The organism is Cellulomonas sp. URHB0016, from assembly GCF_054057935.1.
Genome location: NZ_JBSRZU010000001.1, coordinates 1,424,861 through 1,482,531, shown reverse-complemented (window position 1 = coordinate 1,482,531; position 57,671 = coordinate 1,424,861). Strand labels below are relative to the sequence as shown.

General features: G+C 72.5%; 49 protein-coding genes (2 of these 49 running past the window's edge). 31 read left to right on the top strand and 18 right to left on the bottom strand.

All coding sequences use genetic code 11. From position 1 onward, the window contains the following. Positions 1–915: the 3' portion of a threonine ammonia-lyase gene (ilvA, locus tag ACVW07_RS06985; protein WP_456818527.1), read on the top strand. Its footprint begins 285 nt before the window's first position; 915 of the gene's 1,200 nt are visible here — the last part of the coding sequence; the start codon falls outside the window, past its left edge; its stop codon occupies positions 913–915. A gap of 42 nt (positions 916–957) precedes the next feature. Here the strand turns inward: ilvA and greA are convergent, their stop codons facing one another. After that, positions 958–1,464, bottom strand: coding sequence for a transcription elongation factor GreA (gene greA / locus ACVW07_RS06980; protein ID WP_456818526.1), 507 nt, complete (start codon positions 1,462–1,464; stop codon positions 958–960). 279 nt (positions 1,465–1,743) lie between these two features. Continuing rightward, positions 1,744–2,181, bottom strand: a complete 438-nt coding sequence (locus tag ACVW07_RS06975; protein ID WP_456818525.1) for a DUF4307 domain-containing protein — start codon at positions 2,179–2,181, stop codon at positions 1,744–1,746. Between the two features lie 193 nt (positions 2,182–2,374). Here ACVW07_RS06975 and mca point away from each other — a divergent pair, with 193 nt between their 5' ends. From mca to ACVW07_RS06960, 3 genes are read left to right on the top strand one after another with little or no spacing between them, the layout of a single operon-like run. Beyond that, on the top strand, positions 2,375–3,247 hold the full coding sequence (mca, locus tag ACVW07_RS06970; protein ID WP_456821044.1) for a mycothiol conjugate amidase Mca: 873 nt from the start codon (positions 2,375–2,377) through the stop codon (positions 3,245–3,247). Then, the gene (locus ACVW07_RS06965) at positions 3,247–3,639 is read left to right on the top strand and encodes a hypothetical protein (protein ID WP_456818524.1); all 393 of its coding nucleotides are present in this window, start codon (positions 3,247–3,249) and stop codon (positions 3,637–3,639) included. The genes mca and ACVW07_RS06965 overlap by 1 nt, the downstream gene beginning before the upstream one ends. Continuing rightward, positions 3,636–4,460 (top strand): nitrilase-related carbon-nitrogen hydrolase, encoded by an 825-nt coding sequence (locus ACVW07_RS06960; RefSeq protein WP_456818523.1) that lies wholly within the window; start codon positions 3,636–3,638, stop codon positions 4,458–4,460. The genes ACVW07_RS06965 and ACVW07_RS06960 overlap by 4 nt, the downstream gene beginning before the upstream one ends. Before the next feature lie 53 nt (positions 4,461–4,513). Here ACVW07_RS06960 and trhA read toward each other — a convergent pair whose 3' ends face one another. Continuing rightward, a complete protein-coding gene (gene trhA, locus ACVW07_RS06955; RefSeq protein ID WP_456821043.1) occupies positions 4,514–5,203 on the bottom strand; it encodes a PAQR family membrane homeostasis protein TrhA in 690 nt (229 codons plus the stop codon). A gap of 318 nt (positions 5,204–5,521) precedes the next feature. Here trhA and ACVW07_RS06950 point away from each other — a divergent pair, with 318 nt between their 5' ends. The 3 genes from ACVW07_RS06950 (at position 5,522) to ACVW07_RS06940 (ending at position 8,530) form a co-directional block, all read left to right on the top strand. Further along, entirely contained in the window at positions 5,522–6,283 is a 762-nt protein-coding gene (locus ACVW07_RS06950) for an isoprenyl transferase (RefSeq protein WP_456818522.1), read from the top strand. 450 nt (positions 6,284–6,733) lie between these two features. Continuing rightward, the gene (locus ACVW07_RS06945; RefSeq protein ID WP_456818521.1) at positions 6,734–8,119 is read left to right on the top strand and encodes a PhoH family protein; all 1,386 of its coding nucleotides are present in this window, start codon (positions 6,734–6,736) and stop codon (positions 8,117–8,119) included. 177 nt (positions 8,120–8,296) lie between these two features. Then, on the top strand, positions 8,297–8,530 hold the full coding sequence (locus tag ACVW07_RS06940; protein WP_456818520.1) for a hypothetical protein: 234 nt from the start codon (positions 8,297–8,299) through the stop codon (positions 8,528–8,530). Positions 8,531–8,573: 43 nt separating this feature from the next. Here ACVW07_RS06940 and ACVW07_RS06935 read toward each other — a convergent pair whose 3' ends face one another. The 4 genes from ACVW07_RS06935 to ACVW07_RS06920 are packed head-to-tail and all read right to left on the bottom strand — an operon-like array spanning position 8,574 to position 16,558. Next, positions 8,574–9,308 carry an ABC transporter ATP-binding protein gene (locus ACVW07_RS06935; protein ID WP_456818519.1) on the bottom strand — a complete coding sequence of 245 codons (735 nt, stop codon included), beginning with the start codon at positions 9,306–9,308 and terminating at the stop codon, positions 8,574–8,576. Further along, the gene (locus ACVW07_RS06930; protein ID WP_456818518.1) at positions 9,305–10,393 is read right to left on the bottom strand and encodes an ABC transporter ATP-binding protein; all 1,089 of its coding nucleotides are present in this window, start codon (positions 10,391–10,393) and stop codon (positions 9,305–9,307) included. The genes ACVW07_RS06935 and ACVW07_RS06930 overlap by 4 nt, the downstream gene beginning before the upstream one ends. Before the next feature lie 13 nt (positions 10,394–10,406). Further along, on the bottom strand, positions 10,407–13,145 hold the full coding sequence (locus tag ACVW07_RS06925; RefSeq protein WP_456818517.1) for an FtsX-like permease family protein: 2,739 nt from the start codon (positions 13,143–13,145) through the stop codon (positions 10,407–10,409). Continuing rightward, positions 13,142–16,558, bottom strand: a complete 3,417-nt coding sequence (locus ACVW07_RS06920) for an FtsX-like permease family protein (protein WP_456818516.1) — start codon at positions 16,556–16,558, stop codon at positions 13,142–13,144. The genes ACVW07_RS06925 and ACVW07_RS06920 overlap by 4 nt, the downstream gene beginning before the upstream one ends. Positions 16,559–16,721: 163 nt before the next feature. Here ACVW07_RS06920 and ACVW07_RS06915 point away from each other — a divergent pair, with 163 nt between their 5' ends. After that, a complete protein-coding gene (locus ACVW07_RS06915) occupies positions 16,722–17,414 on the top strand; it encodes a helix-turn-helix transcriptional regulator (RefSeq protein ID WP_456818515.1) in 693 nt (230 codons plus the stop codon). Then, positions 17,411–19,057 (top strand): DHA2 family efflux MFS transporter permease subunit, encoded by a 1,647-nt coding sequence (locus ACVW07_RS06910; RefSeq protein WP_456818514.1) that lies wholly within the window; start codon positions 17,411–17,413, stop codon positions 19,055–19,057. Before ACVW07_RS06915 ends, ACVW07_RS06910 begins: the two co-directional genes overlap by 4 nt. A 76-nt stretch (positions 19,058–19,133) precedes the next feature. Here the strand turns inward: ACVW07_RS06910 and ACVW07_RS06905 are convergent, their stop codons facing one another. Together ACVW07_RS06905 and ACVW07_RS06900 are read right to left on the bottom strand one after the other, a co-directional pair. Beyond that, the gene (locus ACVW07_RS06905) at positions 19,134–20,555 is read right to left on the bottom strand and encodes a class II fumarate hydratase (protein WP_456818513.1); all 1,422 of its coding nucleotides are present in this window, start codon (positions 20,553–20,555) and stop codon (positions 19,134–19,136) included. A 230-nt stretch (positions 20,556–20,785) separates the two neighbouring features. Continuing rightward, the gene (locus tag ACVW07_RS06900) at positions 20,786–21,427 is read right to left on the bottom strand and encodes a carbonic anhydrase (RefSeq protein WP_456818512.1); all 642 of its coding nucleotides are present in this window, start codon (positions 21,425–21,427) and stop codon (positions 20,786–20,788) included. A gap of 130 nt (positions 21,428–21,557) precedes the next feature. Here ACVW07_RS06900 and ACVW07_RS06895 point away from each other — a divergent pair, with 130 nt between their 5' ends. From ACVW07_RS06895 to ACVW07_RS06880, 4 genes are read left to right on the top strand one after another with little or no spacing between them, the layout of a single operon-like run. Then, positions 21,558–22,850, top strand: a complete 1,293-nt coding sequence (locus ACVW07_RS06895) for a sugar ABC transporter substrate-binding protein (protein ID WP_456818511.1) — start codon at positions 21,558–21,560, stop codon at positions 22,848–22,850. Further along, the gene (locus ACVW07_RS06890; RefSeq protein ID WP_456818510.1) at positions 22,847–23,812 is read left to right on the top strand and encodes a carbohydrate ABC transporter permease; all 966 of its coding nucleotides are present in this window, start codon (positions 22,847–22,849) and stop codon (positions 23,810–23,812) included. The genes ACVW07_RS06895 and ACVW07_RS06890 overlap by 4 nt, the downstream gene beginning before the upstream one ends. An 8-nt stretch (positions 23,813–23,820) precedes the next feature. Then, on the top strand, positions 23,821–24,660 hold the full coding sequence (locus tag ACVW07_RS06885; RefSeq protein ID WP_456821042.1) for a carbohydrate ABC transporter permease: 840 nt from the start codon (positions 23,821–23,823) through the stop codon (positions 24,658–24,660). A 45-nt stretch (positions 24,661–24,705) separates the two neighbouring features. After that, positions 24,706–25,962 carry an ABC transporter ATP-binding protein gene (locus ACVW07_RS06880; protein WP_456818509.1) on the top strand — a complete coding sequence of 419 codons (1,257 nt, stop codon included), beginning with the start codon at positions 24,706–24,708 and terminating at the stop codon, positions 25,960–25,962. Positions 25,963–26,085: 123 nt separating this feature from the next. Here the strand turns inward: ACVW07_RS06880 and ACVW07_RS06875 are convergent, their stop codons facing one another. The 3 genes from ACVW07_RS06875 to xseA all read right to left on the bottom strand — a co-directional run bounded on the left by ACVW07_RS06875 (position 26,086) and on the right by xseA (position 28,683). Then, positions 26,086–27,012: a carbohydrate kinase family protein gene (locus ACVW07_RS06875; RefSeq protein WP_456818508.1), complete on the bottom strand. Its 927-nt coding sequence runs from the start codon at positions 27,010–27,012 to the stop codon at positions 26,086–26,088. Beyond that, positions 27,009–27,317 carry an exodeoxyribonuclease VII small subunit gene (locus ACVW07_RS06870; protein ID WP_456818507.1) on the bottom strand — a complete coding sequence of 103 codons (309 nt, stop codon included), beginning with the start codon at positions 27,315–27,317 and terminating at the stop codon, positions 27,009–27,011. Before ACVW07_RS06870 ends, ACVW07_RS06875 begins: the two co-directional genes overlap by 4 nt. A 67-nt stretch (positions 27,318–27,384) precedes the next feature. Beyond that, entirely contained in the window at positions 27,385–28,683 is a 1,299-nt protein-coding gene (gene xseA / locus ACVW07_RS06865; RefSeq protein WP_456818506.1) for an exodeoxyribonuclease VII large subunit, read from the bottom strand. 259 nt (positions 28,684–28,942) lie between these two features. Between xseA and ACVW07_RS06860 the strand changes: the two genes are divergently transcribed. Further along, positions 28,943–30,040: a 4-hydroxy-3-methylbut-2-enyl diphosphate reductase gene (locus tag ACVW07_RS06860; protein ID WP_456818505.1), complete on the top strand. Its 1,098-nt coding sequence runs from the start codon at positions 28,943–28,945 to the stop codon at positions 30,038–30,040. A 71-nt stretch (positions 30,041–30,111) separates the two neighbouring features. Here ACVW07_RS06860 and ACVW07_RS06855 read toward each other — a convergent pair whose 3' ends face one another. Continuing rightward, positions 30,112–31,530: a DNA recombination protein RmuC gene (locus ACVW07_RS06855; RefSeq protein ID WP_456818504.1), complete on the bottom strand. Its 1,419-nt coding sequence runs from the start codon at positions 31,528–31,530 to the stop codon at positions 30,112–30,114. Positions 31,531–31,622: 92 nt separating this feature from the next. On the opposite strand from ACVW07_RS06855, the gene ACVW07_RS06850 reads away from it, so the two are divergent. From ACVW07_RS06850 to ACVW07_RS06825, 6 genes are all read left to right on the top strand, one after another. Further along, complete coding sequence (locus tag ACVW07_RS06850; protein ID WP_456818503.1) at positions 31,623–32,459, top strand: ABC transporter ATP-binding protein; 837 nt, start codon at positions 31,623–31,625, stop codon at positions 32,457–32,459. Continuing rightward, positions 32,435–33,991 carry a hypothetical protein gene (locus ACVW07_RS06845; protein WP_456818502.1) on the top strand — a complete coding sequence of 519 codons (1,557 nt, stop codon included), beginning with the start codon at positions 32,435–32,437 and terminating at the stop codon, positions 33,989–33,991. Before ACVW07_RS06850 ends, ACVW07_RS06845 begins: the two co-directional genes overlap by 25 nt. Positions 33,992–34,033: 42 nt before the next feature. Then, a complete protein-coding gene (gene ychF / locus ACVW07_RS06840; RefSeq protein ID WP_456818501.1) occupies positions 34,034–35,119 on the top strand; it encodes a redox-regulated ATPase YchF in 1,086 nt (361 codons plus the stop codon). Between the two features lie 68 nt (positions 35,120–35,187). After that, on the top strand, positions 35,188–35,730 hold the full coding sequence (locus ACVW07_RS06835) for a hypothetical protein (protein WP_456818500.1): 543 nt from the start codon (positions 35,188–35,190) through the stop codon (positions 35,728–35,730). Between the two features lie 253 nt (positions 35,731–35,983). Then, entirely contained in the window at positions 35,984–36,850 is an 867-nt protein-coding gene (locus ACVW07_RS06830; RefSeq protein WP_456818499.1) for a GyrI-like domain-containing protein, read from the top strand. A gap of 240 nt (positions 36,851–37,090) precedes the next feature. Further along, a complete protein-coding gene (locus ACVW07_RS06825) occupies positions 37,091–37,519 on the top strand; it encodes a hypothetical protein (RefSeq protein ID WP_456818498.1) in 429 nt (142 codons plus the stop codon). Positions 37,520–37,606: 87 nt separating this feature from the next. Here ACVW07_RS06825 and ACVW07_RS06820 read toward each other — a convergent pair whose 3' ends face one another. Further along, the gene (locus tag ACVW07_RS06820; protein ID WP_456818497.1) at positions 37,607–37,885 is read right to left on the bottom strand and encodes a GlsB/YeaQ/YmgE family stress response membrane protein; all 279 of its coding nucleotides are present in this window, start codon (positions 37,883–37,885) and stop codon (positions 37,607–37,609) included. Positions 37,886–37,976: 91 nt separating this feature from the next. Here ACVW07_RS06820 and ACVW07_RS06815 point away from each other — a divergent pair, with 91 nt between their 5' ends. After that, positions 37,977–38,642: a response regulator transcription factor gene (locus ACVW07_RS06815; RefSeq protein ID WP_456818496.1), complete on the top strand. Its 666-nt coding sequence runs from the start codon at positions 37,977–37,979 to the stop codon at positions 38,640–38,642. Between the two features lie 168 nt (positions 38,643–38,810). On the opposite strand, the gene ACVW07_RS06810 is transcribed toward ACVW07_RS06815, so the two are convergent. From ACVW07_RS06810 to ACVW07_RS06800, 3 genes are all read right to left on the bottom strand, one after another. After that, positions 38,811–40,676: a hypothetical protein gene (locus tag ACVW07_RS06810; protein ID WP_456818495.1), complete on the bottom strand. Its 1,866-nt coding sequence runs from the start codon at positions 40,674–40,676 to the stop codon at positions 38,811–38,813. A 229-nt stretch (positions 40,677–40,905) separates the two neighbouring features. Next, complete coding sequence (locus tag ACVW07_RS06805) at positions 40,906–42,303, bottom strand: sugar porter family MFS transporter (protein ID WP_456818494.1); 1,398 nt, start codon at positions 42,301–42,303, stop codon at positions 40,906–40,908. A gap of 167 nt (positions 42,304–42,470) precedes the next feature. After that, complete coding sequence (locus tag ACVW07_RS06800) at positions 42,471–42,938, bottom strand: nitroreductase/quinone reductase family protein (protein WP_456818493.1); 468 nt, start codon at positions 42,936–42,938, stop codon at positions 42,471–42,473. A gap of 361 nt (positions 42,939–43,299) precedes the next feature. On the opposite strand from ACVW07_RS06800, the gene ACVW07_RS06795 reads away from it, so the two are divergent. The 3 genes from ACVW07_RS06795 to ACVW07_RS06785 all read left to right on the top strand — a co-directional run bounded on the left by ACVW07_RS06795 (position 43,300) and on the right by ACVW07_RS06785 (position 48,078). After that, a complete protein-coding gene (locus tag ACVW07_RS06795; RefSeq protein WP_456818492.1) occupies positions 43,300–45,165 on the top strand; it encodes an ABC transporter family substrate-binding protein in 1,866 nt (621 codons plus the stop codon). Between the two features lie 199 nt (positions 45,166–45,364). Continuing rightward, positions 45,365–47,005, top strand: coding sequence for an ABC transporter permease (locus ACVW07_RS06790; protein ID WP_456818491.1), 1,641 nt, complete (start codon positions 45,365–45,367; stop codon positions 47,003–47,005). Continuing rightward, positions 47,002–48,078 (top strand): ABC transporter permease, encoded by a 1,077-nt coding sequence (locus ACVW07_RS06785; RefSeq protein ID WP_456818490.1) that lies wholly within the window; start codon positions 47,002–47,004, stop codon positions 48,076–48,078. Before ACVW07_RS06790 ends, ACVW07_RS06785 begins: the two co-directional genes overlap by 4 nt. Positions 48,079–48,126: 48 nt before the next feature. On the opposite strand, the gene ACVW07_RS06780 is transcribed toward ACVW07_RS06785, so the two are convergent. Continuing rightward, positions 48,127–48,738, bottom strand: a complete 612-nt coding sequence (locus ACVW07_RS06780) for a PH domain-containing protein (RefSeq protein WP_456818489.1) — start codon at positions 48,736–48,738, stop codon at positions 48,127–48,129. A gap of 80 nt (positions 48,739–48,818) precedes the next feature. Between ACVW07_RS06780 and ACVW07_RS06775 the strand changes: the two genes are divergently transcribed. The 7 genes from ACVW07_RS06775 to ACVW07_RS06745 all read left to right on the top strand — a co-directional run. Beyond that, positions 48,819–50,702, top strand: a complete 1,884-nt coding sequence (locus ACVW07_RS06775; RefSeq protein ID WP_456818488.1) for an ABC transporter ATP-binding protein — start codon at positions 48,819–48,821, stop codon at positions 50,700–50,702. Between the two features lie 73 nt (positions 50,703–50,775). Next, positions 50,776–52,695 (top strand): ABC transporter substrate-binding protein, encoded by a 1,920-nt coding sequence (locus ACVW07_RS06770; RefSeq protein WP_456818487.1) that lies wholly within the window; start codon positions 50,776–50,778, stop codon positions 52,693–52,695. A gap of 67 nt (positions 52,696–52,762) precedes the next feature. After that, positions 52,763–54,703 (top strand): translational GTPase TypA, encoded by a 1,941-nt coding sequence (gene typA / locus ACVW07_RS06765; RefSeq protein WP_456818486.1) that lies wholly within the window; start codon positions 52,763–52,765, stop codon positions 54,701–54,703. Positions 54,704–54,716: 13 nt separating this feature from the next. Beyond that, positions 54,717–55,670, top strand: a complete 954-nt coding sequence (locus ACVW07_RS06760) for a PIG-L family deacetylase (protein WP_456818485.1) — start codon at positions 54,717–54,719, stop codon at positions 55,668–55,670. A gap of 5 nt (positions 55,671–55,675) precedes the next feature. Then, positions 55,676–56,152: a hypothetical protein gene (locus ACVW07_RS06755; protein WP_456818484.1), complete on the top strand. Its 477-nt coding sequence runs from the start codon at positions 55,676–55,678 to the stop codon at positions 56,150–56,152. After that, positions 56,149–56,649, top strand: coding sequence for a flavin reductase family protein (locus tag ACVW07_RS06750; RefSeq protein ID WP_456818483.1), 501 nt, complete (start codon positions 56,149–56,151; stop codon positions 56,647–56,649). The genes ACVW07_RS06755 and ACVW07_RS06750 overlap by 4 nt, the downstream gene beginning before the upstream one ends. A gap of 173 nt (positions 56,650–56,822) precedes the next feature. Then, positions 56,823–57,671, top strand: the beginning of a protein-coding gene (locus tag ACVW07_RS06745) for a VanW family protein (protein ID WP_456818482.1). It continues 2,778 nt past the right edge of the window; the window shows 849 of its 3,627 coding nt (coding positions 1–849); its start codon is at positions 56,823–56,825; its stop codon lies off the right edge, out of view.

Here is a 57,671-nt window from a genome sequence, read left to right as displayed (position 1 = left end):
GTGTTCATGCCGGTCGACGCCGCGCTGCCCAAGGTGGCGACCCGGGACTACGGCGCCCACGTGGAGCTGGCCGGGCGGAGCGTCGACGAGGCCCTCGTGCACGCGCAGGAGCACGCGGACCGGACGGGCGCCGTGCTCATCCACCCGTTCGACCACGCGGACGTGGTCGCCGGCCAGGGCACCCTCGCGCTCGAGATCCTCGACCAGGTGCCCGACGTCGCGACCGTCGTGGTGCCCGTGGGCGGCGGCGGCCTCGCTGCGGGGATCGTCGCGGCGCTCTCCGAGGCGCGTCCGCACGTGCGCGTGGTCGGCGTGCAGGCCGCCCGCGCGGCCGCCTATCCCGCCTCGCTCGCCGTGCACCGCCCGGTGCGGGCCCCGGAGCTGCGGACCATGGCCGACGGCATCGCGGTCGGCTTTCCGGGCACCGTGCCGTTCGAGGTCCTCGACACCCGGCGCGTCGACGTCCGGACCGTCTCCGAGGAGGACATCTCACGGGCCCTGCTGCTGGTCGCCGAGCGGGCCAAGCTGCTCGTCGAGCCGTCCGGGGCCGTCGCGGTCGCGGCGTTGATGGCGGCGCCGCGCGACTTCGAGGCGCCCGTCGTGGCGGTGCTGTCGGGCGGCAACATCGACCCCCAGGTGCTCCTGCGGGTGGTCAGGCACGGGCTGGCGTCGGCGGGACGGTTCCTGCAGATCCGGGTCCGGATCCACGACACGCCCGGCGCCCTGGCGGCGCTGCTGCAGCACCTGGCCTCGTCGGGGGGCAACGTGATGGACGTGTCCCATGTGCGCACCGGCGGCGACCTCGCGCTCGACGAGGTCGGGGTGGAGGTGCAGGTCGAGACCAAGGGACCCGACCACTGCGCGCAGGTCCTGCAGGACCTGCGCGGGCAGGGGTACCGGCTGCAGGACCCGTGACCCGCACGCCGCGGGCGGCGTCGGGACGAGCCCGCGCGGCCGTCAGCCGGACGCCGGACCCTCCTCGGCGCGGAACGGCTTGGCCGCCACGATCTCCACCGGGATCTCGCGCCCGTTCGGCGCGGTGTACGCCGTGGAGTCGCCCACGGACCGCCCGAGGATCGCGGCGCCCAGCGGCGACGTGGGGGAGAAGACCTCGATCTCGGCGTCCCCGGCGATCTCGCGGGACCCGAGCAGGAACACCATCTGGTCGCCGGCGACGGACGCGGTCACGACCATGCCGGGGACGACGATCCCGTTGTCCTCGGGCGTGCTGATCTGCACGTTGTGCAGCTTCGCCTCGAGCTCGCGGATGCGGGCCTCCTGCTTGCCCTGCTCCTCGCGGGCCGCGTGGTAGCCGCCGTTCTCCTTCAGGTCGCCCTCGTCCCGGGCGGCCGCGATGCGTGCGGTGATCTCCGCGCGGCCCGCGCCCTTGAGGCGGTCGAGCTCGGTGCTGAGCCGGTCGTAGGCCTCCTGCGTCAGCCAGGTGGCCGCAGTCGTGTCGGTCACGATCGCTCCTTCCATGCGTGAGTGCCGGACGTGCCGGCAGGTCGTCCCCAGACGGCGCCGCTGCTCGACGCACACGGGTGGGAGAGCCTCTGGCGGGGGTGCTCGCCGTGCCTTCTCGGTCGCGTCGACCTGGTGGTCACGCCGGACCGGGGCGGCGTGTGAAACGGCAAGGATAGCAACCGGGGCGCTCGCGGGTGCCCCGAAGGGTGCCGTGGGTCACACATGACCTGGGCGCCGGGCCTGCGGTGTCACGGATGATCGGGGTTGCGGCCCGCGGTGTCAGTACCCGTCCACGGCAGGCGCGCCGCCGGGCTCGAGGCGGTCGCACGACGCGACCGTGCCGCTCACGGCGAGCTCCGCGGTCGGCACGGTCACGGTGACCCGTCGTGTCCCCGTCTCGGCGGGACCGACCTCCACGGTGCGCACGCCGACCTCGGCGAACGACTGGGAGAGCGCCTGGACCCGGCACGACACGGTGTCGTCGCGCGGCTTGGTGACCTCGAAGGTGACCTGCACCGACGTGGCGTCGTCCACGTGGTAGCCGACGTCCTTCCAGGACACGGGCTGGTCGACGACGCCGATCGCCACCCACACCAGCAGGCCGACGGCGACGACGCCGAGCACGGCCCAGCCGAGCCACCGGCGCACGCCCGTGCGCGGGGCCACCGCCGGGCCGTAGCGGCCTTCGGGCGGCTGGACGCCGGGGGTGGGTGTCACGGGGCTCCTCGTCGTGCGCCTCGACATGGGCGTCGACGTGCCGCTCGGCCAGGTCCTGGGGCCGGCGGTGCGCGAGCACCTCGGGGCGTGCGCGATCATTGTCTCTCGTCCCACCGCTGGTCCGGACCGTGGGGTCCGACGCGTGGGCGCGCGACGGGAGGGCTCGAAGGTGACCGAAGAGCGGCTGCGACTGATGGCGGTGCACGCCCACCCCGACGACGAGTCGAGCAAGGGTGCCGCGACCACCGCGATGTACGCCGCCCACGGCGTCGACGTGCTGGTGGTGACGTGCACCGGAGGCGAGCGCGGCGATGTGCTGAACCCGAGCTACGGCGAGGTGGAGGGCGGGATCGAAGGCATGCGGGCGGTGCGCCTGCTCGAGATGGCCGCCGCCGCAGAAGCCCTCGGGATCCGTCAGCACTGGCTCGGCTTCGTCGACTCGGGGCTGCCGGAGGGTGACCCGCTGCCGCCGCTGCCCGAGGGCTGCTTCGCGCTCGTCCCGCTGGAGGAGGCGACCGCACCCCTCGTGGAGGTGGTCCGCGACTTCCGGCCGCACGTCATCACGACGTACGACCCCTCGGGCGGCTACCCCCACCCCGACCACGTGATGTGCCACCGGGTCTCCGTCGAGGCGTTCGCGGCCGCGGGCGACCCTGACCGCTACCCCGACCGGGGCGAGCCGTGGACGCCGCTCAAGCTCTACTACAACCACGGCTTCTCGCTCGCGCGCATGCGTGCGGTCCACGACGCGCTCGTCGCCGCCGGTCGCGAGTCGCCGTTCGGCGACTGGATCGACTCGCGAGAGGCCCGCGAGGTTCCGGAGCGGCAGGTCACCACGCACGTCCCCTGCAGCGCGTTCTTCCCCGCCCGGGACGCCGCGCTCCGGGCGCACGCCACGCAGATCGACCCGGACGGCTTCTTCTTCGCCGTGCCGCGGGAGGTCGAGCTGGCCCAGTGGCCCACCGAGGAGTACGAGCTGGCCGAGGCGCGGGTGCCGGTGACGCTCCCGGAGGACGACCTGTTCGCGGGCATCCGGGGCGTGGCCTCCTCCCAGGACGGAGCCTGATGGGCCGGGTGCTGCTCGCCGGGCTCGCGCTCGTCGAGCCCGGCCCGTCGTCGTCGGGCGGCGTCACGGTCACCGACGCGACAGAGGGGTCACCCGGGTTCATCGGGTTCGTGGTGACCTTCGTGCTGGCGCTCGCAGCCGTGGGCCTCTTCCTGTCGCTGACGAAGCAGCTGAGGATCGTCGACCGGCGTGCCAAGCAGCTCGGGCTCGACGACGAGGCGCCTCGTCAGGACCGCAGTGTGGTCGACGCGGGGGCGGCCGGGCCGGACCTCGAGGTGGACGCCGACCTGGACACGACGCTCCGCCACCCGCCGCAGGACCCGGACGACCGGCCGAGGGACGAGGGCGGCGGCCCTCAGGCGGGTGGCCCGGGGCAGGGCCGCGGGCGATGAGCCGACCCGAGCCGCCGGTCCGTCCGGCCGTCCGCATCACCGTCGGGCAGGTCGAGGTCAGCGACGACCGGGCGGCCAACCGTCAGCTCGTCGCCGAGGCGTTCGCGGTGGCGGCGCACCGCAGGTCCGACCTGCTCGTGCTCCCCGAGTACGCCTCGGCGTTCGAGCAGCACGGTGTCGGGGCGGCCTACGCCGAGCCGCTGTCCGGGCCGTTCGTCACGCTGCTGCGCGAGCGGGCAGCCGCGACGGGCGTCGCCGTGATCGCCGGGACGCTGCTTCCCGGCACCGACGGCCGGGCCGTGAACGCGGTCGTCGGGGTCGACGGGACCGGGCGGCTCGTCGGCGTCTACCGCAAGGTGCACCTCTACGACGCGTTCGGTCAGCGCGAGTCCGACCGGCTCGAGGCCGGCCCGGCCGACGCTTCACCCCTCGTGATGGAGGTCGCCGGCGTGCGGTTCGGCGTGCTCACCTGCTACGACCTGCGGTTCCCCGAGTCGGCGCGCCGTGCGGTCGACGCCGGGGCGGACGCGCTCGTCGTGCCGGCCGCGTGGGCCGACGGTGAGCTGAAGGCGATGCACTGGCGGACGCTCGCCATCGCGCGCGCGATCGAGAACACCGCCGCGGTGGTCGCGGTCGGCCAGGCGGGGGCCGGGGTGGTGGGCCGCTCTGTCGTCGTCGGGCCCGACGGGGTGGTGGGCCTCGAGCTCGACGAGGCCGCCGGCATCAGGACCGTGGACCTGGACGCCGCGGCGCTCGCCGCGGTGCGGGAGCGCAACCCCTCGCTGGCGAACCGGCGCTACCGGGTGGTCCCGAAGGACTGACCGCCGCGGACCCAGGCGCCGGGCCGACGCGCCGGTCGGGCGCGGCAGGCGCGTCAGGCCGAGCCGTACGAGGCCATCGACACCGCGATGTAGTGGCACGCGAACGCCACCACGGTGAGGGCGTGGAACACCTCGTGGAACCCGAACCACCGGGGGCTCGGGTTGGGGCGCTTGAGCCCGTAGACCACGGCGCCGAGCGTGTAGGCCAGGCCCCCCGCGGCGACGAGCAGGACGATCTCGAGGCCGCCGCCGCGGTAGAACGCCGGGAAGAACCACACGGCGACCCAGCCGAGCGCCAGGTAGACGGGCACGTAGACCCACCGTGGTGCGCCGAGCCAGAAGATGCGCGACAGCATGCCCAGCAGCGCGCCGGACCACACGACGACCAGCAGCACCTTCGCGGTCTGCGCCGGGAGCAGCAGCACCGCGAGCGGTGTGTAGGTGCCGGCGATGATGAGGAAGATGTTGGTGTGGTCGAGCCGGCGGAGCACGCCGCTGACCCGTGGTGACCAGCGGCCGCGGTGGTAGACGGCGCTCGTGCCGAAGAGCATCACCGCGGTCAGCCCGAACACGGCAGTCGACCACCTCGCGGCGGGCGTGGGGGACAGCGCGACGAGCACGACGGACGCCACCAGCACCAGGGGTGCGACGCCCGCGTGGATCCAGCCTCGGAGGCGGGGCTTGACGGAGTCGGCCACCTGTTCGGCCGCGCGGGAGACGCTCACGGTGACATCCTCCCGCAGTGTCGGGGATGTGGACGACGACCCGGGGCGGGGCGCGGAGGTGGCACTCACGGAGGCACTCGTCTCGTCGAGGAAGCTAAGTTACGAGACCGTAGGTTACGGCACCGTAACCTGAGGTGTCGAACTCGTGGTCGGTCGGGCGGAACGGGCGTGCGGGACGGGCGTGCGGGCGGGCGTGCGGGCGGGCGTGCGGGCACCGCGCAGGAGGCTGACGCGGTCCTCGGACCGTCCACGACGGCGCGGCACGGCCGGTACGGTGAACGTGGTCCACCACGCCGCACGGACCGCACCCCCCGACGACGACCCCAGGAGACCTGCGTGCGTCTGCCCCATCCGCTGTACGGGCTGTACGAGCGCCGCCTGGCGGCCTCGCTCCCGGCGGACCGGGTACCCCGCCACGTGGGCGTCATCCTCGACGGCAACCGTCGCTGGGCGCGCAGCGCGGGCACGTCCACCGCCCGGGGCCACCAGGCGGGCGCCGACAAGATCGCCGACCTCCTCGGGTGGAGCGAGGACATCGGCGTCGAGGTCGTCACGCTCTGGATGCTGTCCACCGACAACCTCGAGCGCTCACCCGAGGAGCTCGACCCGCTGCTCGCCATCATCGAGTCGGCCGTCCGCGGCCTCGCGGCGACCCGCCGGTGGCGGCTCCAGCCGATGGGCGCCCTCGAGCTGCTGCCGGACCACACCGCCGCCGCGCTGCGTGCCGCCCAGGACGCCACCGCCGACGTCGTCGGGCTGCACGTCAACGTCGCCGTCGGCTATGGCGGACGTCGCGAGATCGCCGACGCCGTGCGCTCCTTCCTGCGCGAGCACGCCGAGGCAGGGACCGACCTCGACGAGCTCGCCGAGCAGTTCGACATGGAGCACATCGCCGAGCGCCTCTACACCAAGGGCCAGCCCGACCCCGACCTCGTGATCCGCACCTCCGGCGAGCAGCGGCTCGGCGGGTTCCTGCTCTGGCAGAGCGCGCACTCCGAGTTCTACTTCTGCGAGGCGTACTGGCCCGACTTCCGGCGGGTCGACTTCCTGCGGGCGTGCCGGGCGTACGCGGCCCGCGAGCGTCGCCTCGGCCGCTGACCCCGGATCGAGAGCGTCGCCTCGGCCGCTGACCCCGGATCGAGAGCGTCGCCTCGGCCGCTGACCCCGGATCGAGAGCGTCGCCTCGGCCGCTGAACCCGGCTCGCGAGCGTCGCCTCGGCCGCTGACCCCGGGCTCGCCGACGACACGCCGACAGGTCGGTGCGACGGGATGTATCGACCGAGTGAACGGTATGTGACGACTGCGCGTGTCTGCCCGGGCATGTCCGAGGCCCGGGCTACGTTCCGCGATAGAGGACGGCGACCGCCGTCCCGGGAGGCCAGCCCATGGAGCATCCGCTCCGGGAGGAGGGTCGGACCCGGCCCTCTTTCACCGGAGGGGCCGACCACCCCCGTCCCGTCGCCGAACGTCGGCTCCCCGGTCCGCGTGCGCGGACTGCCGGCGTGAGGCGCCCTGAACGGCGCCACTGAGCGCCGGAGGGAGCCTGCCGTGGTCAGCAAGGCACAGCACGTCACGGACGCCTTCACCCCCAGCGACACCGTCGACGGACCGATCACGTACGTCCTCGACACCTCCGTGCTCCTGTCCGACCCCAAGGCGATCCTGCGGTTCGCGGAGCACGACGTGGTCCTGCCCGTCGTCGTGATCACCGAGCTCGAGGGCAAGCGGCACCACGCGGAGCTCGGGTACTTCGCCCGGTCCGCCCTGCGGATGCTCGACGACCTGCGCATCGAGCACGGCCGCCTCGACGCCCCGCTCCCGATCGGCGACCAGGGCGGCACCCTGCGCGTCGAGCTCAACCACACCGACCCGTCCGTGCTGCCCGCCGGCTTCCGGCTCGGCGACAACGACACGCGCATCCTGGCGGTCGCGGCCAACCTCGCCGCCGAGGGGCGCGACGTGACGGTCGTGTCCAAGGACCTCCCGATGCGCGTCAAGGCGTCCGCGGTGGGCCTCCGGGCCGAGGAGTACCGGGCCGAGCTCGCCGTCGACTCCGGCTGGACCGGGATGGACACGCTCGACCTCACCGAGCAGCAGATGGCCGACCTGTGGGAGCACGAGTCGGTCGCGCTCGCGGACGTCGACCCCGGGTTCCAGGCGCCCGGCGGCTCGGGTGCCCCGGCCGACCTGCCGTGCCACACCGGCCTCGTGCTGCACAGCCCGCGCGGGTCCGCGCTCGGGCGGGTCACCGCCGACAAGCACGTGCAGCTCGTCCGGGGCGACCAGGACGTGTTCGGCGTGCACGGCCGCAGCGCCGAGCAGCGGATCGCGATCGACCTGCTGCTCGACGAGGAGGTCGGGATCGTCTCGCTCGGTGGCCGGGCCGGGACCGGTAAGTCCGCCCTGGCCCTGTGCGCCGGGCTGGAGGCGGTGCTGGAGCGGCGGCAGCACCGCAAGGTCATGGTGTTCCGGCCGCTGTACGCCGTCGGGGGCCAGGACCTCGGCTACCTGCCGGGCAGCGAGGCGGAGAAGATGAACCCCTGGGCGCAGGCCGTGTTCGACACGCTCGGCGCGCTCGTCAGCAAGGAGGTCGTCGAGGAGGTGCTCGACCGGGACATCCTCGAGGTGCTCCCGCTCACGCACATCCGCGGCCGGTCGCTGCACGACGCGTTCGTGATCGTCGACGAGGCCCAGTCGCTCGAGCGGAACGTGCTGCTCACCGTGCTGTCCCGCATCGGCCAGTCGTCCCGGGTGGTCCTCACGCACGACGTCGCCCAGCGGGACAACCTGCGGGTCGGCCGGCACGACGGCGTCGCCGCGGTCATCGAGGCGCTCAAGGGCCACCCGCTGTTCGCGCACGTGACGCTGACCCGGTCGGAGCGGTCGCCCGTCGCCGCGCTGGTCACCGAGCTGCTGGAGGGTATCGAGGTCTGACGCCGGACTCCTCGCGTGGCGGGCCGGCGTCCTCCTTTCAGGGAGGATGCCGGCCGTGCCAGAAATCTCTGACCGGCGACCTGCATCAGCCGCCCGCACCGGTGCTCCTTCCCGGTACCTGGTGCCGTTCCGACAGCCGGGACGTGCGCGCCGCGAGCGAGAAGAGGAGCAGGAACGATGACCACCGCCACCACCGACGAGCCCTACGCACCGAACATCCCCACCGCGGTGCGCAAGGCCGTCTACTACGCCACCCTCTTGGTCGGCACCCTCGCGGTGCTCGCGAGCGGCCTGGCGCAGATCTACTGGCCCGAGCAGGCCGCCGTCGTGCTCGCCACGGGTGGGGTCGTGACGACCACGATGGCCTTCCTCGCCGGCGGTCTCGGGGTCGCCTACGTCGCCAAGCAGTAGGCGCGTTCCGCCGCGGCCGACGGTTCTCCCGTCGACGGTGGGATCAGCCCTCGACCAGCTGCCCGTCCGCCAGGCGGATGACCCGGTCCGCGAGCGAGAGCATCAGGGGATCGTGCGTCGAGACGATCGCGGTCATGCCCTCGGCCTCGACGACGGCGCGCAGGAGGGCCATGACGGCCGTGCCGGTCTCCGTGTCGAGCTGACCGGTCGGCTCGTCCGCGACGAGCAGACGGGGGGAGTTGGCCAGCGCCCGGGCGATCGCCACGCGCTGCTGCTGGCCGCCTGACATCTCGCCGGGCCGCTGCCGGGCGTGGTCGCCGAGCCCGACGAGGTCGAGCAGCAGGGCCACCCGGGCCTCGCGGTCCGCCGTCCGCAGCCGGCGCAGCCGCAGGGGGACGCCGACGTTCTCGGCGGCCGACAGCACAGGCACCAGGCCGAACGTCTGGAAGACGAACGACACGACGTCCCGGCGCAGCTCCACGAGACCGCGCTCGTCGAGCGACGAGACCTCACGACCGTCGACCACCGCCCGGCCCTCGTCGGGCTTGTCGAGGCCGCCGATCACGTTGAGCAGCGTCGTCTTGCCCGACCCGGACCGGCCGACCAGTGCCACGAGCTCGCCGGGGGCGATCGTGAACGACACGTCGCGCAGCGCGTGCACCGCCGTCGCGCCCGTGCCGTAGGTGCGCGTCACGTGCTCGACACGGACGAGGGCGTCCTCCCGTGCGACCGGTGAGGTGAGCGTGCCTGCAGACGTGGCCGTCGTGGGGTTCGTCACCGGGCCGCCTCCTCGTCGTCGGTGGTGGCCGGGGTCGTGCTGGGGTGCACCGGCGCCGCGGGGACGGCCGCGTGCCGCCCGGTCCGGGCCGGCTGTTCGCCGTGCGCACGCGCCGGTTGCTCGTGCAGGGCCCGCGGCGCGGACACGGGCCGGTCGGGCCAGACCGAGATGTGGGACGACTCCAGCGCCAGCCGTACCTTGCCCACCAGGTCCAACGTCTGCCGGTACTCGCGCGGGAGCTGGACCCGACCGGCGCGGTCGAGCACCGCGTACTCCTCCGCGACCACGCTCTCGGTGCCGTCCTCGGCGGTGTGGGTGCGGCGCAGCACCTCCGAGCTCGTGCGGCCGTCCCGGATGGCCACGGTCCGCTGCACGTGCTCGCTGACGCCGGAGTCGTGCGTGACGACGACCACGGTCGTGCCGAGCTCCCTGTTCACGGTCCGCAGGCCCTCGAGCACGTCGTGCGACGTCGCGGAGTCGAGCTCGCCGGTGGGCTCGTCGGCGAACAGCACCTCGGGGGAGTTGGCCAGCGCGACGGCGATCGCCACCCGCTGCTGCTCGCCGCCCGACATCTGCGCCGGCCGGCGGTCGGCGCAGTACCCCACGCCGAGCACGTCGAGCAGCTCGGCCGCCCGCTTCTCCCGCGCCCGTCGCCGCACCCCGGCCAGCGCGAGGGGGAAGGCGACGTTCTCGGTCGACGACAGGTACGGCACGATGTTGCGCGCGGTCTGCTGCCACACGAACCCGACCATCGAGCGGCGGTAGTCCACGCGCTGTTTCGCCGACATCGACATCAGGTCCCAGGGCCCGACCCGGACCCGTCCGGCCGTCGGCACGTCGAGTCCGGACAGGACGGAGAGCAGGGTCGACTTGCCGGACCCGGACGCGCCCACGATCGCGACGAGCTCGCCCGCCTCGACGAGCAGGTCGAGGCCCTGCAGCGCCTGCACCTCGACGCCCTCGGACTGGTAGATCCGCACGAGCGAGTCGCACACGATGAGTGCGCCCTCGCCGAACTCGCCCGTCTGCCGGCGTGCGCGCTCCTCGAGCGCCCCGAGGCTCTCGACGGTCTCGGTCGCGGTCATGGCGTCCTCCCTCTCATCGTTCGCCCACCCGGAGCACCTGGCCCAGCTGGTCCCTGCGCCGCACGACCGACTCGACCAGCACCGCGACCAGCAGCGCGAGCAGCACCACGACGGCGGCACCGGCCACGGGCCGCCAGTCGACGTGGAGCACGGCGGCGCCGGGCGCGCCCGCGAGCAGGTCGAGGCCGAGCGCGCCGGCGAGCACCCACGGCACCCCCATGCCGATGGCGCTGCCCAGGAGGACCGCGGTCACGGCGAGCGGCGCCAGCTCCCCGAACGTGAGCGCGCCGGCCGTGCGGGCAGCCAGGCCCTGCGTACGCAACGCCGACACCGTGCGGGCGCGTTCGCGTGCCGTGCCGACGACCGTGAGGGCCAGGGCGACGACCGCGTAGCCGGCCAGCGCGAGACCCGTCGAGACCAGCAGCGCCAGGAGGCCGGCGTTGAACGGCGACGCCTGCCACTCGCGGAGCCACGGATCGCGCTCGGTGACCGTGATGCCGTCCGCGTCGGCGAAGCCGGCCGCGCGCACGGCCTCGACGGCGCCCGGGCCGTCGACCCAGATGGACTGCACCTTGAGCTCCTCGCCGGCGACGGCCGAGAGGCGCGACCAGTCCCCGACGACGGTCGGGGCCACCGCTGCTTCCGCCGCGTCCGTGCCGCCGCCGGGCACCGGCGCGACCTCGTCCACCGTGCCCACGACGTCCACCCGCACCGTCGTGTCGACCACGCGGACCTGCGGCTCGATGAGGGTGGCCGCGGTGGCCACGTCCGGGGTGGCCAGGACGCGGACCGTCTCGCCGGTGTCCTCGCCCAGGGTGGCGAGCTCGTCGGGGACCGGCAGGCCGTGCGCCGTCCGGGCCCGGGCCAGGTCGGCGGCGTCGACGGCGACGAGCCGGACGTCGTAGGCGGCGTCCTCACCGAACGTCCGGCGGCCGAGCTCGACGGCGCCGGCGACCGCCGTGACGCCCGGCGCGGACCGCAGGGACTCCACGTCGCTCGGACGCAGGGTGGGGCCGTCGATGCGCACCTGCGCGCCGACGGTGAGGTCGGCGGCCCGGGCCTGGCCGCCGCGCACCGTGACGGCGGTCGTCGCGCAGAACACGACGAGCGCGACGGAGACCGTGAGGGTGAGCAGAGGCACGGCGGTCCCGGCGGTGCGTGCCGCGCGAGCCGTGGCGACCACCGGGACCAGGCCTCGACGCCGAGCGGCCGCTCGCGATATGCCGCGGAGCAACGGCGGGAGGAGCCGCACGGCGACGACGGTCGCGGCGGCCGCGAGCAGCACGGGCGTCGCGGCGAGCAGCGGGTCGACGCCACCGGTCCGGGTCTGGGTCAGGCCACGGCTCCGCACCGACACGAGCGCAGCCGCGGCGACGGCGACCAGCACGAGCTCGACGACCACGCGACGTGCTCGGCGGCGCCCGAGGAGCCGCTCGCGGTCGGCGCGGTTCGCCGGGAGCCGTTGCCCCGTCCAGGCGCGTGAGACGAGGAGCGCGGACCACGCGGCGGGCGCGAGCACCGCAGCGGCCAGCACGAGCCCGGCCACCAGCCAGGAGCCCCGACCGCCCGGGACGAGGAGCTCGGCGCCGCCCGCCCCGAGCGCGGCGGCGACCAGGGCGAGCGGCACGCTCTCGACGAGCGCCCGCAGGGCGACCGACGCGACGGACGCCCCCCGCGCGCGCTCGGCGAGCAGCACCGGCTCGCGACGCAGGACGAGCAGCCGGGCCGCGAGCACGAGGGCGAGCGCACCGGCGGTGCCGAGGCCGACCAGCAGGAGGGTGGCCTGCGCCCGCGACGCCGCCAGCCGCTCGTCGACCGCGTGCAGCACCGTGTCGAGCGTCGTGGTGAGCCTCGGGGTGCGGCCGTCGTTGCCGGTCAGGGGGAGCGCGTTGGCCTGCAGCCGCGCCACGGCCTTCTCGACGGCCGTGGTCGCCGGTGCCGTGAGCCGCTCGGGGTCGACCGGGAAGCGGTAGGTCGTGACCACGTTGCGGCCGGGCACGCCGAGCAGGTCGGGCAGCGACGCGTCGCTCACGAGGAACCCGATCTTCGCCGCCTGCCCGGAGGCAGGGGAGGCGGCCTGGGGCGACAGGACGTCGTCCTGCCCGGACCAGACGTCGGCACGGGGGTCCGCAGGGGTGAAGACCCCGGTGACCAGGACCTGGACCTTCTCGCTGAGTGAGAACCGGGCTCCTGTCGTGAGACCGGTGCGGTCGGCGACCTTGTCGGACACCCCCACCTGCAGCACGTGCACGTCACTTTCGGGCTGCCGGACCGGCGCGGCGCCGTCGAGCCACGTGACGAGGCCCCGATCGCCGGACGTCGCGGTGCCCACGTGCACGAACCGCAGGCCGTAGGTCACGTCCGGGAACGTCACCGTGGCGGGACGGGTGGCGGCGGAGGTCACCGCCTCGCGGGTCAGGTCCCGCAGGACGGGCGGCAGCGCCTCGCGCATGTCGGCGGCGGCGTTCGCGTCGAGCTGGGCGACGTCCTCGCCCTCGCCGATCCGGCCCCGTGGCCCTGGGTCGGCCGTCAGGTCCACCTGCGGCGCCTCGAGAGCCACCGCCGCCTGCACCCCGTCGTCGGCGACGATCGACACGAGGCGCGGCACGGCGAGCGAGAGCAGCACGGTCGCGGTGAGCAGCCCGCCCGTGAGCACGAGCAGCCCTGCGTCCTGTCGGGCGCGCCGTCGCGCGACGAGGACCGCGTCGCCACCGGTGGCCCGTGCGGCGGTCCGGACGGCCGTGAGCGTCATCGTTCGTCCCCCAGTCGCAGCAGTGCGCCGGACGCGCGCCGCAGGAGTGTCGCGGTGGTGATCGTGACGGCCGCGCCCGCGAGGACCAGCAGCGCCGCGACGAGCGCGAGCTGGGTCGGCCACGGCCAGTGCACGATCACGTACGGCACCGGGCTCGTCCCTGCCGCCGACACGGTGACGAGAGGCCCGACGACGCCGGCGAGCACGGCGCCGAGCGCCAGGCCGGCGACGATGCCGAGCGCGCCCAGGATGGTGTGCTCGACGAGCACCGCCCGGACGAGGCCGGACCGGGCGGCACCGAGCGCCTGCAGCCGGGCCAGCTCGAGGCGGCGGGTGCGCACGGACACGGTCGCGCTCATCGCGAAGCCGGCGACGGCCAGCGCCAGGGCGGCGACGGTGACGATCCCGAGCGCGGCCTGCACACCGACGCGCAGCGGGCCCTCGGTCGCTTCCAGCCGCGCCTGGACGCGGCTCGAGGCCTCGCCGAGGTCCTGCTCGGTGGCGGTCGCGACGACCGCGGCGGCGTGGTCGTCCGGGACCTGGAGCCACCAGCCGTCGAGCACCGGTGCGGGCTGCGCGGCGAGGATCATCGCCCGGGTGAGCGTGTCGCGGTCGGCGAGGATGCCCTCGCCCCGGGGCTGGCCCGGAAGGTACGGCACCTCGCGTGCGATGACGACGGGCACCTGGGTGCCCTCCACCTCGAGCGCGAGCTCGTCGCCGACCCGGAGGTCGAAGTTGCGCAGCAGCGTGTCGGTGGCCAGCACCGGGACCGGCGCCTCGTCGAACGTGGCGGCGGCGAACGCGATCCGGCCGAAGATCAGCTGTTCGACGTCGGCCATCATGGCGATGTCGAGGTGGTCGGTGCGGACCTTGACCGTCGCGGTGGCAGGGCTGGCGTGGGAGTCGGTCACCGCCCGGGCCGCCCAGTCCGCCCCCGTGAGCGGCACGGCGACGGGGGCAGGCTCCTGGTCGGAGCCCGCGGCCGCGGGGGGCACGACGCGCAGGTCGGACAGCGTGACCCGGATCCGCCCGGTGGGCGCCTGCGGGAACGGGGAGCCCTCGGGGGTGCCGGTCGACGCTCCCGCCGACACGACCGCGACGAGGTGCAGGCCGGTCGTGGGCTCGGGCAGCCCGACGCGCACCACCTCGTCGGCACCCAGCAGCTCCATCCGGGGCAGGTCGAGCGGGACCCGGGTGCCGTGCTCGTCCTGGAGGACCAGCGTGACCTGGAGCGGCCCGTCGATCGGCACGGAGGCGGAGGCCGTCAGGTGCACCTCGAGCGCGGCGACGGTCCCCGGCAGCGGGATGCCCGACACGGGCGCGGCGGGCGCGAGGGTCGAGGTCCACGTGTCCCACCCCGCCGCCGAGCGGCCCCGCAGGATCTCCTGCGCGTGCGTCGTGTCGACCGCGAGGAGGTTCACCGACGAGGTGCCGGCGAGGTCTCCGTCGGGCCCCACCGACCCGATCTCGACGCTCCGGTTCGTCACGGCCGACACCGCCTGCACGCCGGGGAGGGCGGCGACGGCGCGCGCCTGCACGTCCGGCGTACCGTCCAGGTGCTCCAGCCGTACGTCGGTGCCGACCTGCAGGTCGGCCTGGTCCTCCTGGGACGCCCGCCAGGTGCTGAGGAAGGCCTGGGAGAACGATCCCACCGCGACCGCGAGCGTGAGGAGCAGCACCGCTCCCGAGGCGCGGCCCGGACGACGGCCGACCTCCCACGCCGCGAGGGGCGCGACCAGGGAGCGGCTCCGCGCTGCGGCACGCTCGCCCAGGCCCGAGATCACCGGGAGCAGCCGCAGCGCCAGGACGGCGCCCGCGAGGAGGAGCAGGGCCGGGGCGGACACGAGCACCACGTCGAGCCGGCCGAGCTGCTCCGGGTCGGTGCTCGTGAGGACGGGCGACCGGTAGCTGCGCAGCTGCCACACGCCGACCGCCGCGAGCACCGCCACCGCGACGTCTGCTCCCGATCGGGCCAGCATGCCGCGACGGTCCTGCCGGATCATGCGCTGCTCGGCGTCGACGACGCTGCCGCGCCGCCGCACCAGCGGCGCGACGAGCACACCGGCGAGCAGCACGGACGCGACGGCGCACGTCACCCACAGCTGGGCGGGGTGACCCGACTCGTCGTGGAGCCCGGAGCGCCGCAGGGCGTCGGACCGCGTGACTGCCTGGTACAGCACGCCCGCGAGCCACGGCGAGACGAGCGCCGTCACGAGGGCCACGCCGGCAGCCTCGAGCGCCGCCAGGACGAGGATCTGCCGCGACGAGGCGCCGCGCGAGGCCATCAGGGTCTGCTCGGCTGCGCGCCGTTCTGCGAGGAGCCGGGCGGCGAGCAGCAGGACGGTGACGGCGAGGACGACGAGCATGAGGCCGACGATCACGAGGCTGATGCGCGTGACGGCCAGGCCCCCCGTGGCCGCGTCGATCGTCGCGGCGAGCGAGGTGCTGAGCCGTCCGCCCGTCGCCGCGTCGTGGAGGTCGGAGGTGAGCTCCGGCTGCGCGTTCTCGAGCCGGGCGCGGAGGCCGCCCAGGGCGTCGTCGGGCGCGTCGCTCAGCCGCGGGCTCGCGACGACGTGCGCGCTGCCGAGACCCCCGGGCCGCAGGAGCACGTCGGGCGTCACGACCATCGGGCCCCAGGCGTCCGTGCGGATGGAGCCGAAGCTGCCGGGCACGGGGTAGTCCCGGTCGTGCTCCTGACCTTGCAGCACGTCGCGGTACCACGTGCGTGTCGGCCCGGTGAGGGTGTGGGTGCCCACGACGACGACGGTCGTCGGGGTGGTGCTCAGCGTCCCGGTGAGCACCACGACGCTCCCGACCGACCACCCGTACTCCGTGGCCGCGATCTGCGGCACGGTGACCTCGACCCGTCCCTGGTCGTCCGTGGCCCGGTCCGGCCATCGCCCGGTGACGAGGTCGGCATGGGCCGGGATCTCGGGGTTCGACGCCAGGTAGGCGAGCGGCGCGACGGCCCCCGGCACCAGGGGCATTCGGTACACGGGCGACGCGAGCCACTGCGTGCGGTCCGACGGGACGTCTCCCAGCAGGTCGTCGAGGAACGAGTCCGCGGCGCCGACCGCGGCGGCGGGGTTCTGCCCGTCCAGGACGAGGAACGCGTCGACGTCGGTGCGGGACGCGGGGGCCTGGTCGAGCGCGGCGTCGAGGGCGCGGTGGTCGCTGGCGTGCAGGAGCAGGGCGAAGGTGCCCAGCAGGCTCGCGCCGACGAGCGCGACCGCGAGCACGGCGACCACCAGGGTGCTCTGCGCGGCAGCGCGGCGGCGGAGCAGGCGCAGCGTCCAGCCCACAGCGGCCTCCTTGGCGTTGTCGTCAGTGGCTGCCGTGGCGAGCCCGGCGGGGGTGCCGGCCGGCGTCCGCCCGCAGGTCAGGCCCGGAGGCGACGGGTGACCGACGGTCACGACGTGGCGATGCTAGGCCACTGGTCACCGCGGGTGGGAGCGGTTCCTCCACGCCACGCGCAGAACGAGACGGAACCGTTATGACCGTTGCGCCCCGTCTCGACACGCGGACGCGTCGCGGCCTATATTCCAAGCGGAATAATCAGAGCGGAGGTGTGGGGTCGTGGCGGTCGGTGAGCTGTCAGCCGTGGCGGTGCTCCTCCTGGCGACGCTGCACGAGCAGCCGATGCATCCGTACCAGCTGCACCAGACGCTCGTGGAGCGGGGCGAGGAGCGGCTCGTCCGCATCACGCTCGGTGCCGTCTACCACGGTGTCGAGCGGCTCGAGCGGGAGGGGCTGGTGGAGGTCGTCGGCACCGACCGCACCGGCAACCGCCCCGAGCGCACCACCTACCGGCTCACCGACGCGGGCCGGACCGCCTTCGCGCGCCGGCTCACCAGCTTCCTCGGTGAGGACCATCCCGCGTACCCGCTGTTCTCGGTCGGCCTCGCCGAGGCGAGCGACCTGCCCCAGGGGGTCGTCGAGACCCAGCTCCGCCGCAGGCTCCATCGGGAGTCGGCCCGCCTGTCGGACCTGACCACCGCCTACCGCACCATCCGCGCCGAGGGCCTGCCCCGGCGCTACCTGCTCGACGTGGAGCACGACCTCGCGCTCATGCGCGAGGAGGTCGCCTGGCTCGGGCGCACGCTCGACGAGCTGGCTGCCGGCTCGCTCTCGTGGGACGAGGCCATCCCGGCCGGGTTCGTCGAGGCCCGCCGCGCTGCCCGGCACCGCGCCCAGCAGTCCCAGGGGGCGGCCCGCCCACCTGCAGAACCCGTCCTGGCCCGCACCGCACCGTCCTCGGAGGACTCATGACCACCACCGAGCAGCCCCGCGCGCTCGTCGACCTGCACGGGCGCAGCCCGTGGAGCATCCTGCCGCCGCTCTGCCTCGGCTTCTTCATGATCATGCTCGACACCACGATCGTGAACATCGCCGTACCGACGCTCGTGACGTCGTTCGACGCGAGCCTCACGGACGTCGGCTGGGTGAACAGCGCCTACCTGCTGACGTTCGCGGTGCTGCTGCTCGTCACCGGCCGGCTCGGCGACCGGTTCGGCCCGCGTCCCGTGTTCGTCGTGGGTCTCGTGGTGTTCACGCTCTCGTCGCTGTGGTGCGGGCTGTCCGGGTCGATCGGCATGCTCATCGCCGCGCGCGCCGTCCAGGGCGTCGGCGGCGCCCTGATGACGCCGCAGACCATGTCGATGATCACGCGCGTGTTCCCGCCGCAGAAGCGCGGTGCGGCGATGGGCATCTGGGGCGCCGTCGCGGGCGTCGCGACCATCACCGGCCCCGTGCTCGGCGGGATCCTCGTGCAGAGCGCCGGCTGGGAGTGGATCTTCTACGTCAACATCCCGGTCGGCGTGGTCGCGCTGTGGCTCGCGCTGCGCAACCTGCCCTCGCTGCCCACGCACAACCGCACGTTCGACGGCATCGGCGTGCTCCTGTCCGTCGTCGGGATGTTCCTGCTGGTCTTCGGGCTGCAGGAGGGGCAGACCTACGACTGGGGCACGGTCGCGGGACCTGTCACCATCTGGAGCATCGTCGGAGCGGGCGTGCTCGTCCTCGCCGGGTTCGTCGTCTGGCAGAACCACCGTGGTGAGGACGCGCTGCTGCCCCTGCGCCTGTTCCACCGGCGCAACTTCTCCCTGGCGAACGTCGCCGGATTCGCTGTGACCTTCGCGATGACCGGGATCTTCTTCCCGTTCACGCTGTTCCTGCAGGAGGTCCTGCTGCTGTCACCACTGCACGCCGCGCTCGTCGGCCTGCCCGGGTCCCTGCTCTCCGGCGTCGTCGCGCCGTTCGCCGGGCGGCTGTCCGACCGGGTGCCCGCCAAGTGGATCGTGGCGGCCGGGTTCGCCATCCTCACGGTCGTCGTCGCCTGGCTCTCGCTCGTCATCGTGCCGGCTGCACCCGTGTGGCAGCTGGTGCTCCCGATGGCGTTCTTCGGCATCGGCACCGGCCTGCTGTTCTCCCCGCTGGCCAACCTCGCGACCGCCGGGCTCGACAACCGCACCGCCGGCGCGGGGGCCGGGGCGTTCAACACGACCCGCCAGATCGGCGGCGTGATCGGCTCGGCCGCCGTCGTCGCCATGCTGACGTCGCGACTGGCGGCGACGATCCCCGCCGCGGCGACCGACGCGGCCGCAGGCCTCCCCGAGCAGTTCCGCCAGCCGTTCGTCGACGCGTTCGCGCACTCCGGCGGCGCCGGCTTCGCGTCGGCGAGCGGTCCGCAGCTGCCCGACGGCATCCCCACCGACGTCGCGGCGGAGATCACCCGGGTCGCGACGGACGCCGTGCACTCCGGGTTCGCCACGGCCGTGGGTCAGACGCTCTGGCTGACGGTCGCCATCCTCGTCGTCGGCCTGGTGTCCTGCCTGGCGATGCGCGGCGGCCGCACGACGCACGGCGAGACCCCGGCTGCGGCCGCGCCGGGGACGGTGGGCGCGGAGGTCTGACGGCCGCGCGACGGGCCCCCGCGGCGCACCCGTTCAGGGCGGCGACCGCCGGGGCCGTCGCGCCGTCGGCACCCGGTCAGGCCTGCGGCGGCCTCGTCATGCTCAGCACGTCGAGGGCGGTGTCGAGCTGCTCCTCGGTGACCTCGCCCCGCTCCACGTACCCGAGGTCGACGACGGCCTGCCGGATCGTCTGCCCGTGCTTGACGGCGTGCTTGGCGATCTTCGCGGCGGCCTCGTACCCGATGACCCGGTTCAGCGGCGTGACGATCGACGGGGACGACTCCGCGTAGGCGCGGGCCCGCTCCTCCTGGGCGACGAGCCCGGAGACCGTCTTGTCGGCGAGCAGCCGGCTCGCGTTGGCGAGCAGCCGCACCGACTCCAGCACGCCGGCGGCGATCACCGGGATCTGGACGTTGAGCTCGAAGCTGCCGCTGGCGCCCGCCCACGCCACCGTCGCGTCGTTGCCGACCACCCGCGCGGCGACCATGAGCACGGCCTCCGGGATCACCGGGTTCACCTTGCCGGGCATGATCGACGACCCCGGCTGCAGGTCCGGGATGGCGATCTCGCCGAGGCCGGTGTTGGGGCCGGAGCCCATCCAGCGCAGGTCGTTGCAGATCTTCGTCAGGCTCACCGCGACGGTGCGCAGGGCGCCGGACAGCTCCACGAGCCCGTCGCGCGAGCTCTGCGCCTCGAAGTGGTCGCGGGCCTCCGTCAGGGGCAGGCCGGTGTCCTCCCGCAGCAGCTCGAGGACCCGCTGCGGGAACCCGGCAGGGGTGTTGATGCCGGTGCCGACGGCGGTCCCGCCCAGCGGCACCTCGGCGGCCCGGGGGAGCGCGGCGTGCAGGCGCTCGACGCCGTAGCGGATGGCGGCGGCGTACCCACCGAACTCCTGGCCGAGCGTCACGGGCGTGGCGTCCATGAGGTGCGTGCGACCGGACTTCACGACCGTCTTCCACGCCTCCGCCTTGACCTCCAGCGCGCCGGCGAGGTGCTCCAGCGCGGGGACGAGGTCGCGGACCACGCCGGCGGTCGCCGCCACGTGCACCGACGTCGGGAACACGTCGTTCGACGACTGCGACGCGTTGACGTGGTCGTTGGGGTGCACGTCGCGGCCGAGCCGCCGGGAGGCGAGCGTGGCGACGACCTCGTTGGTGTTCATGTTCGAGCTCGTGCCGGAGCCCGTCTGGTAGACGTCGATCGGGAAGTCGCCGTCGTGCGCGCCACCGGCCACCTCGTCGGCGGCCGCGACGATCGCGTCCGCGATGTCCCCGTCCAGCACGCCGAGCTCGGCGTTGGCCCGGGCCGCGGCCTTCTTGATCCGGGCGAGCGCCTCGATGTGGCTGCGCTCCAGCCGCGTGCCGGAGATGGGGAAGTTCTCGACGGCCCGCTGCGTCTGTGCGCGGTACAGGGCGTGCACCGGGACGCGGACCTCGCCCATGGTGTCGTGCTCGATCCGGTACTCGGTGCCGGCGTCGCTGGCGGCTGCAGAAGTCATGCCCTCCATCCTGCCGCACCTGCCCGCACGCTCCAGGTGCGATCCGCGTCACGTCCGCCGCAGCATGGGCCGATGGACGAGCACTGCCCGGCCGACCGGTTCCTCGTGCACGGCCGCCTGGTCCGTACCCCCGGCGGGGCGACGACCGTGCGCTGGTGCTCGAGCACCTCGCGGCCCACGTGCTGGCGCCCGCCGAGCGGCCGCCGGACTCCTTCGCGTGGTGACGGCCCTCAGACGACGCCGACGGACTCCGTGAGCGTCACGCGCCCGTCCGCGAGCGTGTACTCCAGCCCGACGATCGAGCATCGCCCCTCCGCGATCGCCTCGGCGAGCGACACCGAGTAGCCCTGCAGCATCTGGACGGTGTGCCGCACGTGCTCGTGGCCGAGCGCCGCCGGGTCGATCGGCTCGTCGGTCGACCGCGCGAGGTTGACGATGCTGGGGATGACACGGTCGACCACCGCCCGGACGAAGCCGCGGGGGAGGTCGCCGTTGTTCAGCGCCTGCGTGGCGGCCGCGACGGCACCGCAGCTGTCGTGGCCCAGGACGACGACCAGCGGTGCACCGAGGACCTCGACGCCGTACTCGATGGACCCGATCACCGTCGTGTCGAGCACGTGCCCGGCCGTGCGGACCACGAACAGGTCGCCGAGGCCCTGGTCGAAGATGATCTCGGCGGCGACCCGCGAGTCGGAGCAGCCGAACAGCACCGCGAACGGGTGCTGCGACAGGGACAGCTCGGCGCGGCGGTCGATGCTCTGCGACGGGTGCTGCATCTCGCCCCGGACGAACCGGTCGTTGCCCTCACGGAGGGCGGCCCAGGCCTGGGCGGGAGACGTCGGACGGGGGCTCTGGCTCGGCACGGGGTGCATCGTCGCAGGTCCACCGCGCCCGTGCCTGCCGTGACCAGCAGCCGGTCCCGGCGCGTTCAGTTGGCGCGGGCCGCCGGACGGGAGTAGTCCTAGGGGTGGCTCACAACGCACTGCTGCGAGTGGGGGAGACGTGCGACGACGCACCCGAGGACTGGCTCTGCTCGCCGGGTTCGGCCTGGTACTGCCACTGGCGGCCTGCGCCGCCGAGTCCGGACCGCCTGTCCTCACCTGGTACATCAACCCGGACGACGGCGGCCAGGCGACGATCGCCGCCGAGTGCACCGAGTCGGCGGACGGGGCGTACACCCTCGAGACGTCGGTCCTGCCGCGTGACGCCAGCGCGCAGCGCGAGCAGCTCGCCCGCCGCCTCGCGGCCAAGGACTCGTCGATCGACATCATGAGCCTGGACCCGCCGTTCATCCCCGAGCTCGCGGAGCCCGGCTTCCTCGCGCCGATGCCCGAGGGCGTCGCGCAGAAGGTCAGCGAGAACGTCGTGCAGGGCGCCATCTCGGGGGCCACCTGGAACGACGAGCTCGTCACGGTGCCGTTCTGGGCGAACACCCAGCTGCTCTGGTACCGCAAGTCGGTCGCCAAGGCTGCCGGCCTCGACCCCGCGACCACACCGGTGACGTGGGAGCAGATCATGCAGGCGTCCAAGGACCAGGACAAGTACCTGGCCGTGCAGGGGGCGAAGGCCGAGTCGCTCACCGTCTGGGTCAACGCCCTCGTCGCGTCCGCCGGCGGCCAGATCCTCGAGAACCCCGAGGCGAGCGCCGACCAGCTCGAGCTCGGGCTGGAGTCCCCGGCGGGCGAGGCGGCCGCCACCATCATCGGGACGATCGGCAAGGAGAACCTCGCCGGTCCCGCGCTGCCCACCGAGGACGAGGGCGCCTCGCTCACCATCTTCCAGGGGGACAAGGGCTCGTTCATGGTGAACTGGCCGTTCGTCTGGTCCGCGACGAACGCGGGCGTCGAGGACGGGACGCTCGACAAGTCGCTCCTCGACGACATCGGGTGGGCCCTGTACCCGCAGGTCACCGGGAGCATGCCCACCAAGCCGCCGTACGGCGGGATCAACCTCGGCGTCGGGGCGTTCAGCAACCACGTCGACCTCGCGTACGACGCGGCGCAGTGCATCGTCACGCCGGAGCACCAGGCGCAGTACTTCGCGACGAACGGCAACCCGCCGTCGAACACCACCGCGTTCGACGACCCGGCCGTGCAGAAGGCCTTCCCGATGGCCGACGTCATCCGCCAGTCCCTCGAGCAGGCCGCCCCGCGGCCGCAGACGCCGTACTACAACGAGGTGTCCATCGGTCTGCAGGAGACGTGGCACCCGCCGGTGGAGGTCACGCCGGAGAAGACACCCACGGAGTCCACCGACTTCATCACCGCGGTGCTGCGAGGGGAGCAGTTGCTATGACGTCCGCCACCGCCCCGGTCGACGACGCGACACGCGCGCGAGCGGCGACGGCCACCAAGGAGCGCAGCGACCGCACGAAGGCGGAGGCGCGGCTCGGCTGGTACCTCGCCGGACCGGCGTTCGTGGTCATGCTGGCCGTCACGCTGTACCCGATCATCCAGGCGTTCTTCGACTCCCTGTACCAGTACCGGCTGACGGCGCCCGACGACAAGAAGTTCGTCGGGCTCGAGAACTACGCCACGGTGCTCACCGACACGGTGTTCTGGGAGGCGCTCGCCGTCACCCTGGTGATCACCGTGATCACCGTGCTCGTCGAGCTGCTGCTCGGGTTCGGGCTCGCGCTCGTCATGCACCGGGCCATCAAGCAGCTCCGGGGCCTGCTGCGCACCGCGATCCTCGTGCCGTACGGCATCATCACGGTCGTCTCGGCCTTCGCGTGGTTCTACGCGTTCGACATCAACTCCGGGTACATCAACCACTGGTTCGACTGGGTCCCCGGCATCAGCCCCGACCTGAACTGGTTCGCCCACCAGGGGACCAGCCTGTTCGTCATCATCGCGTCCGAGATCTGGAAGACGACGCCGTTCATCTCGCTGCTGCTGCTCGCGGGCCTGGCGCAGGTGCCGACGGAGCTCGAGGAGGCCGCCGAGGTGGACGGGGCCACGTGGTGGCAGCGGCTGCAGCGGGTCGTCCTGCCGAACATGAAGGCCGCGATCATGGTGGCCGTGCTGTTCCGGGCGCTCGACGCGTTCCGGATCTTCGACAACGTGTTCATCATGACCAACGGCGCGAACGGCACCACGGTCCTCTCGCTGCTCGCCTACCGGACGTCCATCGGGCGCCTGGAGATCGGTCTCGGGTCGGCGATCTCCGTGCTGCTCTTCCTCTGCGTGATCCTGATCTGCTGGGTCGCGATCAAGCTGTTCAAGGTCGATCTCGCCGGCGCGAGGGGTGGTAGCTGATGCGCACGATGTCGACCCGCCTGAAGATCGGCTGGGCGCTCATCACGGTCTTCGTGCTCGTGTACGCGTTGTTCCCGGTGGTCTCGATCTTCGCGACGTCGTTCAAGCTGCCGAGCCAGCTGAACCTCGGGCTGTTCTGGCCGAAGACCTGGACGTGGGACAACTACGCGGAGATCCTCACGCCCGAGGGGTCGGCGCAGGAGCTGTTCCTGTCCTCGCTGCGGAACTCGATCGGCATCTCGCTCATCGCCACGTCCATCGCCGTCGTGCTGGCCACCCTCGCGGCGTACGCGATCGCCCGGCTCAACTTCCCCGGCAAGCGCCTGGTCCTGACCACCGCGCTGGGGGTGTCGATCTTCCCGGTGATCTCGCTCGTCACGCCCCTGTTCAACCTGTGGCGCAACATCGGCCTCTACGACACGTGGCTGGGCCTGATCATCCCGTACCTGTCGCTCACGCTGCCGATCTCGATCTGGACCCTCGCCGCGTTCTTCCGGCAGATCCCGTGGGAGCTCGAGCAGGCCGCCCAGGTGGACGGCGCGACCGCGTGGCAGGCCTTCCGCAAGGCGATCGTCCCGCTCGCCGCGCCGGGCGTGTTCACGACCGCCCTGATCGCCTTCTTCATCGCGTGGAACGACTTCGTCTACGGCATCTCCCTGACGTCGACGTCCCGCGCCCGCCCGGTCCCCGCGGCCCTCGCGTTCTTCACCGGCGCCTCGCAGTTCGAGGAGCCCACCGGCTCGATCTCCGCCGCGGCGGTCGTCGTGACCATCCCCGTCGTGATCCTCGTCCTGCTGTTCCAGCGTCAGATCGTCGCCGGCCTCACCCAGGGCGCCGTCAAGGGTTGACCCTGTCAGGAGTGCACTGTCAGGAGCTCACAGTCAGGAGTTCGCATGGCTTCCATCACCCTCACGGACATCGTCAAGCGGTACGGGGACGGCTTCCTCGCCGTGAAAGGCGTGAGCCTCGACATCGCCGACGGCGAGTTCGTGATCCTCGTCGGGCCGTCCGGCTGCGGGAAGTCGACGCTGCTCCGGATGATCGTGGGCCTGGAGGACATCACGTCCGGCGAGCTCACCATCGGCGGCACCCGCGTGAACGACCGGGCGCCCCGCGACCGGCACCTGGCGATGGTGTTCCAGAACTACGCCCTGTACCCGCACCTCACCGTGTTCGAGAACATCGCGTTCCCGCTACGGCTGCAGAAGGGCGTGTTCACCGACCAGGAGATCCGCCAGAAGGTCGAGTTCGCGGCGAAGACCCTCGAGCTGCAGGACCACCTGGACCGCAAGCCCGCCAACCTCTCGGGCGGCCAGCGGCAGCGCGTCGCGATGGGCCGGGCCATCGTCCGGGAGGCCAACGCGTTCCTGTTCGACGAGCCGCTGTCCAACCTCGACGCGAAGCTGCGCGGCCAGATGCGGACCGAGATCGCCCGCATGCAGCGCCGGCTGGGCACCACCACGGTCTACGTCACGCACGACCAGACGGAGGCCATGACGCTCGGGGACCGGGTCGCCGTCCTCCGCAAGGGCGAGCTGCAGCAGGTGTCCAGCCCGCGCGGGCTCTACGACCAGCCCGTCAACCTCTTCGTCGCCGGGTTCATCGGCTCACCGCCCATGAACTTCCTGCCCGGTGAGGTGCGCGACGGCAAGCTGCGCCTCCCGTTCGTCGACGTGCCGCTGTCGCCCGAGCTGTCGGCGCGGCTCGGCGGTCGCGGGCTCGTCATCGTGGGCATCCGGCCCGAGCACTTCGAGGACGCGTCGCTCCTCGACGACGGCAAGCGCGGCGCGGGCGTGACGTTCACGCAGTCGGTCGACGTCACGGAGTGGCTCGGCTCCGAGCTCTACGCCTACATCCCCTTCGAGACGAACCCCGACGTCGCCGGCAAGCTCGAGGAGCTCGACCGCGACCTCGACGGGGAGGGCATGCGGACGCAGCTCGTCGTCGCCCTCGACTCCGAGTCGCTCATCCGCGACGGCGACGAGGCCGAGCTGTGGTTCGACCCGGCGAGGATCCTCGTCTTCGACCCCGAGTCGGGCGAGAACCTCACGTTCGACGAGAAGCTGGCGCGCAAGATCGACGAGGCGAACGAGAAGAACCGCAAGGCGTCGCTGGAGCGGGCCCAGGCCCGGGCGAAGGCGACCGCCTGACGGTCTCGCCGGCGTCCCGGACGGCGTCGCGCCCGCCGTTCGGCCGGCGTCTGGCCGGGCAGCCCGGAGTCCGGCCCCGGGTCGGCCCGGCATCTGGTCCGGGTCCGCCCGGCGTCGGGCCCGTCAGCCCAGCTCGGCCGACGTCGGCGGGTTCGCGCCGGGCCGGGAGACGGTGATCGCCGCGATGCGCACGCACCGGGCGAGCACCTGCTCGACGGTCGCGGCGTCGACGTCGGCGAGCGCCTCTCGACGGTCCCCGCCCAGCAGACCGGCGGACCACAGCCCGTCGATGAGCCCGCCCATGAACGAGTCGCCCGCACCGACGGTGTCCGCCACCTGCACCTGCTGGGCGGCGACGTGCATCCGGGCGCCCGACGACGTGCTGGCGAACGCCCCTTCGCCGCCGTGCGTCACGACGACGAGCGAGGGGCCCGTCCGGCTCCACTCCTCGGCGATCTCCGCCGGCGCGACCCCCGGGTGGAGCCACGCGAGGTCCTCGTCGCTGACCTTGACCACGTCGGACAGGCGCACCAGGGCGTCGACCACCGGCATCGCCTCCGCGGCGGACCCCATGAGGACCGGCCGCAGGTTCGGGTCGTACGTGATCGTCGACGTCGGCCGACGACGCGCGAGGAGCCCGGCCACCGCGGTGCCCCCGGGCTGCAGGACGGCCGCGATCGAGCCGGTGTGCACCACCAGGGGGTCGCCCTCGTCCTCGTCCCACGCGTCCGGCAGGTCCCACTCGAGGTCGAACTCGTAGGTCGCCGTGCCGGCGGCGTCGAGGTGGGCGGTGGCCGTGGGCGTCCGCGCAGCCGACCGGTTGCCCGTCAGCACGTGCACGCCGGACGCACCGAGGTGGCGACGGATCGTGTCGCCCTCGACGTCGTGCCCGAGCCACGTGAGCAGGTCGGCTCGACGGCCGAGCCGCGCCAGACCCAGGGCGACGTTCGCGGGGCTGCCACCGGGATGCTCGCGGCGGGTGCCGTCGGCCCGCTCGACCACGTCGATGAGCGCCTCTCCGACGACCAGTGCGCGTGCGTCCGTGCTCATCGCTCGTCCCCCTCGTCGTGCGTGTCGGCCTTCGTGCCCACGTCCCGGACCGGCTCGCGGACGGCGGCGAGCCGCTCCCGCGCACCGTCGAGCCACTCCTGGCAGCGCCCCGCGAGCGCCTCGCCGCGCTCCCACAGCGTGAGCGAGTCCTCCAAGGACTCCGCACCCGCCTCCAGGCGGGCCACCACGCTCACGAGCTCGTCCCGCGCCTGCTCGTACGTCAGGTCGCCGACCTCCTGCGGGCCGGGGCCGACGCTGGCGCTGTCGGCAGGAGCAGGGCGAGGGTCGGTCGTGGCGTTCGGCACAGGACCAGTCAACCAGCCAGGGGCGATGTGGTCCTGGGCGCCGGGTCGCCGCGACCGCCGTGCGCCGTCAGCCGGTGGTCGAGGGCGTGGCGCTCACGGTCGCGGCGAGCTCCCCGGCCGCGACCCGGACCCGTAGCCGGTCGCCGGGAACCACGTCCGCGGGGTCGCGGACCACGTGACCGTCGGCGCCCTGGACCACGGCGTAGCCGCGCTCGAGCGTCGCGGCGGGCGACAGCGCCCGGACCTGCGCCCGCAGGCCGGCGATCTCCGCGAACCCGTGCACCAGCCCCGTGTGCAGCGCCCGCCGGGCGGTGTCCCGCAGGGAGTGCACCCCGGCCTCGCGCGTGTCGACGAGCGTCGCCGGCTGGGCGAGCACCGGCCGGCTGCGCCAGTGGTCGAGCCCCGCCTGCTCGCGGACGAGCCGGTGGCTCACCGCCGCCCGGGCGCGGTTGCGCACCTGGACCAGCCTGGCCCGCTCCTCGGAGACGTCGGGCACCACGCGCTTGGCGGCGTCCGTCGGCGTCGAGGCCCGCAGGTCCGCGACGAGGTCGAGCAACGGGGTGTCGAGGTGGTGGCCGATGGCGCTGACCAGGGGCGTGCGGCACGCGGCGGCCGCGCGGACCAGGGCCTCGTTGCTGAACGGCAGCAGGTCCTCGAACGACCCGCCGCCGCGTGCGACCACGATGACCTCGACGCGCGGGTCGGCGTCGAGCTCCGCGATGGCCGCGCGCACCTCGGGCACAGCCCGCGGGCCTTGCACGGTGACCCGGCGGACCTCGAACTGCACGGCCGGCCACCGGGCCCGGGCGTTCGACACGACGTCGTGCTCGGCGTCGCCCTGCTGCGCGCACACGAGTCCCACCACCGCGGGCAGGAACGGCAGCGGGCGCTTGCGGTCAGCGTCGAACAGCCCTTCCGCGCCGAGCACCCCCTTGAGGTGCTCGATCCGGGCGAGCAGCTCACCGAGGCCGACGAGCCGGACGTCGTCGGCCGCGAACGTCAGGTCGCCCTTCTTCGCGTGGAACCGTGGCCGGGCGTGCACCACGAGGTGGGACCCGTCCGCGAGCCGGTCGGCGATGGGGGCGATCGCCCCGGCCGGAGCCGTCACGGACAGGGACATGTCGAGGTCGGAGTCGCGCAGCGTGAGGAAGTACAGCGTGTTCCAGCGCCGGAGGTTGAGCACCTGCCCCTCGACCCACACGGGCGGCATCCGCGAGACGTAGTCCGCGATCTTCGGTGCCAGGTGGCGGACGGGCCACGGCCGGTCCGGCGTGGTGTCGCCCGCCTTGAGCGGGAGCGGGCCGGGCGTCGCTCGCACCGCGCCGTCCGTGTGGTCCGGACGGTCCGGCAAGGGATCGGTGCTCACCGCACCAGCCTGCCCCATCGCACCGACAGGACCTGCACCGCGCCGCCGATCCTCGGACCCGCGGCCATCGGCCCGGTCACCCGCGCACCGCGCCGGGCGTCGAGCCGCCTCGCCGACCGACGAGGGGCGCCCCTGCAGTCGACGTCCGGCCGTCGTCCGGTGGCGCCCGGGTGTGACGGGCGTGCAGGTGACGTGCAGGACCGTGCCACGAGGCTGCCCCTGCCGCGGGCGCCCGTGCGGGCGAACGTAGACTCTGGGCGTGACGTCCACGAACACCGGCGCCTTCCCCGTGCCGACCGACGCAGCCGCGCGGCCCTCCGCCGCGGCGACCGCGCCCGACACCGCCGGCACCGTCAAGCGCGTGCTCCTCGCTGCGCCGCGTGGCTACTGCGCGGGCGTCGACCGCGCGGTGGTGGCCGTCGAGAAGGCGCTCGACCACTACGGGGCACCGGTGTACGTCCGCAAGGAGATCGTCCACAACAAGTACGTCGTGGAGACCCTCGCGAGCCGTGGTGCGGTCTTCGTCGACGACACCGACGAGGTCCCCGAGGGCGCCCGCGTCGTGTTCTCGGCGCACGGCGTCTCGCCCGCGGTCCACGCCGCGGCGGCCGCCCGGTCGCTGCAGACGATCGACGCCACCTGCCCGCTCGTCACCAAGGTGCACAAGGAGGCCGTGCGGTTCGCGTCCGACGACTACGACATCCTGCTGATCGGCCACGAGGGCCACGAGGAGGTCGAGGGCACGCAGGGCGAGGCGCCGGAGCACATCCAGGTGGTGAACTCGCCCGCAGCGGTCGAGCACGTCGAGGTCCGTGACCCCGAGCGCGTCGTGTGGATCTCTCAGACCACGTTGTCGGTCGACGAGACGATGGAGACCGTGCGTCGCCTGCGCGAGAAGTTCCCGCACCTGCAGGACCCGCCGAGCGACGACATCTGCTACGCCACCCAGAACCGCCAGGTGGCGGTGAAGAAGCTGGCCCCGAGCTGCGACGTCGTCATCACGGTCGGCTCGGCGAACTCGTCGAACTCGGTCCGGCTGGTCGAGGTCGCGCTCGAGGCGGGTGCGCGTTCGTCGTACCGGATCGACACCGCGAAGGAGATCCAGCCGGCCTGGCTGGCGGGCGCGACGACCGTCGGGGTCACGTCGGGGGCCTCCGTCCCGGAGATCCTGGTCCGGGACGTGCTCGCCGTCCTCGCCGGCCACGGGTTCGGACAGGTCGAGGAGGTGCGCACCGCGACCGAGGACCTGATGTTCTCCCTGCCGCGCGAGCTCCGGGCCGACCTGAAGGCAGCCGGCACCCCGGCGACCACCCCACGCCGGGACGGCCGACGCTCGCTCGACGTCCAGCCCGCCTGACCGCACCGTCTCGTGCAGTCCGGCGCGGGGCAGGAGGACGTCCCCGGTGCGGTGGTACCCCGTCGGTCTGCTCAGGCGGTCGTCGCAGCGACGCCGCCCTCGTCGTCGGATGCTGCACCGCGCGTGGCGTCCCGCATCGCCCGCTCGTCCCGGTCCGCCCCCTCAGGCCCCAGCGCGAGCCGGTCCAGGGCGACGAACTGCTCGTCGGCCGAGGCGACCAGCTCGGGCGCCGTGACGACGGACAGCTGCGGGTTCACGGGGGCCGGCGTCGAGAGGTCGCCGTCCACCACGTCGAGGGTCGCGAAGCGGCGGGCGCTGACCAGCACGCGCGTCTCGAGCGACGACACGGTCTGGTTGTAGGCGCCCGCCGCGGAGTCGATGGCGCGACCGAGCCGGGCGAGGTGCGCCCCCATGGTCGCGAGCCTCCCGTGCAGCTCCTTGCCGAGCGAGAGGACCGCCTGGGCGTTCTCCGCGAGCGCGTCCTGTCGCCACGCGTAGGCCACCGTGCGGAGCAGGGTCAGCAGCGTCACGGGCGTCGCGATCACGACGTTGCGGTCGAAGGCGTACTCGATCAGTGCCGGGTCCTGGTCGGCGGCGGCGTGCAGGAACGACTCGGCGGGGACGAACATCACGACGAACTCCGGCGCGGGAGCGAACTGGTCCCAGTAGCGCTTCGCCGCGAGGTCGTCGACGTGCTTGCGCACGTGGCGGGCGTGCGCGGCGAGGCGCTCGGCGCGCACCCGCTCGTCGGTCGCCTGGGCCGCGTCGAGGAACCCCAGGAACGCCACCTTCGCGTCGACCACGATCCGCTTGCCGCCCGCCAGCCGCACCACCATGTCAGGGCGCAGCAGCCCGTCGTCCGTGCGGACCTGCTCCTGCTCGACGAAGTCGACGTTGGCCAGCATCCCGGCGGCCTCGACCACCCGGCGCAGCTGCACCTCTCCCCAACGGCCGCGCACCTGCGACGAGCGGAGCGCCGTGACGAGCTGCGAGGTCTCGCCGCGGAGCTGCTCCGAGGCCGCGCGCATCGCCCGCACCTGCTCGCCGAGGGCCGCCTGCCCCTCGACGCGGGCCTTCTCGGCGGTGGAGAGCTCGGCACGGACGTGCTCGAGCGTGCGCGCGAGGGGCTCCACCATCGCGCGCACCGCCTGCTCCCGCTGCGTGAGCTCGCCGACCTGGGTCTGGTGGTCGGCGGCGAACCGCTGGTGGGCGAGGGCAAGGAACTGGTCCGTGCTCGTGGCGAGCGCGTCGGCGGCGAGGGCACGGAACTGCTCGGCGAGGCGTTCGGAGTCCGCGCGCGCAGCGTCGAGCCGGTCCGCAGCGGCCGCCCGCTCCGCGTCGAGCGACGCCCGCGCCCGCGCCGCGTCCACCTCGGCCGTCCGCAGCCGCTCGGCCGACCGGCCCGCGACGTGCGACGAGGCAAGCAGCCACGCGACCACGCCGCCCAGCACGAGGCCGACCACCAGCCCGACGAGCATTCCTGTGTCCATGGCCCGCACCCTCTCAGGAGCCACCCACACGCGTGTGTGCACGCCGCCGCACGGGCCCTGACCGGGCGCCGGGCGCGCCCTATGCTGACCGGATGCCGCCCGAGGACGCCCCCGCCGCCGCGCCCGGCCAGCCCGACCGACACCACGTGGCCGACGTGCCCGCCCGACAGCCACCCGCCCTCGTCCTGCAGGGCCTGTGGCGGCGTTTCGGCGCCAAGGTCGCCGTCGCGGGCATCGACCTGACGGTGCCCGCGGGCTCGTTCTACGGGCTCGTCGGCCCGAACGGCGCGGGCAAGACGACCACGCTGTCGATGGCGACGGGCCTGCTCCAGCCGGACTTCGGCACCGTCCTGGTGCACGGCCGTGACCTGTGGGCCGATCCTGTCGCCGTGAAGGGCACGCTCGGCGTCCTGCCGGACGGCGTGCGGCTGTTCGACAGGCTCACGGGCGCGCAGCTCATCACCTACGCGGGTCTGCTGCACGGGCTCGACCGGGAGACGACGGCGGCCCGCACCACCGACCTCCTGACGGCCCTGGATCTCGCGGCCGACGCGAACACGCTGGTCGTCGACTACTCCGCGGGCATGACGAAGAAGGCCGCCCTGGCCTGCGCCCTCGTGCACGCACCCCGGCTCCTCGTGCTCGACGAGCCGTTCGAGGCGGTCGACCCCGTCTCGGCGGCGAACATCCGGGACATCCTCGCGTCGTACGTGGCGAGCGGTGGCACGGTGATCGTGTCGTCGCACGTGATGGACCTCGTCCAGCGGATGTGCGACCACGTCGCCGTCATCGCCGCCGGACACGTGCTCGCCGCCGGCACGGTCGACGAGGTCCGCGGCGACGCGAGCCTGGAGGACCGGTTCGTCGAGCTCGTGGGTGGACGCGTCGGCGGGGAGGGGCTCGCGTGGTTGCGCACCTCGTCCGACTGAAGCTGACCCTGCTGCGCAACGGGCTGCGCCGCAGCGCGTGGCAGGTCGTCGGCCTCGTGATCGCCGCCCTCTACGGCCTCGGCCTGCTGGTCCTCGCCATCGCCGGGCTGGTCACCGCGAGCGCCACCCGGCCGGACCTGCTGCCGGCGATCACCGTCCTCCTGGGCTCCGCCCTGGTCCTCGCCTGGTGGGTGGTCCCGCTCATCGCCTTCGGGGTCGACGCCACCGTCGACCCGCTGCGCTTCGTCCTCTACCCGATCCCGCGCCGCAGCCTGGTCACCGGGCTGGCGATCGGCGCCATCGTCGGCGTGCCCGGGCTCGTGACCGCGATCGTGGCCGTCGCCATGGCCGGGGTGTGGTGGCGGGAGCCGCTCGCGCTCCTGGTCGGTGTCGTGGGCTCCGCGCTCGGCCTGCTCGCATGTGTGGTCGGCAGCCGGGCGACGACGACCCTGATGTCGTCCCTGCTCGGCCGCCGTCGCTTCCGCGAGGTGCTCGCGGGCGTCGTGATCCTGCCCTTCATCCTCGTGGGGCCGCTGCTCAGCCAGGTGCGGCGGCTCGAGGTCGGCGAGGACACCGTCGACCGCGCGGTGGCCGTCATGGGCTGGACGCCGCTGGGCGCCGGCTGGGCCGCACCGGCGGTCGCGACCGGCGGTGACCTGGTCGGTGCGCTGGCGCGCCTCGCGGTCGCCCTCGCCACCGTGCTGGTGCTCGCGGTGGTGTGGGACCGCGCGCTCGCGCGCACCGCCGTGAGCCCGCCGCACGAGCAGGCCTCGACGAAGATCCGGGGTCTCGGCTGGTTCGGGCGGCTGCCCGCCACGCCGCTGGGTGCGGTGACGGCCCGGTGCCTGACGTACTGGGTGCGAGACCCGCGCTACGCGATGTCGATCGTGTTCGTCCCCGTGTTCCCGGTGATCCTGTGGATCGTCTCGCCGGGCAGCGAGCTCCTGCTGTTCGCCGGCCCGATCACCGGGTTCTTCCTGGGCTGGAGCATCTCGTCCGACGTGTCGTTCGACGGGACGGCGTTCTGGACCCACGTCGCCTCGCCGCTGCGAGGCCGCACCGACCGGCTCGGCCGGGTGCTCGCCGCCGGCGCGCTCGGGCTGCCGGTGTCGCTGGTCTTCGCCGTCGTCCCCGCTGTCGCCACCGGCCATGCCGCCGACCTGCCCGCGATCCTGGGCCTGACGCTCGGCGCGTTCCTCACGTCCCTCGGTGCCGCGAGCGTCGCGTCGGCGCTCGTCGTCATACCCGTGCAGAAGGCGGGCGAGAGCCCCTTCCAGACGCGCCAGGGCTCGTCGACCGCGGCCCTCACGTCGCAGCTCGGCGGGTGGGCGGCCACGTTCGGGCTCACGCTGCCGACGATCGTCCTGGCGGTCGCCGCCGTGCGGCAGGGCTCGGCTCCGCTCGGCTGGCTGACGATCCTCGTCGGGCTGGGCCTCGGGGTGACGTTCCTGGTCCTCGGGGTGCGCATCGGCGGCAAGGCCCTGGAACGCCACCAGACCCGGCTGCTCGCCACGCTGGTGTCCTTCCCGTAGCCGCGGGAGTGCCGGTCCGGGCGGCCCGTAGACTTGCCGCCCGTGGCACTCACCATCGGCATCGTCGGCCTGCCCAACGTCGGCAAGTCCACCCTCTTCAACGCCCTGACCCGCGCGCAGGTCCTCGCGGCGAACTACCCGTTCGCGACGATCGAGCCCAACGTCGGCGTCGTCCCGCTCCCTGACCCGCGCCTGAACGTGCTCGCCGACCTGTTCGGCTCCGAGCGGATCCTGCCCGCGACGGTGTCGTTCGTCGACATCGCAGGGATCGTCAAGGGCGCCAGCGAGGGGGAGGGCCTCGGCAACAAGTTCCTCGCCAACATCCGCGAGGCCGACGCGATCTGCCAGGTCACCCGCGCGTTCGCCGACCCGGACGTGGTGCACGTCTCCGGCGAGGTCAACCCGAAGAGCGACATCGAGATCATCGCCACCGAGCTGATCCTCGCCGACCTGCAGACCCTCGAGAAGGCGGTCCCGCGTCTCGAGAAGGAGGTCAAGGGGAAGAAGGCCGACCCGGCCCTGCTCGCCGCGGCCCAGGGCGCCCAGGCGCTGCTCGAGAAGGGCCAGACCCTCTTCGCCGGCGCGGCCGCAGCGGGTCTCGACGCCGAGTACGTGGACCAGCTCCAGCTCATGACGAGCAAGCCGTTCATCTACGTCTTCAACACCGACGACGCCGGCCTCGCCGACACCGCCATGCAGGACGAGCTCCGTGCCCTCGTGGCCCCGGCCGACGCGATCTTCCTCGACGCCAAGTTCGAGTCCGAGCTCGTCGAGCTCGAGCCCGACGAGGCTCGCGAGATGCTGACGGACAACGGGCAGGACGAGGCAGGCCTCGACCAGCTCGCCCGCGTCGGCTTCCACACCCTCGGCCTGCAGTCGTACCTGACCGCCGGCCCCAAGGAGGCCCGCGCCTGGACGATCCACCGCGGCTGGACCGCCCCCCAGGCTGCCGGCGTGATCCACACGGATTTCCAGAAGGGCTTCATCAAGGCGGAGGTCATCTCGTTCGACGACCTCGTGGCCGCCGGCTCCGTCGCCGCCGCCCGCGCCGCCGGCAAGGCCCGCATCGAGGGCAAGGACTACGTGATGGCGGACGGCGACGTGGTGGAGTTCAGGTTCAACGTCTGATCGTGGATGGGGGCTGAGCAACGCTTTCGTCGTGACGTGCGCGGTCCGGCCCGGTTAGGGTCCGCGCCATGTCGAAGCACAACCGCCGTGAGCTCGAGGCCGCGCTCCAGAAGCGCACCCTCGTGCGGATTCACCGGCGACCCAAGCATTCGTACCGGATCGACGGCTTCGTCGTCGCACTCGGGTCCAAGTGGGTACTCGTCTCGCAGACGATGGATGGCGGGTACTTCAACGGCTACGTGGCTTGCCGGGTGCGCGACGTCAGCAGCGTGGACCGCGACCGTAGCTTCGAGAACAGGTTCTCGGCGACGCGGCCGGAGTGGCCGCCGTCGCCGCCTGGCGTGGTCGACCTGACATCGACCAAACGCATGCTCCGCACGCTGGCAGCGACCGGACCGTTGATCGGTATCGAGAAGGAGAACGAGCGCTCTGCGGTGTGGATCGGTCAGATCGTCGAACTGCGACGGGGGTGGGTGGCGCTGCACGAGGTGCGCCCGGACGCGCGATGGCGCAAGAAGGCGCTCTGGTACCGCCTCCGGGCCGTGACGAGCGCGTCCGTCGGGACTCACTACTTGAGGGGTCTCGCCGCGATCGCCGGCGCCAGAGGGTGACGCCTCGCCACTCGTCGTGTCGAGGAGGTCAGCCATTGTCGGTGACCCCATGCGGTCCAGCTCGCTTCAGACTTCGGCCGGCGGTGGCTCCAGCACGGTGTCATGTCGATCGACACTGCGATGCGGTGGAGTTCCGTTTCAACGTGTGAGCGTGTCCGCCTGAGCCGCGCTGCTCGACCCGACAGAACCGAGCCGGAGGAGTCGGGCGGAGCGCCCCCTGCGCCGATGACAGTGGGAGGCGAAGGGAGCGGCGATGATCGAGATCCTCAACCGGCTCGTCGACGAGATCGAGCAGCGCCTTGGCGACGACCTCGACGTCGATGACCTCGCGGCATCGATGGGAACGACGGGCTATCACGCGCGTCGCATGTTCTCGTCCTTGGCGGGCATGCCGGTGTCCGACTACGTGCGGCGGCGGCGTATGACTGTCGCCGCGGCTGACGTGATCGGGGACGAGGATCTGCTCACGATCGCCGTGCGGTACGGATACGGCTCGACCGAGGCATTCGGGCGAGCATTCCGTGCCGTGCACGGCGCAAGTCATGGCGACGTCCGCCGTGATGGAGGCCCCCTTCGTAGTCAACCGCAGCTCAGGTTCCGCCTGACCGTCGAAGGGACGCACCCTATGGATGCCCGCATCATCGAACGCCCCGCCTTCCGTCTCATCGGCCACGCCGCTCGCGTGCCGCTGGTCTACGAGGGGGTCAACCCACACATTCAGCGGCACGTCGCTTCGCTGCCGGTCTCCGAGCATGAGCGCCTCAAGCAGCTCGGCGGCACCGAGCCGTCGGGGCTGCTGCAGGTCAGTGCTGATGTCGAACCGGACGCGACTGAGGGCAGCGAACTGACATATCTGCACGGCGTGGCAGTTGACGTCGGCGCCCAGACTCCCGATGACCTCGACGTGATCGACGTCGACGCCGGAGCGTGGGTGGTCTTCCGCACTTCCGGTTCGCACCCGGCGGCCCTCCAGGAGGCGTACGCGGCGTCTGCGACAGAGTGGTTCCCCTCCAACCCGTGGCGGCTGCGCCCTGGTCCGTCGATCGTCTCCGTACTCGACCGCGCTCCCGACTTCAGTACCGCGACGTGTGAGCTCTGGTTCCCGGTCGAGCGGGCCTGAGTGAGCGGCCGGACCGGGCTCGGGAGTCCCTGGGCCCGGTCCGCCTCCGTTTCACACGTTGTTCCGGTACGGAACGTGGTGGAGTTCCGCTTCAACGTGTGACGCCGTCGGAGAGCCTGCTCGCCGAGCGGGTGAACCTCCGTCGGGTGTCCCGGTGCGCCCCGGTTTCGGGCAGGTGACTTTCCCTTCGGCGCCACATTGACCCGGCCGCCGTGGCGTCGGCGCCGTACGCTCGCGAACATGACCCAGGCCGAGGATCTCGCAAGCGTGGAACGCCTGTACGCAACGCTCGACACGAGCGCGCTGCTGGCGCTCCTGCCGTTGATCGACACGCTCTCGGAGCGGGTGCGTCAGGAGATCGAGCGCATCGGCGGGCCCATCACGTCGATCTCGGACGCGCAGGAGCACGCCGCCCTGTTCGAGTCGGTCACGGCGGGTCTCACGGGCCTTGCGAACCAGTGGCCGGGCAGCGAGGCCTTCCAGGAGATGCAGGCGCAGGTGGACGCCGACAAGGCGAAGCTCCAGGCCCGAGCCGAGTCGGCCCGTGCCTTCGAGGCCGAGGCCTTGGACAGGACGTTCGTGTACTCGATCAACCTGCACCAGCGCCGGCAGCTCGCCATCTTCGAGCTCGAGCGGCGCGGCGTCCTTCCGGCGTGGTTCAGCGCGTAGGTCGCTGGGACGGTCCCCGCGTCGAGCGTGAGGACGACGCGTGGCCGGCCGGCCCGGTGCCGTGGTCCGGGCCGGCCTGGGCCTGCGTCAGCTGGTGATCGAACGGCGACCGCCGACACGGATCCAGATGAGCAGCACGATGATCGCGCCGATGATCGACCCGAGGAGCCCCGCGGGCTGCAGGAAGCCGTCGTCGGCGTCCTTGTGGAACAGCAGGTAGCCGAGGAACCCGCCGACGAACGAGCCGATGATCCCGATGACGATCGTCATCGGGATGGAGAGGTTCTGCCGGCCGGGGACGAGGAGCCGCGCGAGCAGCCCGGCGACGAGCCCGACGATGATGATGGTGATGATGAGTCCCAGCATGGTGGTGCCTCCCTAGGGGTGGGTGTGTCTTCCGACTCCACCACCCTTAGGGCTGGTGCAGTACACCCCTAAGGGGGTCTAGGTTCGGGTCGTGCCTGCGACCGGACGCCCGATCACCGTTGCCCTCGTCGACGACTACGACGTCGTCGTCATGGGTGTGGCCAACATCCTCGACCAGTACCGGGACCGTGTCGTCGTAGCCGAGATCGACACGAACAGCCCGGTCCAGGACGTCGTCGACGTCGTGCTGTACGACTCGTTCGCGCAGCCGGAGTCCGACCAGCACGAGATCGGTGTGCTGGTGCGCAACCCGTGCGCCCGCCGGGTGGTGGTCTTCACCTGGAACTTCCATCCGGACCTCGTCGCGAGTGCCCGGGCGAAGGGCGTGAGCGGCTACCTGTCCAAGGCGCTGCCGGCGCGCGAGCTGGTCGCCGCGCTCGAGGCCGTCCACGCGGGCGAGGTCGTGGTCAGCGAGGTGCCGGGTCGCGCCCGACCGGCCAACGGCCTGGACTGGCCGGGGCGCGAGGAGGGCCTGACCGACCGCGAGTCGGAGATCCTGGCGCTCATCACGCAGGGTCTGAGCAACGCCGACGTCGCCGCGCACACCTACCTCAGCCCGAACACGGTGAAGTCCTACATCCGGTCCGCGTACGCGAAGATCGGTGTGACGAGCCGGACGCAGGCGGTGCTGTGGGGCGTCGAGCACGGTTTCGTCCCGGACCACCGACGGATCGACCACTGGCGCGGCGGGCCCTGACGACGCCTGCCGTTCAGTGCCGCGGTCGGCGTCGTCTGGCTGCGCGGACCCTGCACGCCCGAGGGGTTGCGTCGCGCGTTGCTGGCTCAGGGCTGAGCTCGAGGACGGGCTACGACCTGGGGGAGGTCGAGTCGTGGTCGAACCGGTCGCGCGGAAGCGGCGACCGCCTCACTTGATCGGGATGGCCGTCACGAAGTTGTTCGTCCCGTCCACGACGACCCGCAGCGAGAACATCTTCTTGTTCCCCTGGATCCCGACCTGCTCCCCGAACGTGTGCTCGTAGACGGAGCCCGCGCTCCCGTTGGCGGACTTGAAGGCCCCGGCGGTCCCGTTCTCGACGGTGGTGTTCACGAGCTCGCGGATCCGCGCCCAGGCCTCCTGCGTGAACTTGGAGGTCCGTGGTTCGGTGCTCCAGGGCGCGTGCCGGGGTGCTGTGTGGTTGATGCCGCTGAGATCGGTCTCGTTCTGCCAGTCGAAGCGCGGGCGGGTTCGTGTCGTCCCGCCCTTCGGTGGCAGCAGCTTCGGTTCGGGCGGCCCTGCGGTGTCCGGCAGGTCACCGTCCGCCGTCGTCTTCGGTGGCGGCGTGTCGTTGTCGGGAGTGCCGCTGCTCCGCCGTGGCGCGCCTGGCTGCGCGAGCTCGGCCTGAGCCTTCCTCGCAGCGCCCAGGACCGTGTTGAAGGCAGCCAGGTAGAGGTTCAGCTTCGCGTCGAGCGCCTTCGCCTGGGCCGCGTCGACCTGCCCCTTCGTCACCATCGCGCTGTCGGCCGACACCTGGGCACCAGCCAGGTCCTGGATCGCGCCGGCCTGCTCGGCGGTGCGGTCGGCGTTCCACGCTGCCGCGCCGAGGCCGGTGCCCACAGCGAGCAACCAGGTGGCGCCACCCATCGTCGCGTACTCGGCGACCATGAACGCGACGAACTCCACCGCCTTGAGCCCGAGCTCCTTCCAGGCCTCTTTGCGCTCGTACGCAGCGACGTCGTTGCGGATGACCCACGAGTGGAACTTGCTGTCCCATCTCGTGGCCCCGGTGGCTCCGTGGTGCTGTTTCAGCGCGGCGTGGACCTCGTGCAGGACGCGGTGGTCGATGTCACCGACGACGATCTTGTCGTAGGACGAGCGGATCTGCTGGAGCGTGAGCATCACCAGCTGGTGGATGTTGAACAGCATCTCCTGGCTGTTGCCCGGGTTGGAGGAGACGAGCACGTCCAGGCCCGACGGGCCCTTGGTGTACGCCGCGTACACAGCGGGGCTCGAGTTCAGCGCGAGCGACTTGGTCGTCTGCACCTGCTGCCAGTAGTCGAAGGTGAAGTCCCAGCTCGACCTGTCGCCGATCGTGAAGTCGTCGACCGGGCGCCTTGCGGGATCGAACGGCTCGAAGCCCTTCCCGACGAGGTTCTTCCGGATGTCGCCTTCCAGGCGCGTGCAGGACCGGACGAGCGTCGCCAGGCTGCGCACGCCCTCCAACGCGGCCAGCTGGGCGGTGTTGAGCGGCAGGCCCGCGGTGAGGTTCTGCACCTCGAAGTGCGGCGTCCACCTCTCGGTGAGACCGAACTTCTCCAGCTCGGCGAGCATCACCTTCTCGTTGGTCCGCAGCTTGCCTGTCGCCCAGCCGGTGGTCTCGTCCTTGAACTGGGCCCGAAGCCTCCTGACCGGTTCGATGTTCTCGAGCTCGGCACCGCGCGCACGGCAGGCGTCCCACGTCGCCAGGCGCGACTCCGCCTTCTCCGGCAGCGGTGAGTACGACGTCCAGATGCGTTCCAGCGCCGACTCGTCACGCGGGCCGAGCCAGGACTGAGTGAGCAGGATCCGGATCAGGTCGTCGCGTTCGGGGTCCGACGCGTCAGCGAAGCTGTCGACGGCCTTGACGTCGGAGACGTCCTTCGATGCCAGCGCGGCATCGATCCGCTCGCGGTTGCTCGTGGCCTTGCCGAAGCCGAGTAGGCGCTGGACGGCGGTGGTGGCTGCCCTGTTCCCGGCCGTCCGCTGCCATGCCAGGACCGCTGCGGTACCGGCCGACGGGCGCGGTCCACTCACCGGTCGACGCGCGTCGGACAGGGGCGGTCTGGCGTCGGAGCCCACTGCCTGCGGGCTCCGACCAGCGGCGTGCATCTGGCCTCCCGTCGACGACGGCAGTCACACCCTAGAGGTCGCGCGTTCCGCGTGGCATGTCGATTGTCACGGGGGTCACGGCCCCGCCGTGCGGCATACCGCACGGACGCCCGGTGCGGTATGCCGTGTCCCGTCGGGACGCGCAGCGGGGGCCTCAGTGTCCCCGCGGCCCGGCACCGGCCCCGGCGACGTCCTCCTCGCTGAGCTCGATCCCGAGGTTCTTCTCCATCTCCTCCAGCGGCACGCCCTTGGTCTCGGGCATCACGAAGACGACCCACAGCAGCTGCCCCACCATGCAGACGAAGAACAGCGCGAACGCCGTCCCGCCGCCCAGCGCGGACGCGATGCCGGGGAACGTCCAGGACACGGCCGCGGCGAACACCCAGTGGGTCAGCGAGCCGAGCGACTGGCCGCGGGCGCGGATCCTGTTGGGGAAGATCTCCGAGATGAACACCCAGATCACCGACCCCTGCCCGAAGGCGTGGGAGGCGATGAACACGACGAGCCCCACGAGGACGAGCACGCTGGAGAATCCGGAGAACTCGCCGTCGTAGGCGAAGAAGACGGCGGCGAGCGCACCGAGGCTGACGAGGTAGCCGATCGACCCGACGAACATCAGGCGGCGGCGTCCGATGCGGTCGATGACCGTCAGCGCGGCCATGGTGGCGAGGAGGTTGACCAGCCCCACGACGACGCTCTGCAGCGCGGCGGCGTTGTCCCCTGCGCCGGCCATCCGGAAGATGTCGGGCGCGTAGTAGAGGATCGCGTTGATCCCGGAGAGCTGGTTGAAGGCGGCGATCGCGACCGCGAGCAGGATGACCCGACGGTTCTGCCGCACGAAGAACGGGACGTGGCGAGCACCGTGGAGCTTCTCCAAGGCCTCCTCGATCTCGCGGATCTCGAGCTGCGCCTCCTCGCGCGAGCCGGTGGTGCGGTCGACGACGGCCACCGCCTCGTCGCGACGCCCGACCGAGAACAGCCACCGTGGCGTCTCCGGGACGGTGAACAGCAGCAGGAAGAAGACGACGGCGGGGACGGCCATGACCATGAACATCCAGCGCCACGCGATGTCCTCGGAGAGCGTGTTCGCGAGGATGTAGTTCGACAGGTAGGCGAGCAGGATGCCGAGCACGATGTTGAACTGCACGAGCCCCACGAGCCGGCCGCGGTACCGGGGCGGGGCGATCTCGGCGGTGTAGATGGGCGCGACGACCGACGCGACGCCGACGCCGATCCCGCCGAGGAACCGGAACAGCATGAAGAGCCAGAGGTCGCCGGCCAGGCCGCTGCCGATGGCACCGACGAAGTAGAGGATGCCGATCGCGAACAGCACGGTGCGCCGCCCGTAGCGGTCGGCCGGGCGGGACGCGGCGAGGGCACCGACGATGGTGCCGATCAGGGCGGTCGCCACGGTGAACCCCAGCATGAAGCCGCCGATGTCGTAGACCCGTTCCAGGTCCTCGGTCGTCCCGGAGATCACGGCGGTGTCGAACCCGAACAGGAGTCCGCCGAGCGCGGCGACGATGGCACTTCTCAGCACGAGCCCGTTCATGGCGCCCCCTTGCGGCCACGAAGGGGGCGACGAGGTGCGCCCGTGTCCCGACGCCCGTGCTTCCTGCCCCCTTGCGGCCCATGCTCACCCCGGCCGACGTGGGCCGCACCCCGGCCGGCGCCGGTTGCCACCCGGGCCGCAGGCCGTGCTCGTCGCCCGCCGCGGGCCTACGGTACGGGCGTCAGCACGAAGACCCGCAGGTCCCGGTCGGTGCGCCCGGCGTAGTCGTCGTACCCCGGCCAGATCGCCAGGAGCTCCTCGAGGAGCCGTTCGCGCTCGTCGGCGACGGCGAGGTGCGCGACGACGTCGACGCGCCGCGCGTCCACGGTCACGGCGGCGTGCGGGTCGGCGAGCAGGTTCCCGGACCAGGCGGGGTGGTGCGGCTGACCCCAGTTCGAGCCGATCACGACCCAGCGCTCGCCGTCGCGCGCGTAGAGCAGGACGGCGTCGCGCGGCTCCCGGGTGCGACGTCCGGTGGTGGTGAGGACGAGCTGGGGCAGTGCGGGCCGGCCGAGCACGCTCCACCGGCCGTCGGTGAGTTTCTGGATGCGCCGGTCGAGCCCGGAGACGGCGCGGCCGAGTCGGGCGAACCAGCGGGCGCGACCGGCTCGGCGCAGGGCGGCGGTGAGGTCCACGGATCGAGTGTGCGGCATGCCGGAATGGCCTCGACGGGCGCCCATAGCAGATTCACAGCCGCCGCACATAGCACATCCGAGCCGCGCGTGGGGCTGGGATGTCCGATCTTCCTGGTCGGAGGCCAGATCTGGTCCGTTTCAGGGATGTTTCCGCAGGCGAAGGTCTCGTATGCTGGACGGTACTGGCCAGTATCAATCAGGTAACGATCCGCGGTACGCCGCCACCGAGCCCGATATGTCCGACCCTGCTTGACTAGCGTGTGCGCAACTCACGGCGGACGTGTATCTACGTGACATACCGACGAGCAGCAGCCCTGCTCCCGGACCGGAGATCACCGTCCACCCCTTCCCAGGAGGAACATTGAAGATCAGGCGAATCAGCGCCGCGACCGCGGTCGTCGCGGCCGGCGCGCTCGTGCTGGGCGCGTGCTCCGGTCCCGCGGGCTCCACCATCGAGGAAGACACCGCTGTCAACGTCGGCTGGAACGAGCCCTTCCGCGCGACGAACAACCTCACGTCGAGCGGCAACGCGACGACGAACTCGAACATCCTTTACTTGATGAACTCGTTCTTCAACTACTACGACGGCGACCTGAAGCTGGCGAAGAACGAGGACTTCGGAAAGTACGAGGTGGTCAGCGAGGACCCGCTCAAGGTCAAGTACACGATCAACGACGACGTCAAGTGGTCTGACGGCGTGGCCGTCGACGCAGCCGACATGATCCTGTACTGGGGTGCCCAGAACGACCAGTTCGACACCGTCACCGGCGACGACGTCGAGGTGGGCGAGGACGGCTCCGTCGACCCGAAGGACGCCAGCGCGGTGTACTTCGACGGCTCGTCGCCGGCCATGAACCTCATCACGGAGTTCCCGGAGATCGGCGACGACGGCAAGTCCGTCACGCTGAGCTACACCGAGCCGCGCTCGGACTGGGAGGTCTCCTTCCAGGCGTCGCCCATTGCCGCGCACGCGCTCGGCAAGCTGGCCCTCGGTATCGACGACCCCAAGGAGGCCAAGCAGGCCGTCGAGGACGCGTTCAAGAACGACGACAAGGAGGCGCTGGCGAAGCTCTCGAACTCGTTCAACAACGACTTCAACTTCACCAAGCTCCCCGCCGAGAAGGAGAAGTACCTCTCCTACGGCGCGTACGTCATCACGGACTACGTCGAGAACCAGTACCTGACGCTGGCCGCGAACAAGGACTACACCTGGGGCCCGAAGCCCAAGGTCGAGTCGGTCACCATCCGGTACACGGAGGACCCGCTCGCGTCCGTCACCGCCCTGCAGAACGGTGAGGTCGACCTCATCGCACCGCAGTCCTCGGTGGACGTCCTCAAGACGCTCGACGGCATCGACGGCATCTCGTACACCACGGGTGACGAGGGCACGTACGAGCACGTCGACCTGCAGTTCGCCAACGGCGGCCCGTTCGACCCGGCCACCTACGGGGGCGACGCCGAGAAGGCCAAGCTCGTCCGTCAGGCGTTCCTCAAGACGATCCCGCGCCAGGAGATCATCGAGAAGCTCATCAAGCCGCTGAACCCGGATGCCACCACGCGTGACTCGTTCACGGTGGTCCCCGGCGCCGACAACTACGACCAGGTCGTCAAGGCCAACGGCTCCGACGCCTGGACCGATGTCGACATCGACGGCGCCAAGGCCCTGCTCGCGCAGGCCGGTGTCACCCTGCCGGTTCCGGTCCGGTTCCTCTACGGCAAGTCGAACGTCCGTCGTGCCAACGAGTACCAGCTCATCGCGACATCGGCCGGGCAGGCCGGCTTCGACGTCCAGGACAACGGCGACGACGCCTGGGGCAAGAGGCTCCCCTCCGGCACCTACGACGCCGCGCTGTTCGGCTGGCAGTCGACGAACACGTTCGCCCTGAACTCCGAGGCGAACTACATCACCGGCGGCCTGAACAACTACTACGGCTACTCCAACGAGAAGGTCGACGGTTGGTACAAGGAGATGTCCACCAACACCGACCCGGAGAAGGAGACCGAGCTCGTCATCGACATCGAGAAGCAGCTCAACGACGACGCGTTCGGTGTCAACATCTTCCAGTTCCCGGGTGTCGTCGCTCACCGCGACGCGCTGAAGGGCGTCTCGACGATCACGTTGTCGCCGACGATCTTCTGGAACTACTGGGACTGGGAGATCACCGCGGACGACACCCTGGAGGGCCCGACGGAGACGCCGGCCTCCACGGAGGACACCGAGGAGTGACGCTGCTCCTCGGCCGACCGGCTGGGGAGCACCGTGTGACACCCACGCCCAGCGGGGGCACCACGGAGGTCCGACCGACCGTGGTGCCCCCGCTGGCGTGGCCCGGGAGGCGCCTGACAGACAGGTGCCGCCCGGCCGCGCCGACCCGGCGCGCGTAGAATCCTTCGGCACGAGCCCGTCTCCAGGTCAAGGACCAACGATGGCCACCACCACCACCTCCGGCAGTGCAGCCGCGGGCACCGATGTGCTGTCCGCGTCGGGCGTCGCTCCCGCCCCGGTCAGACGACGGCGCCGCGGCGCTCCCATGGCGACGTTCCTCGGTCGCCGCTTCGTGTCCTCCGTCATCGTGCTCGTCGGCGCGACGTTCATCGTCTACATGCTGCTGGCGTACGCGATCGACCCGCTCGATGACCTGCGGACGAGCACGGCGCCGAACAAGGCGCAGCTCATCGAGGCCCGCATCAACGCGCTGAACCTCGACACACCTCCCGCGCTGCGGTGGCTCCAGTGGCTGCGCGGCGCGTCCGGGTGCCTCGTGGGCAACTGCGACCTCGGCACGAGCTGGGTGACCGGCGCCCAGGTCACGTCCATGCTCAACGGCGCCATCCAGGCGACCGTGCAGCTCGTCGCCTCGGCGACGTTCCTCGCGATCGGGCTGGGGGTCATGGTCGGCATCGTCTCCGCCCTGCGGCAGTACACCGGCTTCGACTACTCCGTGACCTTCAGCTCGTTCGTGCTGTACTCCTTGCCCAGCTTCTGGGTGGCCGTGCTGCTCAAGCAGTGGGGCGCCATCGGGTTCAACGACTTCCTCGCCGACCCTGTGGTCGGGGCCGGGGTCACGGCGCTGCTGGCGCTGATCGCCGGGCTGCTCTGGTCCGCCATCATCGGTGGTTCGCTGCGCAGGCGCCTCATCACGTTCGGTGTCGCCGGCCTGGCGACGGCGGCGGTGCTCGTGTTCGTCTCAGCCACGGGGTGGCTGCTCGACCCCGGTCTCGGGCCGATCGTGATCGGCGCGCTCGGCGTCGGGATCGCGTTCGCGGTGGTGGCCCTCGGCGCCGGCCTCAAGAACCGGCGCGCCCTGTACTCGGCGCTGACCACGGTCGCGCTCGGCGTCGCCCTGTACTACCCGCTGCAGTACGCGTTCGTGAACGCGAGCTGGCCGCTCATCATCGGGCTCGCGATCGTCGCGATCGGGGCCGGGATCCTCATCGGCTACCTCTTCGGCGGCCCGGACCGGCTGATCTCCGCCCGCGGAGCGGCGATCACCGCCGTCGGCGTGGGCGCCCTGATCTTCGTCGACCGCGTCATGCAGGTGTGGCAGACCTACTCGAACTCCACCCGGATCAACGGGCGGCCGATCGCGACCATCGGGTCGCAGACGCCGGGCCTCTCGGGTGACTTCTGGGTCGAGGTGCTCGACACGTTCACGCACCTGCTGCTGCCCACGATCGCGCTCATCCTCGTCTCGTTCGCGGCGTACACGCGCTACTCGCGCGCCAGCCTGCTCGAGGTCATGAACCACGACTACATCCGCACGGCACGCGCCAAGGGCCTGCCCGAGCGCGTCGTCACGGTCCGGCACGGGTTCCGCAACTCGCTCATCCCGCTCGCGACGGTCGTGCCGCTGGACATCGCCGCCCTCTTCGGTGGCGCGATCATCACCGAGCGCATCTTCGCGTGGAGCGGCATGGGCACCATGTTCATCAAGGGTCTGAGAACCGCCGACGCCGACGTGGTCATGGGCTTCTTCATCGTCACGGCCACGTTGCTGGTCGTCGCCAACATCGTCGTGGACTTCGTGTACGCGGCCCTGGACCCCCGGATTCGGGTGAACGCATGACGCTCCAGCCCCCTCTGCAGCCGGCCGAGGCGCACCACGACGCCGCCGAGGGTGTGGAGCAGAACGAGAACGCCATCGAGCTCAAGGAGGTCGAGGGTCTCTCGCAGGGCCGCATCGTCCTGCGGCGGTTCCTGCGGCACCGCGGAGCGATGGTGTCGGCGTTCGTGCTGCTCTTCGTGATCGTGCTCGTCACGACCTCGATCGGCTGGGGCCCCATCCCCGGGTGGTGGAAGTACGACTACAAGGAGCTCAACCCGATCACGAACGCGGGCGGCGCCCCGACGATGGGCTTCCAGGACGGCGGCTTCACGTTCGGCGAGCACCCGTTCGGGCAGGACAACATCGGCAAGGACGGCTTCGCGGTCGTCATGCGAGGCACGCAGCAGTCGCTCACCGTGATGTTCGTGCTCGGCATCGTCTCGACCTTCATCGGCATCGTCGTCGGTGCCACCGCGGGGTTCTTCCGGGGCCGCACGGACAACCTGCTCATGCGGGTCACGGACATGTTCATCACGATCCCCGTGATCATGATCGGCGCGATCCTCGGCAAGTGGGTCGGCGGCGCGAGCCCCTGGGCGCTGGCGTTCGCCCTCGCGATCGTGTCGTGGACGGGCATGGCGCGCCTGGTGCGCGGCGAGTTCCTGTCGCTCCGCGAGCGGGAGTTCGTCGACGCCGCCCGCGTGGCCGGCTCGAGCAACGCCCGGATCATGTTCAAGCACATCCTGCCCAACGCGATCGGCGTGATCATCGTCAACGCGACGCTGCTCATGGCGGCCGCCATCCTCCTCGAGACCGCGCTGAGCTACCTCGGCTTCGGCATCAGCAGCCCCGAGGTCTCGCTGGGTCAGCTCATCAGCGAGTACCAGACCGCGTTCGCGACCCGGCCCTGGCTCTTCTGGTGGCCGGGCCTGTTCATCGTGACGATCGCGCTGACCATCAACTTCATCGGCGACGGTCTGCGTGACGCCTTCGACCCGCGACAGCGGCGCATCCCGACCCGGCGGGCGCTCGCCCGCGCCGACCGTCGGCGCGAGGGTGCCGCGGCCCGCGCGGTCGCGTCGGCGAAGGCCTGATCCGTGCGGCGCTCGGGGCGTCGGTCGGACGCCGGGGAGCGCACGCGCTCAGAGCGCGAGCGTCAGGACGGACAGCGCGGCGAGGAACAGCACGCCCGCGACGAGGGCGACGTGCACGCGGACCACCGGGCGGCTGCGCTCCACCCGCGGGTCGTCGAGCAGGCCGGCGTCACGGACCTCCTCCCAGCGGGAGCGGACCAGTGCGGCCGCCTGTCCGGAGTCCGAGGAGAGCAGGTCGCCGGGCCGCACGGTGCCGCCGGCGCTGTAGCTGCTCTCCGGCAGGTGCGCCATGTCGCTCGGCCCGGACGTCCGGGCCCGCGCCCGGCTGGGAGCCGGTGCCGCCCAGGCGGAGTAGGAGCCCCAGGCCGTCTCGAGGGTCAGGGCATACTGCACGTCCACCAGGGTGATGGCCGGCCACGGCAGCTCCACCGTGCGGAGCACGTTGCGCAGCTCGACACCCGCCGGCGTCACGACGACCGCCGGGTTCCAGTAGGCGGCCCACACCACGAGCGCGACGAGCGCGACGAGCGGGACCCAGCGCCACGCCGTCCCGGGCGACTGCACGAGGCCGCTGACCAGGACGAACGCGCACCCGAGCCACACCGCGACCGACAGCCCACGGCCGAAACCCGGCCGGAACACCACGACGTCCGACGACATGCGGCCATCGTCGCAGACCCGCTCGGACGACCCGGTGCCGGGGCGAGCGCCCCGGCACGGACGGAAGGAACCCCTCAGCCGTGAGCACCCAGACGCTGGACCCGGCAGGCACCGAGCCGCAGACGAAGGCCCCGATCCTCGAGGTGCGCGACCTGACGGTCGAGTTCTTCGTCGACGGCGCCTGGTACCCCGCCGCGATCGACATGACCTACGACGTCCGCCCCGGCGAGGTCCTCGCGATCGTCGGTGAGTCCGGTTCGGGCAAGACCCAGTCGTCGATGTCGCTGATCGGGCTGCTCCCGCCGAACGGGCGGTCGGCCGGCTCCGCGAAGCTCGGCGGCCGTGAGCTGCTCGGGCTGACCCACAAGCAGCTCAGCACGGTCCGCGGCAAGGACGTGGCGGTGATCTTCCAGGAGCCGATGACGGCCCTGAACCCCGTCTACACGGTGGGCTTCCAGATCATCGAGACGGTGCGCGTGCACTTCGACATCGGCCCGAAGGAGGCGCGCGCCCGTGCCATCGAGCTGCTGCGTCTCGTCGACCTGCCCGACCCGGAGGCCGCCGTCGACAAGTACCCGCACCAGCTCTCCGGCGGCCAGCGGCAGCGCGCGATGATCGCCCAGGCCCTCGCCTGCGACCCCAAGCTCCTGATCGCCGACGAGCCGACCACGGCGCTCGACGTGACGGTGCAGGCCGAGATCCTCAAGCTCATGCGCGACCTGCGCAGCCGCATCGACTCCGGCATCGTCCTGATCACCCACGACATGGGCGTCGTGGCCGACCTCGCCGACCGCGTCCTGGTGATGAAGAACGGCAGAGTCGTCGAGCAGGGCTCCGCCGACGAGATCTTCAACCGTCCGACGCACCCGTACACGATCCAGCTGCTCGACGCGGTGCCGCACCTCGGCTCGGCGACGCGGGCGGTCGAGGACGGGCCGGTGACGGCGGGCGGGCGTGCCACGGTGGCCGACCGTCCTGCCGCGCCGACGGCGCCCGTCAAGGGGCCGGTGCGTGACGCCCGCACGGGCGACGCGCTGGTGGCCAAGGACCTCGTCATCGAGTACCCCTCACGCGGCAGGGTGCCCGCCTTCCGCGCGATCGACGGCGTGGACCTCTCGATCGCCCGCGGCGAGGTCGTCGGCCTCGTGGGTGAGTCCGGCTCGGGCAAGACGACGGTGGGACGGGCTGCGGTCGGGCTGCTGCCGGTCGCCGGGGGCTCGCTGTCGGTGAACGGGGTCGAGCTCGCGGGCATCGGGAGCAAGGACCTGCGCGCCGTCCGTCAGGACGTGTCGATCGTGTTCCAGGACCCGGGCTCGTCCCTCAACCCGCGTCTGCCGATCGGTGAGTCCATCGGCGAGCCGCTGAAGCTGCACAAGGTGGCGCAGGGTGCCGAGCTGAGCCGGAGGGTCGAGGACCTGCTCGACCAGGTGCACCTGTCCCGCGGCATGCGCAACCGCTACCCGCACGAGCTCTCGGGCGGGCAGCGCCAGCGCGTCGGCATCGCCCGCGCCCTCGCCCTGAGCCCCCAGCTCCTCATCGCCGACGAGCCGACCTCGGCCCTGGACGTGTCGGTGCAGGCCCGGGTCCTCGACCTGTTCCAGGAGCTGCAGCGCGAGTACGGGTTCGCGTGCCTGTTCATCAGCCACGACCTCGCGGTGGTCGAGATCCTCTCCAGCCGCATCGCGGTGATGAACAAGGGCAGGCTCGTCGAGGTGGGGGAGCGCGACGCGATCCTGCGCAACCCGCAGCAGGACTACACCAAGCGGCTGCTGGCCGCGGTGCCCGTGCCGAACCCGGCCGAGCAGAAGGTCCGCAGGGAGGTCCGCGACCGCCTGCTCGAGGAGGCCGCCGCCGAGCTCGCCGCCCGCGAGTCCGCCGTCGGGCACCAGGACGCCGTGAAGGACTCGGCCGCCGCCGAGGACCAGCTGCGCGGCGCCTACGAGGTGGACGAGCCGAAGCCCTGATCCGAGCGTCGAGGCCTGCGTGGCACGGCCCTGCAGATCCGATTCGTCCGGCAGAGTTCAGTTCCGGGCGGCGATGACCGATACACCCGCATCGGGCAGGGTCGTGGCCGCCCGGAACCTGTTCCGGCCGGCGTCCTCGCCGGTCACAGCGATGGTCGGGAGGCGCGGTGCGCAGGGCGTTCAGGCAAGGGGCGGCCGGGTTCCCAGCGGTGCTGGTCCTGGTGGTGGTGGCCACGGCGTGCACCGGACCGGAACCGGACCCCGAGCGGGCAGGCACGGTGGTCGTCGCGGTGAGCGCGCCGTTCCTGTCCCTGAACGGCGGGACCGTCGACGGCCGCAGCCCGGGCAGCACGCTGGTGCGGGGCCTGGCGCAGGCCGGGTTCACCAGCCTCGACGAGGACGGCGAGGCGGTACCCGACGACGCGTTCGGGACCGTCGAGAAGGTGTCGGACTCGCCGCTCGTCGTGCGGTACACCATCGCCGGCTCGGCCACGTGGTCGGACGGCACCCCCGTGACGCCGGCCGACCTGCTGCTGGAGTGGGCGGCCCGCAGCGGCCAGCTCGACACCGTGGTCCCCGAGCTCGACGACGAGGGCGCGATCACGAACTCGAAGGCGCTCGACGCCGGCGTCGCGTTCGCGGCGACGTCGCCGGCGCTCGTGCACGTCGAGCAGGTGCCGCAGGTCGACGCGGCGACGGTCACGCTGACCTACGCGACCCCGGTCGCCGACTGGCAGACCGCCCTCGACGTCGGCGTCCCCGCGCACGTGGTCGGTGGTGTGCGACCGCGCTGGACGTCGACGACCCGACCGAGGCGGCGGCCGCGGTCACGGCGGCGATCACCTCCGCCGACCCGGTCGCGCTGCAGGCGGTGTCGCGGGCCTGGCGCACGTCGTTCGACGCGGCCGCCCTCGCCGACGACCCCGCGCGGGCGATCTCGACCGGTCCGTACAAGATCAGCGACGTGGTGCCGGACGGTCGCGTCGAGCTCGTGCGCAACGACCGGTACACGGGGCCGAGCCCGGCGGCGTTCGACACGGTCGTGGTGCGCAGCGACCTGCACCCTCTCGACGCGGTCGAGGCGCTCGCGGACGGCGAGGCGGACGTCGTCGCCCCGCTCGACACCCCGGACGTCCTGGACGCGCTGGGGCGGGTGGACGACGCGGTCGTGAGGACGGGCGGGGACAGCACGCTGCAGCTGCAGCTGCAGGTGGCCGGCGGGGGAGCGTTCGACCCGGCGACGTACGACGGCGACGCGGCCGTGGCGAGCGCGGTGCGACGGGCGTTCCTGCGGGCGGTGCCGCGCGACTCCGTCGTCGCCGACGCCGTCGAGCCGCTGTGGTCGGACGCCGCGGTGTCCGACGCGATGCTGCCCGCCGTCGGGCCCGAGTCCGGAGAGGTGTCCGCGCCGGCGTCGGCAGACGTCGACGCGGCCGCCGAGCTGCTCGCGGACGCCGGGGTGACGACCCCCGTCGTGGTGCGGGTGCTCACCAACGGCGACGACCCCGTCCGGCACCAGCTGCTCGACGCGCTCACCGTCTCCGCCGGGCAGGCCGGCTTCACGGTCGAGCCGTATGAGCCCGACCTCGGCGTGGCCGCCGACCTGCTCGGCGCGCCGGAGACGTGGGACGTCGCGCTCGTCCCGGTCCCGCAGGGCGACCTGCCGGTCGCGTCGGTCGTCGCCCGGTGGCGGACGCAGGGTGCGACGAACGTCACGGGCTGGAGCGACCCGGCACTCGACGCGGCGCTCGACACGCTCGCGGCCGGCCTCGGTCCCGCGCAGGTCGCCGCAGGTGGAAAGGCGGTCGCGCAGGCGCTCGCGGACGGCGGCGCCGCCCTGTCGGTGGTGCGCTCACCGGTCGTCGTGGCGACCCGGCAGGCCGACCCGGAGACGGCCGACCGCCTCCCCACGGTGCCGGCCGTCACGCCCCTGACGCTCGGCCGGGCGGACCTCACGTCGTGGTGGGCCTGGGCGCGCACCGCGGGATCGTGACGGCGGGTAGAATCGACGGGCGCCCCACGACGCGGCGCGCTCCCCACCACCTGAGATGAGTTTCCCCATGCCTGAGCCCACGTCTGTGGTTCACACGACCGGCGTGCGTTCCGACCTGCGCAACGTCGCCATCGTCGCGCACGTCGACCACGGCAAGACGACCCTCGTCGACGCCATGCTCTGGCAGTCGGGCGCCTTCGGCTCCCACGCCCACGTGGACGAGCGCGCGATGGACTCGGGCGACCTGGAGCGTGAGAAGGGCATCACGATCCTCGCCAAGAACACGGCGGTCCGGTACTCGGGGCCCGCCGCGGCGGAGTTCGGGCAGCCCGATGGCATCACCATCAACGTGATCGACACCCCGGGCCACGCCGACTTCGGCGGTGAGGTCGAGCGCGGCCTGTCCATGGTGGACGGGGTCGTCCTGCTCGTCGACGCGTCCGAGGGCCCGCTCCCGCAGACGCGGTTCGTGCTGCGCAAGGCGCTCGTCGCGAAGCTCCCCGTCATCCTCGTGGTGAACAAGACCGACCGTCCCGACGCCCGCATCGACGAGGTCGTGCACGAGGCGACGGACCTGCTGCTCGGTCTGGCCTCCGACCTGCACGAGGACGTGCCGGACCTGGACCTCGACGCGATCCTCGACGTCCCGGTCGTGTACGCCGCCGCGAAGGCGGGCCGCGCGTCGATGAACCAGCCCGCCGACGGCGGTCTGCCGGACTCCGAGAACCTCGAGCCGCTGTTCCGCACGATCCTCGAGAAGATCCCGGCGCCCACCTACACCGAGGGCGCGCCGCTGCAGGCGCACGTCACCAACCTGGACGCCTCGCCGTTCCTCGGCCGGCTCGCCCTGCTGCGCATCTTCAACGGGGAGCTGCGCAAGGGCCAGACGGTCGCGTGGGCCCGGCAGGACGGCACGCTGCAGAACGTCAAGGTCACCGAGCTGCTGGAGACGAAGGCCCTCGAGCGCGTCACCACCGACTCGGCGGGTCCGGGCGACATCGTCGCCGTCGCGGGCATCGAGAACATCACCATCGGCGAGACGCTGACGGACCCGGACGACCCGCGCCCGCTCCCGCTCATCACGGTCGACGACCCGGCCATCTCGATGACCATCGGCATCAACACGTCGCCGCTCGCCGGCAAGGGCGGCAAGGGCCACAAGGTCACGGCCCGCCAGGTCAAGGACCGCCTCGACAAGGAGCTCGTCGGCAACGTCTCGCTCCGCGTCGTGCCCACCGAGCGTCCCGACGCGTGGGAGGTCCAGGGCCGTGGCGAGCTCGCGCTGGCGATCCTCGTCGAGCAGATGCGCCGCGAGGGCTTCGAGCTGACCGTCGGCAAGCCGCAGGTCGTCACGAAGAAGGTCGACGGCAAGATCCACGAGCCCGTCGAGCGCATGACCATCGACGTCCCCGAGGAGTACCTCGGTGCCGTGACGCAGCTCCTCGCGCAGCGCAAGGGCCGCATGGAGACCATGTCGAACCACGGCACCGGCTGGGTCCGCATGGAGTTCCTGGTGCCCGCGCGTGGCCTCATCGGCTTCCGCACCCGGTTCCTCACGGACACCCGCGGCACCGGCATCGCCTCGTCGATCGCCGAGGGCTACGAGCCGTGGGCCGGTCCCATCGAGACCCGGATCAACGGCTCGCTCGTCGCGGACCGCCCGGGCCCGGTGACGCCGTTCGCCATGATCAACCTGCAGGAGCGCGGCTCGTTCTTCGTCGACCCCACGCAGGAGGTCTACGAGGGCATGATCGTCGGCGAGAACTCCCGCAACGAGGACATGGACGTCAACATCACCAAGGAGAAGAAGCTCACCAACATGCGCTCCTCCACGGCGGACAACTTCGAGAACCTCGTGCCGCCGCGCAAGCTCACGCTCGAGGAGTCCCTCGAGTTCGCGCGCGAGGACGAGTGCTGCGAGGTGACGCCCGAGGTGGTCCGCATCCGCAAGGTCGTCCTCGACCAGACGGAGCGGGCGCGCATCACGGCGCGCAGCAAGAAGTCCTGACCTCCTCGAGGAGATGACCCTGGTGGCCGGCGGTCTCGTCGCGGTGCACGCGCACCCGGACGACGAGTCGCTGGCCACCGGTGCGTTGCTCGCCACCTGGGCGACGTCCGGGCGCCCCGTCACGGTCGTCACCTGCACCCGCGGCGAGCGCGGCGAGGTGATCGGCGACGCGCTCGCGCACCTCGAGGGGGACGGGCCGGCGCTCGCCGGCCACCGCGCTGTCGAGCTCGCCGCTGCTCTGACGGCGCTCGGCGTGGACGATCACGTCTTCCTCGACGAGGCGGGCTCGCCCGCCGACCGCCGGTACGAGGACTCGGGCATGGCGTGGGTCGGTGCCGGCCGCGCCGGCCGCGCCGACGAGGTGCCCGCCGCAGCGTTCGTCGCCGTGCCGCTCGACGAGGCGGCCGCCCGGCTCGCCCACGTGCTGCGGACGCGGCTGCCCGACGTCGTGGTCACCTACGAGCCCGCGGGCGGCTACGGGCACCCGGACCACGTGCGCGCGCACGAGGTCACGATGCGGGCGATCGAGCTCGCCGGCGGTCCGGCCGGTGAGCGCCCGGGCGGGCCGCTGCCGGTGCTGCTCTGGGCAGCCCAGCGCGAGGGTGACCTGCGCGAGGCGCGCCGTGCGCTCGACGACCCGGCCGTGCGGACCGCGCTCGGTCGCACGCGCGACCGGCTCACGCTGCCTTCACCGTCCGACCGTCTGCCGTCCGTCGCGGTTCCCGACGACCGTGTGGACGTCGTCGTCGACGTCTCTGTGGTCCGCGACCGCCTGCTCGCGGCTCTGCGCGCCCACGCCACGCAGGTCCAGGCCGTCCACGCCGTCGACGGGGTCCGTGGCCTGGTCGGCTGCTACGCCTTGAGCAGCGACCTCCTGGCTCCCGTGCTGCCGACCGAGGACTACCGCGTGGCGAGCGGCTCGCCCGCAGCGGTCGTCTGGCCCACGGGCATCCGGCCGGTAGCCTGACGCGCGTGCGCACCGTCACCGCCGGCACCGTCGGCAAGGCCCTCGTCGCCCTCGTGCTGGGCGTGGTCGTCGGCACGGTCGGCACGCTCATGCACCGCAGCGCCCAGCCCTGGGGCGTCGTCGTGTGCCTGGTGCTCGTGGCGACGGCCGGTGTCGTCGCGCGGGCGTGGGGCGGCTGGCCGACCCTCGGCACGTACGCCGTCGGTGTGCTCGCCGCGACGCAGCTCCTCGCACGCGAAGGCCCGGGCGGAGACGTGCTGGTGCCGGCCGACCAGGCCATCGGATGGGTGTGGATCGCGGGCTCGGTCGCGGTCCTGGTGATCGTCGCGGCCGTCCCCCGGCGCCTGTTCCTCGACGCGCCGACCGACCGCCCGGTGTCCTCGGTCACCGCGTCCGCGCTCCCGGAGCCGGAGCAGCCGGCGACCGGGGTGACGACCACGGGCGAACCCGCCCTCGGTCATCGGGACGACACCGCGCCGTGACGGCCCAGGAGGGCGCCTCCCCGGACGTGTTCCGCGCCGCCGTCGGACGCCTGCCGGCGGGAGTGGCCGTGGTGACGCTCCGGTGGCGCGGGACGGTGCACGCCACGACGGTCAGCTCGTTGACCTCCGTCTCGCTCGAGCCCCCGCTCGTGCTGTTCTGCGTGCACGCCGACGCCCGCCTGCGCGACGCCCTCGACGACGTGGACACGTGGGCCGTCAGCGTCCTTGCCGACGACCAGGCGCCGACGGCCGACTGGTTGGCCTCCTACGGACGCCCCACCATCGACCAGCTCGCTCGCGTCCCGCACCGGACCGCACCGGTGTCGGGTGGCGCGTGGATCGACGGCGCCGCCGCATGGTTCGACTGCCGCACGCAGGCGGTGCACCGAGCCGGTGACCACGACGTCGTGGTGGGTCTCGTCGAGGCCGTCGAGCAGGGCCGACCAGGCGCGGGAGGCCTCGTCCACCTCAAGGGACGGGTCCGCCCGGTGCCCTGACGCCGCTCGTCCGGACGCCGATGGCGCGCGACGCGTGCGCGGGCCGGGCGGGTCGTGTGACGACGAGGTGAGAACGTCGCCGCTCGGCGTGCGGACACCCTGGTGGCCGAGGTAGGGCCCGTAGAATCGCCCGGGCGCGGCGTACGCGCACTTTGACGCAGCAGGGGAGCACGATGACCGACGGCACCGACCTCCACGACGCCGAGCAGACCGTTCGCACGGGCTCCGACACCACGGAGCCGGTACGGGCACCCGTCGCTCCCGCCAACGGGACGATGCCGCATCCCCACGGCGCGGTCGGCGAGCGGGCGGACGGTGAGCGGGCGGACGGTGAGCGGGCGGACGGTGAGCCGGCCACCGACACGGCCGTGACCGACCCGGCGCACCATGGCGGCCCTGACGTCCTGGACGCCGCGCCGTCGAGTGCGAGCGCGGCCCCGGCCGAGGGACAGGACACGGCGCCCGGCGGCGCCGTGTGGCCTGTCTGGGGGAGCACGCCGGAGCCGAGGTCGCCCGGACTCACGGACGAGGCAGCGGTCCCCGCATCCGAGGACCTCGACCTCGACCTGGACGAGGACGCCACGAGGCAGCAGCCGTCCGAACCCGAGTCGGTCGGTACCGCCGGCGAGGACGCGGCCGCCGCCGACGTCGTCCCGCGCGCCGACGACGATGCACGCGTCGACGACCCCGCCCCGTCGGACGGCCCCACACTCACGGACGACCCCGCGCCCACCGACGACGCCGCACGCAGTGATGACGCCGGGCTCGCGGATGACGTCGCGCCCAAGGATGACGCCGTGCTCGCGGGTGACGCCGTGCCCAAGGATGACGCCGGGCTCGCGGATGGCGCCGGGCCCAGCGCTGACGCCGCGCTCCCGGGTGACGCCGGGTCCAGCGCTGACGCCGGGCACGCGGGTGACGTCGGGCGCAGCGCTGACGCCGGGCACGCGGGTGACGCCGTGCCCAGCGCTGACGCCGCGCACGGGGACGACGCCGAGCTCGGGGAGGACACCGCGCCCGTC

What these genes read in the sequence shown, in the direction of transcription:
- mca (WP_456821044.1), top strand. Translation starts at nt 2,375, where the DNA reads ATGGCGGTGCACGCCCACCCCGACGACGAGTCGAGCAAGGGTGCCGCG.
- ACVW07_RS06885 (WP_456821042.1), top strand. Translation starts at nt 23,821, where the DNA reads ATGTCGACCCGCCTGAAGATCGGCTGGGCGCTCATCACGGTCTTCGTG.
- ACVW07_RS06905 (WP_456818513.1), bottom strand. Translation starts at nt 20,555, where the DNA reads ATGACTTCTGCAGCCGCCAGCGACGCCGGCACCGAGTACCGGATCGAG.
- ACVW07_RS06785 (WP_456818490.1), top strand. Translation starts at nt 47,002, where the DNA reads ATGACGCTCCAGCCCCCTCTGCAGCCGGCCGAGGCGCACCACGACGCC.
- ACVW07_RS06830 (WP_456818499.1), top strand. Translation starts at nt 35,984, where the DNA reads ATGATCGAGATCCTCAACCGGCTCGTCGACGAGATCGAGCAGCGCCTT.
- ACVW07_RS06850 (WP_456818503.1), top strand. Translation starts at nt 31,623, where the DNA reads ATGCCGCCCGAGGACGCCCCCGCCGCCGCGCCCGGCCAGCCCGACCGA.
- ACVW07_RS06820 (WP_456818497.1), bottom strand. Translation starts at nt 37,885, where the DNA reads ATGCTGGGACTCATCATCACCATCATCATCGTCGGGCTCGTCGCCGGG.
- ACVW07_RS06880 (WP_456818509.1), top strand. Translation starts at nt 24,706, where the DNA reads ATGGCTTCCATCACCCTCACGGACATCGTCAAGCGGTACGGGGACGGC.
- ACVW07_RS06805 (WP_456818494.1), bottom strand. Translation starts at nt 42,303, where the DNA reads ATGAACGGGCTCGTGCTGAGAAGTGCCATCGTCGCCGCGCTCGGCGGA.
- ACVW07_RS06900 (WP_456818512.1), bottom strand. Translation starts at nt 21,427, where the DNA reads ATGCACCCCGTGCCGAGCCAGAGCCCCCGTCCGACGTCTCCCGCCCAG.
- ACVW07_RS06890 (WP_456818510.1), top strand. Translation starts at nt 22,847, where the DNA reads ATGACGTCCGCCACCGCCCCGGTCGACGACGCGACACGCGCGCGAGCG.
- ACVW07_RS06940 (WP_456818520.1), top strand. Translation starts at nt 8,297, where the DNA reads ATGACCACCGCCACCACCGACGAGCCCTACGCACCGAACATCCCCACC.
- ACVW07_RS06780 (WP_456818489.1), bottom strand. Translation starts at nt 48,738, where the DNA reads ATGTCGTCGGACGTCGTGGTGTTCCGGCCGGGTTTCGGCCGTGGGCTG.
- ACVW07_RS06855 (WP_456818504.1), bottom strand. Translation starts at nt 31,530, where the DNA reads ATGGACACAGGAATGCTCGTCGGGCTGGTGGTCGGCCTCGTGCTGGGC.
- ACVW07_RS06910 (WP_456818514.1), top strand. Translation starts at nt 17,411, where the DNA reads ATGACCACCACCGAGCAGCCCCGCGCGCTCGTCGACCTGCACGGGCGC.
- ACVW07_RS06960 (WP_456818523.1), top strand. Translation starts at nt 3,636, where the DNA reads ATGAGCCGACCCGAGCCGCCGGTCCGTCCGGCCGTCCGCATCACCGTC.
- ACVW07_RS06770 (WP_456818487.1), top strand. Translation starts at nt 50,776, where the DNA reads ATGACCGATACACCCGCATCGGGCAGGGTCGTGGCCGCCCGGAACCTG.
- ACVW07_RS06835 (WP_456818500.1), top strand. Translation starts at nt 35,188, where the DNA reads ATGTCGAAGCACAACCGCCGTGAGCTCGAGGCCGCGCTCCAGAAGCGC.
- ACVW07_RS06760 (WP_456818485.1), top strand. Translation starts at nt 54,717, where the DNA reads ATGACCCTGGTGGCCGGCGGTCTCGTCGCGGTGCACGCGCACCCGGAC.
- ACVW07_RS06875 (WP_456818508.1), bottom strand. Translation starts at nt 27,012, where the DNA reads ATGAGCACGGACGCACGCGCACTGGTCGTCGGAGAGGCGCTCATCGAC.
- ACVW07_RS06965 (WP_456818524.1), top strand. Translation starts at nt 3,247, where the DNA reads ATGGGCCGGGTGCTGCTCGCCGGGCTCGCGCTCGTCGAGCCCGGCCCG.
- typA (WP_456818486.1), top strand. Translation starts at nt 52,763, where the DNA reads ATGCCTGAGCCCACGTCTGTGGTTCACACGACCGGCGTGCGTTCCGAC.
- ACVW07_RS06930 (WP_456818518.1), bottom strand. Translation starts at nt 10,393, where the DNA reads ATGACCGCGACCGAGACCGTCGAGAGCCTCGGGGCGCTCGAGGAGCGC.
- ACVW07_RS06925 (WP_456818517.1), bottom strand. Translation starts at nt 13,145, where the DNA reads ATGACGCTCACGGCCGTCCGGACCGCCGCACGGGCCACCGGTGGCGAC.
- ACVW07_RS06790 (WP_456818491.1), top strand. Translation starts at nt 45,365, where the DNA reads ATGGCCACCACCACCACCTCCGGCAGTGCAGCCGCGGGCACCGATGTG.
- ACVW07_RS06825 (WP_456818498.1), top strand. Translation starts at nt 37,091, where the DNA reads ATGACCCAGGCCGAGGATCTCGCAAGCGTGGAACGCCTGTACGCAACG.